54 protein-coding genes and 1 pseudogene (1 of these 55 cut by a window edge) are annotated in these 55,450 nt (G+C 72.9%); 31 read left to right on the forward strand and 24 right to left on the reverse strand.

Annotated elements, in window-relative coordinates; all coding sequences use genetic code 11:
- Nucleotides 1–9 precede the first annotated feature (9 nt).
- Nucleotides 10–219 (reverse strand): hypothetical protein, encoded by a 210-nt coding sequence (locus tag ACZ4FH_RS33945; protein ID WP_467309613.1) that lies wholly within the window; start codon nt 217–219, stop codon nt 10–12.
- 161 nt (nt 220–380) lie between these two features.
- Between ACZ4FH_RS33945 and ACZ4FH_RS33950 the strand changes: the two genes are divergently transcribed.
- A complete protein-coding gene (locus ACZ4FH_RS33950) occupies nt 381–704 on the forward strand; it encodes a hypothetical protein (RefSeq protein ID WP_467309614.1) in 324 nt (107 codons plus the stop codon).
- Nucleotides 701–904 carry a hypothetical protein gene (locus tag ACZ4FH_RS33955; protein ID WP_467309615.1) on the forward strand — a complete coding sequence of 68 codons (204 nt, stop codon included), beginning with the start codon at nt 701–703 and terminating at the stop codon, nt 902–904. The genes ACZ4FH_RS33950 and ACZ4FH_RS33955 overlap by 4 nt, the downstream gene beginning before the upstream one ends.
- Nucleotides 905–985: 81 nt before the next feature.
- On the opposite strand, the gene ACZ4FH_RS33960 is transcribed toward ACZ4FH_RS33955, so the two are convergent.
- Nucleotides 986–1,321, reverse strand: a complete 336-nt coding sequence (locus ACZ4FH_RS33960) for a VOC family protein (protein ID WP_467309616.1) — start codon at nt 1,319–1,321, stop codon at nt 986–988.
- A gap of 157 nt (nt 1,322–1,478) precedes the next feature.
- Between ACZ4FH_RS33960 and ACZ4FH_RS33965 the strand changes: the two genes are divergently transcribed.
- On the forward strand, nt 1,479–1,946 hold the full coding sequence (locus tag ACZ4FH_RS33965) for a peptidase inhibitor family I36 protein (protein ID WP_467309617.1): 468 nt from the start codon (nt 1,479–1,481) through the stop codon (nt 1,944–1,946).
- 72 nt (nt 1,947–2,018) lie between these two features.
- On the opposite strand, the gene ACZ4FH_RS33970 is transcribed toward ACZ4FH_RS33965, so the two are convergent.
- Both ACZ4FH_RS33970 and ACZ4FH_RS33975 read right to left on the reverse strand, forming a co-directional pair.
- Nucleotides 2,019–2,828 carry an SDR family oxidoreductase gene (locus tag ACZ4FH_RS33970; RefSeq protein WP_467309618.1) on the reverse strand — a complete coding sequence of 270 codons (810 nt, stop codon included), beginning with the start codon at nt 2,826–2,828 and terminating at the stop codon, nt 2,019–2,021.
- Nucleotides 2,825–3,142: a hypothetical protein gene (locus ACZ4FH_RS33975; protein WP_467309619.1), complete on the reverse strand. Its 318-nt coding sequence runs from the start codon at nt 3,140–3,142 to the stop codon at nt 2,825–2,827. The genes ACZ4FH_RS33970 and ACZ4FH_RS33975 overlap by 4 nt, the downstream gene beginning before the upstream one ends.
- A 111-nt stretch (nt 3,143–3,253) precedes the next feature.
- Between ACZ4FH_RS33975 and ACZ4FH_RS33980 the strand changes: the two genes are divergently transcribed.
- Nucleotides 3,254–3,841: a TetR/AcrR family transcriptional regulator gene (locus ACZ4FH_RS33980; protein WP_467309620.1), complete on the forward strand. Its 588-nt coding sequence runs from the start codon at nt 3,254–3,256 to the stop codon at nt 3,839–3,841.
- Nucleotides 3,842–3,857: 16 nt separating this feature from the next.
- Here the strand turns inward: ACZ4FH_RS33980 and ACZ4FH_RS33985 are convergent, their stop codons facing one another.
- Together ACZ4FH_RS33985 and ACZ4FH_RS33990 are read right to left on the reverse strand one after the other, a co-directional pair.
- The gene (locus ACZ4FH_RS33985) at nt 3,858–4,499 is read right to left on the reverse strand and encodes a response regulator transcription factor (protein ID WP_467309621.1); all 642 of its coding nucleotides are present in this window, start codon (nt 4,497–4,499) and stop codon (nt 3,858–3,860) included.
- Between the two features lie 2 nt (nt 4,500–4,501).
- Nucleotides 4,502–5,848: a sensor histidine kinase gene (locus ACZ4FH_RS33990; RefSeq protein WP_467309622.1), complete on the reverse strand. Its 1,347-nt coding sequence runs from the start codon at nt 5,846–5,848 to the stop codon at nt 4,502–4,504.
- Between the two features lie 133 nt (nt 5,849–5,981).
- Between ACZ4FH_RS33990 and ACZ4FH_RS33995 the strand changes: the two are divergent.
- Both ACZ4FH_RS33995 and ACZ4FH_RS34000 read left to right on the forward strand, forming a co-directional pair.
- Nucleotides 5,982–6,704, forward strand: a pseudogene (locus ACZ4FH_RS33995) (ABC transporter ATP-binding protein); the annotation flags it as partial.
- A 218-nt stretch (nt 6,705–6,922) separates the two neighbouring features.
- Nucleotides 6,923–9,553: an ABC transporter permease gene (locus ACZ4FH_RS34000; RefSeq protein WP_467309623.1), complete on the forward strand. Its 2,631-nt coding sequence runs from the start codon at nt 6,923–6,925 to the stop codon at nt 9,551–9,553.
- A 53-nt stretch (nt 9,554–9,606) separates the two neighbouring features.
- On the opposite strand, the gene ACZ4FH_RS34005 is transcribed toward ACZ4FH_RS34000, so the two are convergent.
- Nucleotides 9,607–10,290 (reverse strand): phosphotransferase, encoded by a 684-nt coding sequence (locus ACZ4FH_RS34005; protein WP_467309624.1) that lies wholly within the window; start codon nt 10,288–10,290, stop codon nt 9,607–9,609.
- A gap of 175 nt (nt 10,291–10,465) precedes the next feature.
- Between ACZ4FH_RS34005 and ACZ4FH_RS34010 the strand changes: the two genes are divergently transcribed.
- Both ACZ4FH_RS34010 and ACZ4FH_RS34015 read left to right on the forward strand, forming a co-directional pair.
- Nucleotides 10,466–11,827 (forward strand): alpha-lytic protease prodomain-containing protein, encoded by a 1,362-nt coding sequence (locus ACZ4FH_RS34010; RefSeq protein ID WP_467309625.1) that lies wholly within the window; start codon nt 10,466–10,468, stop codon nt 11,825–11,827.
- Between the two features lie 136 nt (nt 11,828–11,963).
- Nucleotides 11,964–12,827, forward strand: a complete 864-nt coding sequence (locus ACZ4FH_RS34015) for a dioxygenase family protein (RefSeq protein WP_467309626.1) — start codon at nt 11,964–11,966, stop codon at nt 12,825–12,827.
- 147 nt (nt 12,828–12,974) lie between these two features.
- On the opposite strand, the gene ACZ4FH_RS34020 is transcribed toward ACZ4FH_RS34015, so the two are convergent.
- A complete protein-coding gene (locus ACZ4FH_RS34020; RefSeq protein ID WP_467309627.1) occupies nt 12,975–14,675 on the reverse strand; it encodes a bifunctional 3'-5' exonuclease/DNA polymerase in 1,701 nt (566 codons plus the stop codon).
- Between the two features lie 136 nt (nt 14,676–14,811).
- Here ACZ4FH_RS34020 and ACZ4FH_RS34025 point away from each other — a divergent pair, with 136 nt between their 5' ends.
- The 3 genes from ACZ4FH_RS34025 to ACZ4FH_RS34035 all read left to right on the forward strand — a co-directional run bounded on the left by ACZ4FH_RS34025 (nt 14,812) and on the right by ACZ4FH_RS34035 (nt 19,191).
- Complete coding sequence (locus ACZ4FH_RS34025; RefSeq protein ID WP_467309628.1) at nt 14,812–15,723, forward strand: NADP-dependent oxidoreductase; 912 nt, start codon at nt 14,812–14,814, stop codon at nt 15,721–15,723.
- A 79-nt stretch (nt 15,724–15,802) separates the two neighbouring features.
- Entirely contained in the window at nt 15,803–16,984 is a 1,182-nt protein-coding gene (locus tag ACZ4FH_RS34030) for a DUF2786 domain-containing protein (protein WP_467309629.1), read from the forward strand.
- An 80-nt stretch (nt 16,985–17,064) separates the two neighbouring features.
- Nucleotides 17,065–19,191 (forward strand): FUSC family protein, encoded by a 2,127-nt coding sequence (locus ACZ4FH_RS34035; protein WP_467309630.1) that lies wholly within the window; start codon nt 17,065–17,067, stop codon nt 19,189–19,191.
- 19 nt (nt 19,192–19,210) lie between these two features.
- Here the strand turns inward: ACZ4FH_RS34035 and ACZ4FH_RS34040 are convergent, their stop codons facing one another.
- Nucleotides 19,211–19,705 carry a hypothetical protein gene (locus ACZ4FH_RS34040; protein WP_467309631.1) on the reverse strand — a complete coding sequence of 165 codons (495 nt, stop codon included), beginning with the start codon at nt 19,703–19,705 and terminating at the stop codon, nt 19,211–19,213.
- 284 nt (nt 19,706–19,989) lie between these two features.
- Between ACZ4FH_RS34040 and ACZ4FH_RS34045 the strand changes: the two genes are divergently transcribed.
- Nucleotides 19,990–20,232, forward strand: coding sequence for a DUF397 domain-containing protein (locus tag ACZ4FH_RS34045; protein ID WP_250969074.1), 243 nt, complete (start codon nt 19,990–19,992; stop codon nt 20,230–20,232).
- Between the two features lie 59 nt (nt 20,233–20,291).
- Here ACZ4FH_RS34045 and ACZ4FH_RS34050 read toward each other — a convergent pair whose 3' ends face one another.
- Nucleotides 20,292–20,792 (reverse strand): ATP-binding protein, encoded by a 501-nt coding sequence (locus ACZ4FH_RS34050; protein WP_467309632.1) that lies wholly within the window; start codon nt 20,790–20,792, stop codon nt 20,292–20,294.
- 334 nt (nt 20,793–21,126) lie between these two features.
- Here ACZ4FH_RS34050 and ACZ4FH_RS34055 point away from each other — a divergent pair, with 334 nt between their 5' ends.
- The 5 genes from ACZ4FH_RS34055 (at nt 21,127) to ACZ4FH_RS34075 (ending at nt 26,048) form a co-directional block, all read left to right on the forward strand.
- Nucleotides 21,127–22,008 carry a helix-turn-helix domain-containing protein gene (locus tag ACZ4FH_RS34055; protein ID WP_467309633.1) on the forward strand — a complete coding sequence of 294 codons (882 nt, stop codon included), beginning with the start codon at nt 21,127–21,129 and terminating at the stop codon, nt 22,006–22,008.
- Between the two features lie 54 nt (nt 22,009–22,062).
- A complete protein-coding gene (locus tag ACZ4FH_RS34060) occupies nt 22,063–23,520 on the forward strand; it encodes an aldehyde dehydrogenase family protein (RefSeq protein ID WP_467309634.1) in 1,458 nt (485 codons plus the stop codon).
- Between the two features lie 77 nt (nt 23,521–23,597).
- A complete protein-coding gene (locus tag ACZ4FH_RS34065) occupies nt 23,598–24,239 on the forward strand; it encodes a PadR family transcriptional regulator (protein WP_467309635.1) in 642 nt (213 codons plus the stop codon).
- Nucleotides 24,240–24,318: 79 nt separating this feature from the next.
- Entirely contained in the window at nt 24,319–25,266 is a 948-nt protein-coding gene (locus ACZ4FH_RS34070; protein WP_467309636.1) for an ATP-binding cassette domain-containing protein, read from the forward strand.
- Nucleotides 25,267–25,301: 35 nt separating this feature from the next.
- Nucleotides 25,302–26,048, forward strand: a complete 747-nt coding sequence (locus tag ACZ4FH_RS34075; RefSeq protein ID WP_467309691.1) for an ABC transporter permease — start codon at nt 25,302–25,304, stop codon at nt 26,046–26,048.
- 3 nt (nt 26,049–26,051) lie between these two features.
- On the opposite strand, the gene ACZ4FH_RS34080 is transcribed toward ACZ4FH_RS34075, so the two are convergent.
- Entirely contained in the window at nt 26,052–27,476 is a 1,425-nt protein-coding gene (locus tag ACZ4FH_RS34080) for a glutamate decarboxylase (RefSeq protein ID WP_467309637.1), read from the reverse strand.
- A 100-nt stretch (nt 27,477–27,576) separates the two neighbouring features.
- A complete protein-coding gene (locus ACZ4FH_RS34085; RefSeq protein WP_467309638.1) occupies nt 27,577–28,851 on the reverse strand; it encodes an ion channel protein in 1,275 nt (424 codons plus the stop codon).
- Between the two features lie 137 nt (nt 28,852–28,988).
- Here ACZ4FH_RS34085 and ACZ4FH_RS34090 point away from each other — a divergent pair, with 137 nt between their 5' ends.
- Nucleotides 28,989–29,747 (forward strand): MerR family transcriptional regulator, encoded by a 759-nt coding sequence (locus tag ACZ4FH_RS34090; protein ID WP_467309639.1) that lies wholly within the window; start codon nt 28,989–28,991, stop codon nt 29,745–29,747.
- A 35-nt stretch (nt 29,748–29,782) separates the two neighbouring features.
- Here the strand turns inward: ACZ4FH_RS34090 and ACZ4FH_RS34095 are convergent, their stop codons facing one another.
- On the reverse strand, nt 29,783–30,148 hold the full coding sequence (locus ACZ4FH_RS34095) for a YbjQ family protein (protein ID WP_467309640.1): 366 nt from the start codon (nt 30,146–30,148) through the stop codon (nt 29,783–29,785).
- A 149-nt stretch (nt 30,149–30,297) separates the two neighbouring features.
- Here ACZ4FH_RS34095 and ACZ4FH_RS34100 point away from each other — a divergent pair, with 149 nt between their 5' ends.
- The gene (locus ACZ4FH_RS34100; RefSeq protein ID WP_467309641.1) at nt 30,298–31,011 is read left to right on the forward strand and encodes a DedA family protein; all 714 of its coding nucleotides are present in this window, start codon (nt 30,298–30,300) and stop codon (nt 31,009–31,011) included.
- A gap of 33 nt (nt 31,012–31,044) precedes the next feature.
- Here ACZ4FH_RS34100 and ACZ4FH_RS34105 read toward each other — a convergent pair whose 3' ends face one another.
- Nucleotides 31,045–32,733, reverse strand: coding sequence for a threonine/serine exporter family protein (locus tag ACZ4FH_RS34105; protein ID WP_467309642.1), 1,689 nt, complete (start codon nt 32,731–32,733; stop codon nt 31,045–31,047).
- A 160-nt stretch (nt 32,734–32,893) separates the two neighbouring features.
- Nucleotides 32,894–33,388, reverse strand: coding sequence for an inorganic diphosphatase (locus ACZ4FH_RS34110; RefSeq protein WP_003968257.1), 495 nt, complete (start codon nt 33,386–33,388; stop codon nt 32,894–32,896).
- A gap of 86 nt (nt 33,389–33,474) precedes the next feature.
- Here ACZ4FH_RS34110 and dacB point away from each other — a divergent pair, with 86 nt between their 5' ends.
- The 7 genes from dacB (at nt 33,475) to ACZ4FH_RS34145 (ending at nt 42,180) form a co-directional block, all read left to right on the forward strand.
- Entirely contained in the window at nt 33,475–34,971 is a 1,497-nt protein-coding gene (dacB, locus tag ACZ4FH_RS34115) for a D-alanyl-D-alanine carboxypeptidase/D-alanyl-D-alanine endopeptidase (protein ID WP_467309643.1), read from the forward strand.
- 70 nt (nt 34,972–35,041) lie between these two features.
- Entirely contained in the window at nt 35,042–36,163 is a 1,122-nt protein-coding gene (locus ACZ4FH_RS34120) for a zinc-dependent metalloprotease (RefSeq protein WP_467309644.1), read from the forward strand.
- 241 nt (nt 36,164–36,404) lie between these two features.
- Complete coding sequence (tilS, locus tag ACZ4FH_RS34125) at nt 36,405–37,514, forward strand: tRNA lysidine(34) synthetase TilS (RefSeq protein WP_467309645.1); 1,110 nt, start codon at nt 36,405–36,407, stop codon at nt 37,512–37,514.
- Between the two features lie 101 nt (nt 37,515–37,615).
- The gene (gene hpt, locus ACZ4FH_RS34130; RefSeq protein WP_383648825.1) at nt 37,616–38,155 is read left to right on the forward strand and encodes a hypoxanthine phosphoribosyltransferase; all 540 of its coding nucleotides are present in this window, start codon (nt 37,616–37,618) and stop codon (nt 38,153–38,155) included.
- 195 nt (nt 38,156–38,350) lie between these two features.
- The gene (ftsH, locus tag ACZ4FH_RS34135) at nt 38,351–40,369 is read left to right on the forward strand and encodes an ATP-dependent zinc metalloprotease FtsH (protein ID WP_467309646.1); all 2,019 of its coding nucleotides are present in this window, start codon (nt 38,351–38,353) and stop codon (nt 40,367–40,369) included.
- 148 nt (nt 40,370–40,517) lie between these two features.
- Nucleotides 40,518–41,123: a GTP cyclohydrolase I FolE gene (folE, locus tag ACZ4FH_RS34140; protein WP_450683670.1), complete on the forward strand. Its 606-nt coding sequence runs from the start codon at nt 40,518–40,520 to the stop codon at nt 41,121–41,123.
- A gap of 43 nt (nt 41,124–41,166) precedes the next feature.
- On the forward strand, nt 41,167–42,180 hold the full coding sequence (locus tag ACZ4FH_RS34145; protein WP_467309647.1) for a hypothetical protein: 1,014 nt from the start codon (nt 41,167–41,169) through the stop codon (nt 42,178–42,180).
- A gap of 19 nt (nt 42,181–42,199) precedes the next feature.
- Here ACZ4FH_RS34145 and ACZ4FH_RS34150 read toward each other — a convergent pair whose 3' ends face one another.
- The 6 genes from ACZ4FH_RS34150 to ACZ4FH_RS34175 form a co-directional block, all read right to left on the reverse strand.
- Nucleotides 42,200–42,694, reverse strand: a complete 495-nt coding sequence (locus ACZ4FH_RS34150; RefSeq protein ID WP_467309648.1) for a DUF3180 domain-containing protein — start codon at nt 42,692–42,694, stop codon at nt 42,200–42,202.
- Nucleotides 42,695–42,752: 58 nt separating this feature from the next.
- Nucleotides 42,753–43,364, reverse strand: coding sequence for a 2-amino-4-hydroxy-6-hydroxymethyldihydropteridine diphosphokinase (gene folK / locus ACZ4FH_RS34155; protein WP_467309649.1), 612 nt, complete (start codon nt 43,362–43,364; stop codon nt 42,753–42,755).
- Entirely contained in the window at nt 43,361–43,720 is a 360-nt protein-coding gene (gene folB / locus ACZ4FH_RS34160; protein WP_467309650.1) for a dihydroneopterin aldolase, read from the reverse strand. Before folB ends, folK begins: the two co-directional genes overlap by 4 nt.
- Nucleotides 43,721–43,939: 219 nt before the next feature.
- Nucleotides 43,940–44,422, reverse strand: a complete 483-nt coding sequence (locus ACZ4FH_RS34165) for a nuclear transport factor 2 family protein (protein ID WP_467309651.1) — start codon at nt 44,420–44,422, stop codon at nt 43,940–43,942.
- Complete coding sequence (gene folP, locus ACZ4FH_RS34170) at nt 44,419–45,279, reverse strand: dihydropteroate synthase (protein ID WP_467309652.1); 861 nt, start codon at nt 45,277–45,279, stop codon at nt 44,419–44,421. The genes ACZ4FH_RS34165 and folP overlap by 4 nt, the downstream gene beginning before the upstream one ends.
- Before the next feature lie 30 nt (nt 45,280–45,309).
- The gene (locus tag ACZ4FH_RS34175; protein WP_467309653.1) at nt 45,310–47,151 is read right to left on the reverse strand and encodes a phosphatidylglycerol lysyltransferase domain-containing protein; all 1,842 of its coding nucleotides are present in this window, start codon (nt 47,149–47,151) and stop codon (nt 45,310–45,312) included.
- Nucleotides 47,152–47,288: 137 nt separating this feature from the next.
- Between ACZ4FH_RS34175 and ACZ4FH_RS34180 the strand changes: the two genes are divergently transcribed.
- The gene (locus ACZ4FH_RS34180; protein ID WP_467309654.1) at nt 47,289–48,410 is read left to right on the forward strand and encodes an alpha/beta hydrolase; all 1,122 of its coding nucleotides are present in this window, start codon (nt 47,289–47,291) and stop codon (nt 48,408–48,410) included.
- 7 nt (nt 48,411–48,417) lie between these two features.
- On the opposite strand, the gene ACZ4FH_RS34185 is transcribed toward ACZ4FH_RS34180, so the two are convergent.
- Nucleotides 48,418–49,605, reverse strand: coding sequence for an ABC transporter ATP-binding protein (locus tag ACZ4FH_RS34185; RefSeq protein ID WP_467309655.1), 1,188 nt, complete (start codon nt 49,603–49,605; stop codon nt 48,418–48,420).
- Between the two features lie 130 nt (nt 49,606–49,735).
- Here ACZ4FH_RS34185 and ACZ4FH_RS34190 point away from each other — a divergent pair, with 130 nt between their 5' ends.
- From ACZ4FH_RS34190 to ACZ4FH_RS34205, 4 genes are all read left to right on the forward strand, one after another.
- The gene (locus tag ACZ4FH_RS34190; RefSeq protein ID WP_467309656.1) at nt 49,736–50,440 is read left to right on the forward strand and encodes an ABC transporter permease; all 705 of its coding nucleotides are present in this window, start codon (nt 49,736–49,738) and stop codon (nt 50,438–50,440) included.
- 2 nt (nt 50,441–50,442) lie between these two features.
- Nucleotides 50,443–51,117: an ABC transporter permease gene (locus tag ACZ4FH_RS34195; RefSeq protein WP_383648689.1), complete on the forward strand. Its 675-nt coding sequence runs from the start codon at nt 50,443–50,445 to the stop codon at nt 51,115–51,117.
- Between the two features lie 70 nt (nt 51,118–51,187).
- A complete protein-coding gene (locus ACZ4FH_RS34200; RefSeq protein WP_467309657.1) occupies nt 51,188–52,162 on the forward strand; it encodes an ABC transporter substrate-binding protein in 975 nt (324 codons plus the stop codon).
- A 101-nt stretch (nt 52,163–52,263) separates the two neighbouring features.
- The gene (locus ACZ4FH_RS34205; RefSeq protein ID WP_467309658.1) at nt 52,264–53,334 is read left to right on the forward strand and encodes a serine/threonine-protein kinase; all 1,071 of its coding nucleotides are present in this window, start codon (nt 52,264–52,266) and stop codon (nt 53,332–53,334) included.
- 72 nt (nt 53,335–53,406) lie between these two features.
- Here ACZ4FH_RS34205 and ACZ4FH_RS34210 read toward each other — a convergent pair whose 3' ends face one another.
- Nucleotides 53,407–54,549 (reverse strand): NADH-quinone oxidoreductase subunit D, encoded by a 1,143-nt coding sequence (locus ACZ4FH_RS34210; RefSeq protein WP_467309659.1) that lies wholly within the window; start codon nt 54,547–54,549, stop codon nt 53,407–53,409.
- 111 nt (nt 54,550–54,660) lie between these two features.
- A protein-coding gene (locus tag ACZ4FH_RS34215; protein ID WP_467309660.1) for an SAM-dependent methyltransferase crosses the window boundary here: on the reverse strand, nt 54,661–55,450 show its 3' portion. Its footprint extends 179 nt past the window's final position; the window shows 790 of its 969 coding nt (coding positions 180–969); the start codon falls outside the window, past its right edge — the gene reads right to left on this strand; it ends in the stop codon at nt 54,661–54,663.

The following is a 55,450-nucleotide window of genomic DNA, read 5'->3' on the forward strand; positions in this document are numbered from 1 at the left end:
ATTGAGACGTCAAACATCTCGATCAACAGCCCGGGGGCCTCGCTCGTTGCGCTTCCGGCCCATCACCCGATCGGTGGCCAACTCGAAGAACCTCAATGACGACTCCGAGGGGATCGGGCGGTCTACGGCGAGCGTGCCCGACTTGATATCCCGGATGATCTCCGCCGCGATCTGCTGATACGGCGGTTTCGGGGCGTCGTAGTCAATGCTCGGGGTCATGGGGGAAGCGTAGACAACCGGACACGCCGAGGGCTGTTTCTATACGTAGGTAGACGAGGGTAGAGGAGTTGCCTTACCGTCGAAAACGAAAGCGCCCCGAGGGACCGATTAGGCCCGGTCCATCGGGGCTCGCCGAAACAGCTTTAGGGAGCTGAAACGACATGCGCGACCCTATCGCCCGTGCCCTGCTGCGGGTGCTGCGGCTGCTGCTGCCTGCCCGAGGAAAGCGCCGAGCCGTCCCCGTCGCCCCGGTGACCGCCCCCGAGTCCCGCCCCGAATCCCGGGCCGCCCGGTCCCGCCCGTGGCAGGGGCCGAGTGCCGAGGACGCCCGCGCCATCTTCCACGCCGAGGAAACCCGCTCGCTCACCCCGGAACAGCGCGAACGGTGGTGGGCCGCCGCGTTCTCGGAAATCGGCGTGGACTACGACTTCCCCACCATCAACATCACACGCGTCCGGAACACGCGTCAGGGGGTGGCAGCGTGACCGCCGACGAACTGTTTCCGGTAGTCCTCACGGGACGCGTGGCGCTCTGCATCGAGTGCAAGACCGTCACACGCGCCCCGGTGCCGGTCCGCTGGATACAGAGCAACAGCGGTCCCGGAACGACCCTCTACGCCTGCCCCGAGCACGCCGTGAAGCTCGGCGCGGACCCGACCCCCGAGGACGAGCTACACACCCCGTAGACGAGCCCACAGACAGCAAAACGCCCCGTTCGGCCAAGTGCCGGGCTGGGCTCTGTCGTTGGGCTTGACCTGCGGGTACTCTTAGAACTGGTAGTTAGATGTGTTGGGGTCGAGGAGGGTCACCCAGCTCTGTCCCTCCTCCGCCGGGTCGGCGCGGCGGGCGCCGAGGGCGATCAGCCGGGCGACCTCGGCCTCGTGGTCGTCGGGGCGGAAGTCGGGGTGGAGGCGGTTCTTCGCCGTCTTGCCCTCGGGGACGGGGACGAAGAGCAGCCCCGGCAGCCGGTCCGGTGCGGGCCGGATCTCCAGGACCTCCTCGGTCTCGTCGACCACGACCCAGCCGAGGGCCTCGACCCACCACCGCCCGAGGGCGATGGGGTCGGAGGAGTCGACGATGATCTGTTCCCATTCGAGTGCCATGCGCGTGAGCATAGACAGCCCGCCGGGCGCGGGGGCGGCGGCTTTCCTCCACGCGTGCGCCGGGGCCTTGCGTTCTGGTGCAAGGGGGACGGGCCGGGGCGCGGGGCTCCTAGTGTTCGGGGTGCTTGAGCAGTTCGTACTACCAGGGGGAAACAACGTGATCAGGAAGAGTCTGCGCCGGATCGGCGCCTTCGGTGTCGCGACGCTGGCCGCGGGGGCGGCCGTCGCCGCGCTGCCCGCGAGCGCGGAGGCGTACGGGAAGACGGTCGACAACTGCCCGGCCGGCAACGTGTGCGTCTACACCAACACCACGCTGAGCGGGAGCCCGTACCGCGAGAGTGCCGGCAACCTCGGTTCGACGGGGTACACGGTCCGCTCCATCTTCAACAACGGGACGCAGCAGAACAACGCGGACCACATCCGGTACCAGGGCGTCGTCAAGTACACCAACGGTTCGTACCGGCTCGTGACGGGCTGTCTGCACTGGAACGAGACCGCCGGTTCGGCGATGTCCGGTTCGGCGACCTCCTTCGACGGACCGACGGCGCTCAGCTGGGCCAAGTGGGGCGCGGAGTGCCGCTCGGACGAACCGGTGCGGAAGTACGGCCAGCGCACCTATCCCTGAGTCCGGGGGTTCGGGGGCTCCGGGGTCCCGGACGGGGGCGGGCGTCGACCGCCCCCGCCCGGGGACGGGGGCCTACGCGGCGCCGCCGTTGCTCTTCAGGAGCTGGCCGTTGATCCACTGGCCCTGCGGCGAGCAGAGGAAGTCCACCAGGTGCGCGGTGTCCTGGGGGGTGCCCAGGCGGCCCAGCGGCGTCTCGCGGGCCAGGAGTCCGGCGAGGTCCTCCGTCATCCAGCCGGTGTCCACGGGGCCGGGGTTGATGACGTTGGACGTGACGCCGAGATGGGCGAACTCGCGGGCGGCGGCCAGGGTGATGCGGTCCAGGGCGCCCTTGCTGGCGCCGTAGGGCAGGTTGCCGACGGTGTGGTCGCTGGTCAGGGCGATGATGCGGCCCGTGCCGGCGGCGGCGCGGAAGCGGAGGCCGTACTCCCGGATCAGCAGCCAGGAGGCGCGGGTGTTCACCGCGAAGTGCCGGTCGAAGCTCTCGACGGAGGTGTCGAGGAGCCCCGAGTCGACGGATTCCGCATGGCTCAGGACCATCGCGGTCACCGGGCCGAGCCGGCGTTCGGCCTCGTCGAAGACGCGGGTCGGGGCGTCGGGGTCGGCCAGGTCCGCCTCGATGGCGGCCGTGCGGGCGCCGCGCTCGGTGAGCGCGGCCTCGATCGCCTCGGTGGCGCCCTGTTCGACGCCCCAGGCCATGCGCTTGTCGTAGGGGGTCCAGTAGGTGAAGGCGATGTCCCAGCCGGAGGCGGCCAGTTGACGGGCGATGCCCGCGCCGATGCCGATGGTGCGACCCACTCCGGTGATCAGCGCGAGGGGGCGGCGGGACGGTCCGGTCTCCGTCGGGGACGCGGACGGGCGGCTGTGCTGTTCAGGTGAGGTCACAGGGCGGGATCCTGCGGCACGGACCGTCGCCGCGGCAAGAACTTTTCCCGCCGCCGGCGCAGGAGCGCCGTACGCGCCCCGAGCAGCGCGGGCACCGCGCCGTACACGACCACCGGGACGACCACCCCGGTGATCACCAGGGTGCGCAGCGCCGTCGGCAGCCCCGTGAGGTACGGACCGAGCGTCTGCTGCACGACGGACAGGGCGGTGAAGACCGCCGCCCAGGTGAGCAGCGCCCGCAGGTGCAACGAGGGCGGTGCGGCGGGCGGGTGCGGTGCGCGGACGGGGGTGGGCGCTGAGGCGGTGGTCGGCATGGTTCCCCTCCTGGGTGGCTGCGGTCGGTGCCCCACTGTTCCAACCAACCGGTTGGATGTCAACCATCCAGTTGGTTGGAAGGTGGGGGCGACTCGTTCTACGCTGGGGCCATGACCTCGGACACGAACCGCACCAAGGACCGGCTGCTCGCCGCCGCCACGGAGGAATTCGCCGCTCACGGCATCGCCGGCGCCCGGGTCGACCGCATCGCGGAACGGGCCGGGGTCAACAAGGAGCGGATCTACGGCTACTTCGGCAACAAGCAGAAGCTCTTCGACGCCGTCGTCGTCGGCGCGCTCGACGAACTGGCCGAGGCCGTGCCCCTCGCTCCGGGCGACGATCCCGCCGAGTACGTGGGGCGGGTCTACGACTTCCACCGCGCCCACCCGGTCCTCGTGCGGCTCTTCCTCTGGGAGGGGCTGCACCACCGGGAGGGCGTGCTCCCCGCCGAGGACCGGCGGCGCGGCCGTTACGAGGAGAAGATCGCCGCTCTCGCCGAGACCTTCGGGAGCGAGGCGTCCCCGCAGGTCGCGGCCTGCCTGATGAGCATGATCGGGCTCGCCGCCTGGCCCAGCGCGGTGCCGCAGCTCGCCCGGCTCATCGTCGGCACCGGCCCCGGTGGCGAGGCGCCCGACCTGCGCGCGCACGTCGTCGCCTTCGCCCGGCAGGCGCTCGCCGAGGGACCGCCGGCCGGCTGAGCCCGGCCGGGCCGGGTCAGCCGCGCAGATACGCCAGGACCGCCAGCACCCTGCGGTTGGTGGCGTCGTCCAGCGACAGGTCGAGCTTGGTGAGGATGCTGCCGAAGTGCTTGCTGACCGTGCCCTCGCTGACCGTCATCGCCGCGGCGATCGAGGCGTTGGACCGGCCCTCCGCCATCAGGGCCAGGACCTCCTGCTCACGGGCGGTCAGCCGGTCCAGCGGATCGCGGCGGCGGCGGATCAGCCGGCGGACGACCTCGGGGTCCACGACCGTGCTGCCGGCCGCGACGCGCCTCAGGGCGTCGACGAACTCCTCGACGTCGCCGACGCGTTCCTTGAGCAGATAGCCGACGCCCGTGCCGTCGGCGGAGTCCAGCAGCTCCTCCGCGTACGCGCGCTGGACGTACTGGCTGAGGACGAGGACCGGCAGCTCCGGCCGGCGGGCGCGCAGGGTGAGCGCCGCGCGCAGGCCCTCGTCGGAGAAGCCGGGGGGCATGCGGACGTCGGTCACGACGATGTCGGGGGAGTGCGCGGCGACGGCGGCGATCAGCTCCTCGGCCGTTCCGACGCCGGCGACGACCTGGTGGCCGAAGCGTTCGAGCAGGCCGATCAGTCCCTCGCGCAGGAGCACGCTGTCCTCGGCCAGTACGATGCGCACGCTCAGATCCTCGTGTCCGCGGGTGACAGGGGGACCTGGAGCCGGAACACCGTGGGCCCGCCGGGGGGACTGGACACTAGCAGGCGGCCGTCCAGCACCGAGAGGCGGTCGGCGACGCCCTGGAGGCCCGTGCCGCCGTCCGCGTCCGCGCCGCCCACACCGTCGTCCGTCACCTCGACCACCAGCCGCCCCCCGGTGATCCCGCCGGTCACCCGCGCCGCGTCCGCCCGGCTGTGCCTGGCCACATTGGCGAGGCCCTCGCACACCGCGAAGTAGACCGCCGTCTCCACGGGTTCGGGGAGCCGGTCCGGCAGATCGAGCGCGACCTCCACCGGGACCGGCGAGCGGTCGGCGGCGTCCTCCACGGCGGCCGGGAGCCCGCGGTCGGTGAGGACCTGGGGATGGATGCCCCGGATCAGCTCCCTGATCTCGACGAGCGCCGCACGGGCCTCCCCGTGCGCCGTGGTGAGCAGCCCGGCCAGCGGCTCGGCCGGGTTCTCCAGCCGGGCCAGGCCGAGCGTCATCGACAGGGCGACCAGCCGCTGCTGGGCGCCGTCGTGCAGATCGCGTTCGATCCGGCGTCGCTCCGCCTCGAAGGCGTCCACCAGACGCATCCGGGACCGGCCCATCTCCCGCAGCCGGGAGTCCGGTCCGCTCTCCGGGGCGGCCAGCAGCCACCGGGTCAGCGCGGCCCTGCCCGCCGCCACCGCCCCCAGCGCGTACGCGCACAGCGGCAGCAGCGCCAGGCCCGCGAGCAGCGCGGCGAAGGCGGGCGGGTAGGAATCGACGAGCCAGATCTTCAGGACGCGGGTCTCCTCACCGCCGTTCACGGCCAGCATCACCGGGGCGGCGAGCAGCCCGGCGCAGACCAGGACCGCGGTCCCGGCGGCCAGTGCGTCCAGCGGCCACAGCACCACCGCGAACAGCGCCGCGTACCCCAGTTCCCGCCAGGTGGCGCGCTCCCGGAGCCGGGTGCGCAGCCAGGACGCCAGACCCGTGCCGTCCGGCTCGCGATGGGCCGGGGCGAGCGGGCGGGGGTCGGCCAGCCGCAGCCTGCGCCGCTCCAGCGCCGCCAGCGGAATGCCCGCGAGCGCCAGGGTGAGGAGCAGCGGGACGCCGATCAGGAGCACGGTGAGCGCGCTGCCCGCGACCGCGAGCAGCAGCAGGACGGCCAGCGCCGCCGGTCCGAGCGGCACACTCGTGAGCAGATAGAGCGCCGCGCGCCACGGCCAGGCGGTGCGCAGATACGTACGCTCCCGCAGCGCCTCCCGCAGGCCGGGGTGCTCCGGCCCCTGTCGGACTCCGGGGAGCCCGGGGGTGGCGGACGGCGGCGCGGTTCGGGGCGGCATGGGGAAACCGTAGGCGGGGCGGCGGAGCGGGAACCACCCCGCAGGAGGGGGCCCCGGGGGTGGAGACAGCTCCACCCCAGGACTCCTCCCGGCTCCGATGTGCCCTGCGGGCGGCGCCGGTTGGGTGGAGACCATGACTCACCCCGCCCTCCGGCTCCGCTCGGTCACCCGCTCCTACGGCACGGGACCCGGTGCGGTCACCGCGCTCGACTCCGTCACCCTGGACATCCCCCGGGGCACCTTCACCGCCGTCATGGGGCCCTCCGGCTCCGGCAAGTCCACCCTGCTCCAGTGCACCGCCGGGCTCGACCGCCCCACCGCCGGCCGGGTCCTCCTCGGGGACACCGAACTGACCGGGCTCTCCGAACGGAAGCTGTCCCGGCTGCGCCGCACCCGGATCGGCTTCGTCTTCCAGGCGTACAACCTGCTGCCCGCGCTCACCGCCGAGCAGAACGTCGCCCTGCCGCTGCGGCTGGCCGGCCGCCGGCCCCGGCGGGCGGAGGTCCTGGACGTACTGGACCGGGTCGGGCTGCGCGACCGCGCCGCTCACCGGCCGGGCGAGCTGTCCGGCGGCCAGCAGCAGCGCGTGGCCCTCGCCCGCGCCCTCGTCACCCGTCCCGAGGTGCTGTTCGGCGACGAGCCGACCGGGGCCCTGGACTCCGCGTCCGGCCGGCAGGTGCTGACCCTGCTGCGGGGCATGGCCGACGAGGGCCAGACCGTGATCATGGTGACCCACGATCCGGTCGCCGCCTCGTGCGGGGACCAGGTGCTGTTCCTCGCCGACGGCCGGATCCGGGACACCCTGACCGGCCCGACCGCCGAGCGGATCACCACCCGCATGACGCGGATGACGGCCGCCTCGGGGCGGGGTGTGTGCGGTGAGGGGGAGGCGGCGGTGCAGCGGGCCGCTGCGCACATGACGGCCGGCTCCGGGCAGGACGCGGCGGTGCGTGCGGGCGCCGAGGCCGTGACGTCCCTGCCGGCCGCTCCCGGGCAGGGCGCGGCGGTGGATCCGGGGGCCACGCACCTGACGCCCGTGCCGGCCGCCCCCGGGCAGGACGCGGCGGTGCTGTCGTGCTGAGCGTTCTGTTCTCCGGGCTCCGGGCCCGCTGGGTCACCCTCGCCGGTTCCTTCCTCGCGCTGGCGCTGGGCGTGGGCACCGTCGCCGCCACCGGGCTGGCGCTCGCCGCCACGTTCGACGCCCCCCACCGCGGGCCGGAACGGTTCGCCGCCGCCCCCGTCGTGGTCCGGGGCGCGGACCGGCTGGAGGTTCCCACCCCGGTCGGCGTCCGGACCCGGAAGCTGACCTCGCCGCGGCCCGTGCCGCCCGCCGTCGTCACCGCCCTCGCGCGGCTCGGCCCCACGGCCGAGGACCGGACCTTCCCCGTCTCGGTCACCGCCGCACGGCCCGCCGCGGACGGCACGGGAGCGGGCGGCCGTCCCGGGCCGGTTCCGGACGGTACGGGACCGCTCGGCCACCCTCGGATGGTTCCGGACGGTACGGGACCGGTCGACCATCCCTGGGCGGTCCCGGACGGCACAGCACCGGTCGGCCACCCCTGGGCGGTCGCCGCCGCCACGCCCTACCGGCTGACCGCGGGCCGCGCCCCGGCCGCGCCCGGCGAGGTCGTCGTCACCGCCGGACCCGGATCCGGTGTCCGCCCCGGGGACCGGATCACCGTCACGACCCCGCGTTCCACCGGCCCCCGGACCGTCGTCGGCACGGTCCGCCCGGCGGGCTTCGAGACCGCCGTGTTCTTCACCGCCGCCGAGGCCGCCCGGATCTCCCCGGCCGTCGACGCCGTCGTCGTCCACGCCCCGGCCGCCGCCGTCCGCACCGCCGTGGCCGCGGCGGACCGGGCGGCGCCGGCCGCCACCGCCCCGCTCGCCGTTCTCACCGGCGACGACCGGCGGCGGGCCGATCCCGATCCGGACCGGGAGGCCGAGGCGCTCGTCTCCGTGAACGCCCTGCTCGGTACGGCCGCCGGGATCACCGCGTTCGTCTCGCTGTTCGTGGTCGCCTCCACGTTCTCGTACGCCGTGGCGCAGCGCCGCCGCGAGATCGGACTGCTGCGCACGGCGGGCGCGACGCCGGGGCAGGTCCGGCGGACGGTGTACGCGGAGGCGCTGCTCGTCGGGGTGCTCGCCTCGGCCGCGGGCGTCGGGCTCGGGGTGTCCGGCGCGCCCCGGCTGGCCGCCCTGATGAGGGACGAGGGCGTCGCGCCCGGCTGGTTCGCGGTCGGCGAGCAGAACTGGCCGCTGCACACCGCCTTCTGGACCGGACTCGCGGTGGCGCTCCTCGGCTCGGTCCTCGCCGCGCGGCGGGCCGGGAAGGTGGCGCCCGTCGAGGCGCTGCGCGAGTCCGACGTCGACAGCGGGACCATGCCGCTGAGCCGGGTGGTGCTGGGCGCGGCCGTGCTGCTCGCCGGGATCGCCCTGCCGCTCCTCGCCCTCGTCCGGGACCCGGCGGACCTGCTCGCGCGCAAGACGTATGTCACCCAGCCGATGGTGCTGATCACCGGGTTCGCGCTGTTCGCCCCCGTGCTGGTCCGGCCCGTCACCCGGCTGCTGCTGTGGCTGCCGGCCCGGATGCCCACCGCCGTACCCCTGCTGACCAGGGAGAACGCCTGTGCCGCGCTGCGCAGGACGGCGGCGGTCGCCGCACCCGTCCTGGTCACCACGGCCATGGCCGCCTCCCTGCTGGGCACCACGGCCACCCTCGCCGGGGCCCGCGCGGCCGAGGCGGACCGGCGGTCGGCCGCGGACTTCGTGGCGGTGGCGGGCGGGGGCGCCGTACCGGCCGAGTTCGTCGACCGGGCGCGGGCGGTCCCCGGCGCGGTCGTCAGCGCCTCGCGGTCCACCTCCCTCAGCGTGCTGGAGGAGGGCACGGCCCTGATCACCTCGGAGGCGCGGGGCGTGGACCCGGCCGACGCGGCGGCGGTCTCCTCGCTGCCCCTGGTGGCCGGGGATCTCGCGGACCTGGACGACGGGTCCGTGATCGTCAACGAGGAGTGGGCGACCCACCGGATCGGCGCGCGTGTCACGGTCTGGCTGGGCGACGGGCGCCGCACCACCCTGCGGATCGCGGGCGTCATGCGGACCGGCACCGGCGGCAACGGGGTGTACGTGACCCCGCGCAACGCCGGAGGCGCCCGGATCGACCGGGTCGAGGTCAAGGTCCGGGCCGGTGCCGACCGTTCGGCCGTCGCCGCGCGGCTGGACGCGGCCGGCGAGGCCACCGGCACCACTGTCACGGCCCGGTCCGCGGCCCTCGCCGGCGAGGGGCGGAGCAGCGGACGGAACACCCGCGTCGGTCTCCTGATGATCCTGCTGATCGCCCTCGTCCACACGGGGATCGCGCTGGCCGCGGTCCAGGTGATGGCCACCGCGGGCCGGGTGCGGGACCTGGCGGTGCTGCGGCTGGCCGGGGCGACCCGGGCCCAGGTGCTGCGGGCCGTCGCGGCGGAGGCCCTGGCCGTGGTGGGCGTCGGTGCCGTGCTCGGCGGGGCGGTGGCCGGGCTGAACCTGCTGGGGGTGCGGGCCGCGCTCGGACGGCTCGGCGCGGACGCGGGGATCGTGGTGCCCTGGGGGACCCTCGGTCTCGTCGTCGCGGTGAACGCGCTGGTTGCCGTGGTGGCCGCGGTGCTCCCCGCCGCCCTCGCCCTGCGCGTCCGGCCGGCGGAACATGTGGGGGCGGGGGCGTAGAACACATGGGGGCGGGGGCGCAGACCGCCCCGTCCCTCCCCGCCGGGCGTCCGTCAGGCCGCCGACAACGCCGTCACCAGCTCCGAACCCTCCCCGATCAGGGCGAGTTCGGCCGGGGACAGCGTCGGGTTGGCGGACCGGCGGCCCGCCGCGTCGGCGAGGGCGCCGTCCGGGATGCCGCCGTTCGCCAGCAGCCGCGGCACCAGGGCGGTGAGCAGCACCCGGACCGCGTCGGCCGCCGGGAAGTCCGGATCGACGGCCAACTGCGCCAGGATCAGGGCGGACATGGCCCGGTCCAGGGCGGGCAGGCCCTCCTCGGTGTTGCTCCAGTCGATGACCACCGGGCCGTCCGCGGTCAGCATCACGTTCTCCGGATGCAGGTCGAGATGGAGGATCCGGTCCTCGGGGTCGAGCGAGAGCCGGGCCGGGACCGTGTGGAGCTCGGCGAGCAGATCCGCCAGCAGATCGGCGGCCTCGTCACCGCCCATGGCACCGCCCAGCAGCGCCTCCGCCAGCGTGGGACCGGTCAGCCGCTGGAGGACCAGATCGCCGGGACCGGCCGACGGGGGCTGTGGGCCGAGCCGGGGGACCGGGTAGCCGGACGCCGAGAGGTAGGACATGACGGGCAGTTCGCGAGAGACGTCCAATCCGTCGCGGTAGCGCCGCAGGACCCACCGCTCGTCCAGTTCGTACACATCGGCGGAGCGTCCGCTGCCCAGCAACCGGCCTATTCGCATGAGAGGAACCTACTCGTGCGGGCCGTGGCGGGGGAGCCCGCGGACCGGAGATCCGGTGCATCGCGGCCGGTCAGAGCAGCCCCATAACGTCGTGCGATGGGGCGGACGGGATCTCCTGGGATGACGTGTACGCGGCTACGTTGTCGGCAATTCCCCCGAAGTCAAGGAGAGTTCCGTGGAGAGATCCATGCTCCGCAGACGCGCCCTGGCCGCGTGTACCGCCACCGTGGCCGTCGGTGCGCTCGCGCTGGCCGGGCTCACCGGCACCGCGTCCGCCGACCCCACCTCCCGCGTCCCCGCCGCGGGTGCGGACCAGGTGTCCCCCGGCCTGCTCAAGGCCATGCAGCGCGACCTCGGACTCACCGCCGACCAGGCGCGCAGCCGGCTCGGCAACGAGTCCCGCGCGGTCGCCGCGGCCTCCGGCCTCATGCGCTCGCTCGGCGCCGGATACGCCGGTGCCCGGATCAGCGGCGGCGATGCCGGTCTGACGGTCGCCACCACCGACGCCTCGGACACCGCCCGGATCACGAAGGCGGGCGCCAAGGCCGTCGTCGTCGACCACAGCCTCGCCGAGCTGAACACCGCCAAGGCCGCCCTCGACCGGGTGGCGCTGCGCACGGCCCCGGCCGATGTGCCCGCCTGGTACGTCGACGTCGCCGCCAACCGTGTCGTGGTCCAGGCCGACGGCGGCGCCGCGGCCGACGCCTTCCTCGCGGCGGCCGGTGTCTCCCGCGCACTCGTGAAGGTCGCCCCGTCCCAGGGCACCCCCCGGACCTTCACGGACCTGCGCGGCGGCGACGCGTACTACATGAACGGCTCCGGACGCTGCTCGATCGGCTTCCCGGTCAAGCGCGGCACCCAGAGCGGCTTCGTCAGCGCCGGGCACTGCGGCACCCCGGGCGTCAGCACCAGCGGCTACAACCAGCAGGCCCAGGGCTCCTTCCAGGGCTCGACCTTCCCCGGCCGCGACTACTCGTGGGTCGCCACCAACACCAACTGGACCCCGCGTCCGCTGGTGAACGGCTACGGCAACCCCGACATCACGGTCACCGGGTCCACCGAGGCGATCGAGGGCCAGTCCGTCTGCCGCTCCGGTTCGACGACCGGCTGGCACTGCGGGACCATCCAGCAGCGCAACAGCAGCGTCACGTACCAGGAGGGCACCGTCTCCGGGGTGACCCGCACCAACGTGTGCGCCGAACCGGGCGACTCCGGAGGCTCGTTCATCTCCGGCAGCCAGGCCCAGGGCGTCACCTCGGGCGGCACCGGGAACTGCTCCCAGGGCGGTACGACGTACTTCCAGCCGATCAACCCGGCCCTCGCGGCCTACGGCGTCACCCTGGTCACCAACGGCAGCACCCCGCCGGACCCGACCGACCCGCCGACCAACCCGGGCGGCACCTGGGCGGCCGGCACCAGCTACAACGCCGGTGACGTCGTGACGTACGGCTCCGCCAGCTACCGCTGCCTCCAGGCGCACCTGGCGCAGCCCGGCTGGACCCCGCCGAACGTGCCCGCGCTCTGGCAGGCCCAGTAGGGCGTGCCCAGGGACCGGTAGTCCGGTCGACACCCTCCGGAGAACGAGGAACGGGGGGCGGAGGTCCGAGCCCCGACCTCGGGCCCCCGCCCCCACCCCCGCACGTGCCCTCCCCCACCACCCCGAGGAATCAGCCATGAGCTCCGACCCGACCTCCGTACCGCTTCCGGACCCGGCCGAGGGAACCCCGGCCGACCGGCGGATCAGCCGCAAGAGCCTGCTCAAGGCGGCCCTGGTCGCCTCCGCCGTCCCGCTGCTGGCCGGCGGCGGTGTCGCCCTCGCCCGGGACAACGCCGCGGCCGGGGCACCGCTCGCCCCGACGCCCGAGTGCGACGACGGCGACGGCCCCACGCACGACCAGATCGAGGGCCCGTACTTCAAGCCCAACTCCCCGCTCCGCACCAGCCTGGTGACGGCCGGCACCCCCGGTGTCCCGCTCACGGTCAGCGGCTATGTCTTCGGCCGGGCCTGCCGGCCGATCTCCGGGGCGCTGCTGGACTTCTGGCAGGCCGACACCAACGGCGCGTACGACATGAGCGGATACGCCTTCCGCGGGCACCAGTTCACCAACGCGCAGGGGGCGTTCTCGCTCACGACGATCGTTCCGGGGCTGTACCCGGGCCGGACCCGGCACATCCACGTGAAGGTCCAGGCGCCCGGCTCCTCGGTCCTCACCACCCAGCTCTACTTCCCGAACGAACCGCGCAACAACACCGACACGATCTACGACCCGGCGCTCCTGATGAACGTCAGGTCCGCGGGCTCCGGGCAGCAGGGGACGTTCGACTTCGTCCTCAACGTCGCCCAGACGCCCACCGATCCGCCGACCGACCCGACGGACCCGCCCACCGAACCGGGCGGCACCTGGAAGGCCGGGACGCTCTACAACGCGGGCGACCGCGTCACGTACGGCGGGGTCACCTACCGCTGTCTGCAGGCTCACACCGCCCTGACCGGCTGGGAGCCGCCGAACGTCCCCGCGTTGTGGGAGCGCGGGTAGACGGGCAGACCGGCGGGGTGAATCCCGCTGCGTGCGTGTGCCCCGGGCTCTCTCCCCGGGGCACACGCCGCGCCCCGGCCCGGACCGGAGGGGGTTTCGGTCGGGCCGGGGTCCTTCCCTCCACCCCGAACAGGGCGGACGGGGACGTCATTTCGCGTCCGCGTACCGCTCGACCACGGCCGTCGTGAACGGGAAGCGCACCGGGGTCTCGCCGAAGGTGGTGCGCCCGGCCAGCGCACCGGCGGCCCCGATCGCCTCCACCACCGCGTCCGCCTCCTCGCGGGGGCAGTGCACGATCACCTCGTCGTGCTGGAAGAAGACCAGCTCGGCGCGGAGACCGGCCGCGGTGAGCGACCGCCGCAGCGCGGCCAGGAGCAGCAGCGCCCAGTCGGCCGCACTGCCCTGCACCACGAAGTTGCGGGTGAACCGGCCGCGCGCCCGCGCGTCCGACGAGGCATACCCCGGAGTCCAGCCGTCCGAGGCCCCCGCGCCGTCCGGAGCGCCGGACTCCTGGGGAAGACCGGCCTCCCCGTCGTCCGCCCCGCCCGCGGCCGGCGGGGAGGTCCTTCCCAGCCAGGTCCGCACGAGCCGGCCCTCCTCGCCGGCCTTCGCGGCCTCGTCCACATAGGCGACCGCACGCGGGAACCGGCGGCGCAGGGCGGCCAGATTCTTCAGCCCGTCCCCCGAGGTCTGCCCGTAGACCGCCCCCAGGAGGGCGAGCTTGGCGTGGTCGCGGTCGCCGTGGAAGGCGCGGTCCGACAGCGCCGTGTACAGATCGCCGTCGTGGCCGGCCACCTCCATGAGACCGGGATCGCGGGAGATCGCGGCCAGCACCCGGGGCTCCATCTGGTCGGCGTCGGCCACCACCAGCACCCAGCCGTCGTCGGCGACGACCGCCCGCCGGATCACCTTGGGGATCTGGAGCGCCCCGCCGCCGTTGGTCGTCCAGCGGCCGCTGACCGAACCGCCCGGCTGGTAGCCGGGGCGGAACCGGCCGTCGCGCACCCAGTCCTGGAGCCAGCCCCAGCCGTGCGCGGTCCAGATCCGGTAGAGCTTCTTGTACGCGATCAGGGGGCGGACCGCCGGATGGTCCAGCTCCTCCAGCTCCCAGCGGCGGGTCGAGCGGACCTTGATGCCGGCCTGTGCGAAGGCCTTCACCACATCGGCGGGCAGATCGGGGCGGACCCTGCGGCCGAACGCGGCGGACACCTCGTCCGCCAGCTCGGCCAGCCTGCGGGGCTCGCCGCCGCCCGCGTACCGCTCGCCCAGCAGCTCGTGCAGCACCTCGCGGTGGACGTCGGCCCGCCAGGGCAGGCCCGCGCGGTCCATCTCGGCGGCGACCAGCATCCCGGCCGATTCGGAGGCCGTCAGCAGCCGCATCCGGTCCGGGCGGTCCGTCGCGTCGTGCCGGGCGAGCTGGGCGGCGTAGACCTGGAGCAGGGCGTCGAGGGGCAGCTCCGTCCCGGACGGGGGGTCGAACAGGGAGGACTGCGCGCCCGGCTCGGCCGAGCGGGGCGGGGGGTCGGGCGGCACCGGGCCGCCGTGCAGCCGGGCATGGGCCGCCGCGGCGGAGCGGGGCTCGCCGTGCCGCCCCTCGTGGCCCAGCAGCAGGGATTCGGCGACCTCGACGTCGTAGCACCGCTCGACCCGGACCCCGGCGGCCAGCAGCCGGGGATAGACCTCCGCCGTCGAACGCCACACCCAGCGGGCCACCGAGGGGCGGGAGCGGACCGCCTCGGCCAGGTCCGGCTCGGCGCGGACCGGGCCGGTGGGCAGGCCGGCGGCGTCCAGCGGCGCGAGGAGCGCACCGCCGCCCTCCGTGGCGGCCAGAGCCCAGCGTTCGGTCATACGGCCGAGTCTGGCACCCGCCACTGACAACGGGACGAAAGGCGCGGGGCGGCCGTCGCTGGGAGGATCGGGTCCGGGCCGCGCGCCGGTCGGCGGCCCGCACCGGCAACCGTGCCAGGAGGAGGCGGACGACACCGTGGAAGCGATCGTTTTCGAGGAGTTCGGCGGACCCGAGGTGCTGCATCCGGCCCGGGTCGAGGACCCCCACCCCGGTCCGGGGCAGGTCCGGCTGCGGATCAGGGCCGCGGCGGTCAACCCGATGGACTACAAGATCCGGCGCGGCTGGATGGAGGACGTGTTCCCCACCTCGCTGCCGGCGATCCCGGGCGTCGAGGGCGCCGGGGTGGTCGACGCGCTCGGCGAGGGCGTCACCGGGTTCGCCGTCGGGGACGAGGTGCTGGGCTGGACCGCCACCGGTTCCTACGCCGAGTACGCCCTGGCCGCCGCCTCCCTGATCGCCCGAAAGCCGCCGGGGCTGGACTGGCAGGACGCCGCCGCCCTGACGATCGCGGCGAGCACCGCCCAGCGCGTCCTGGACGAACTGGCCGTGGCCTCGGGGGAGACGCTGCTGCTCCACGGGGCCGCCGGGGCCGTCGGCACCGCCGCCGTGCAGCTCGCCGTCGCCCGGGGCGCGACCGTGATCGGCACCGCCTCACCGGCCAACCACGACTATCTGCGGGTGCTGGGGGCCACGCCCGTGACGTACGGGGACGGGCTGGTCGAGCGGGTGCGCGAGGCGGCCCCGCAGGGGGTGGACGCGGTCTTCGACGCCTCCGGGCGCGGCGCGCTGCCGGACTCGGTCGAGCTGCGCGGCGGCACCACGGACCGGATCGTCACCATCGCCGACCCGGACGCGGCGAAGTACGGCGTGGCCTTCTCCGGCGGCGGCTCCCGCTCCGGCGAGCAGCTGGCCGAGCACGCCCGGCGCGCGGCGGCCGGGGAGCTGCGGGTGCCCGTCGCCGCCGCGCTGTCCCTGGAGGAGGCCGCCAGGGCGCAGGAGCTGAGCGAGCGGGGGCACGTCCGGGGGAAGCTCGTCCTGCTGCCGTGAGGGGCCGGGGCGGACGCCCGTCCGTTGTCCACAGGGTGTGGACGAAGGGTGTGCGGACCCGCCCGCCTACCCTGGCCCCATGGAATCGGTGATCGACCGGGCGTGCGCGGCGGCCCTGTACGCGGACGGCGACGAGGGGATCGACACCGGCGCCTCGCTCCTGGCCGCCGACCCCTCCTGCGACGCGGAGCTGTTGCGCCGGGGCGAGGAGTTCGTCCGGCGCGCCTGGGACCGGGGCTGGCTGCCCGCCGACGTCGTGCGCCTGGTCCGCCGTGAGCGCGACGCGTACGCGGCGGGCCTGGCCGCCGGGCTGATCGCCGCCGAGACGCGCCGCTATCCGGTGCTGCCGCCGCGCTGGCGGGAGCAGCTGGACGAGCTGCCCGCCCCGCCGCCGGCCTGGCGGCCGGACCGCTTCTCGTACGCCTCCGCGCTCCTCGATCTCTACCGGCTGCTGCTCGGGCTGCCCGCGATCGAGCCGGTGGGGCCGCCGCCCGGTACCGGGGCCGTCGCCGCGCCGCCGTCGCCCGTCCACGACGAGCCCCGGATGCTGACGCGGATCCGGGCGCTGCTGGCCAAGGCCGAGGCGACCGGCTATCCGGAGGAGGCGGAGGCGCTCACGGCCAAGGCCCAGGAGCTGATGGCCCGCCACAGCATCGACGAGGCGCTGCTCGCGGCGCGCGGCCGGGGCTCCGGCGGGCCCGGCGCCCGCCGGATCGGGGTGGACGCGCCGTACGAGACGGCCAAGGCGATCCTGCTGGACGCCGTCGCCTCGGCGAACCGCTGCCGGGCGGTGTGGAACGACGCGTTCGGCTTCACGACCGTGGTCGGCTTCGAGCCGGACCTGGAGGCCGTGGAGCTGCTCCACACCTCCCTGCTGGTGCAGGGCACGGCGGCGATGACCCGGGCCGAGGCGGGCCAGCGGGCCGGAGGACGCAAGCGGACCAAGACCTTCCGGCAGTCCTTCCTGATGGCGTACGCCCAGCGGCTGGGCCGCCGGCTGGCCGACGGCACGGCCCGCGCCACCGCCGAGGCCGACGCGGAGGGCGCCGCCGCCGACGGCCGCGCCCCCGGAGGCGGATCCGGACTGCTGCCCGTGCTGGCGGCCCGGGACGTGGCGGTCACGGACGCGGCGGAGCGGATGTTCCCGAGGACGACGTCCACCCGGGTCCGGGGGGCCAGCGACCTCGACGGCTGGACCCATGGCACCGCCGCGGCCGACCGCGCCCGGATGGGCGGGAGCGCACCGGAGCTGCGGGACTGACGATCTCCCGAGGGGGTCGGCAGGGGACGACCGGCGCACGACAACTCGGGCATATCGGTAATTCCGGTTAGGCTCTGGGCATGAGCTGGCTCCGGGCGCTGAGGGAGACCGCCCGCTCGGGGCTGACGATCGAGAGGGCACGTCTCGAACCGCTGATCGCCGTGCGCGGCGCGGCCGGGCTCGCCCTGGTCATCGGGGTGAGCCTGGCCCTGTTCGGCCCCGTGGTCGCCGCCAGCTCCGCCTTCGGGGCGTTCCAGGCGGCCATCGCGACCTTCCAGCGCAGCTGGCGCCCCCGGCCCGTGCTCGCCCTGGTCTCCGGCTTCAGCCTGGGCCTCTCGACCTTCCTCGGCTATGTCACCGGCCCCCATCTCCTGCTCTTCCTGGTGCTGCTGGTGGTGTGGACCTTCGTGGCCGGGCTGGCCTGGGCGGCCGGGCCGACCGGCGGCATCATCGCCGCGTCCAACGTCGCGATCATGCTCGTGACGATCACGCTGCCCACCTCCGTCGCCGAGGCGGCCCTGCACGCCGTGATGATCACCTTCGGCGGGGTCGTCCAGGCCGCGCTGATCGTGCTGTTCCCGGTGCGCCGGTGGGGCGCCCAGCGCGACGCCCTGGCCGACGCCCTGGCGGCCGAGGCGGACTACGCCCGCCGGCTGCGCCACGACCCGGTCGCCCACTTCGACCCGGAACCGCTGATGCTGGCCCGCGAGGCCGCCGCCGTCACCGCCCGCCAGGCCCGCCGCCGCCCCGCCGAACTGCACGGTTCACGCGGGCTCGCCGAGCGGATCCGCCCGGTGCTCGCCTCGCTGGCCGACCCCGCGATGGGCGTCCCCTCCGAGGGCGCCGAACGCGACCGGGTCCGCGAACTGCTGGCCGCCGCCGGCGCCCTGCTCGACGCCGCCGCCCGCGCCATCCGCCACGGCGACCCCGTACAGCTCCCCGGCCCCGCCGTCGCCGCGCTCAGGACCCCCGACACCGGGGCGCTGCTGGCCGGTCCGCCGCTCCGCGCCGCCGACCGGCTGGCCGCCCTGCTCGCCGACGTCATGGAGGCCGCCGAGGGCGAGGGCACCCGCGAGGAGCGGGCGCGGGCGGAGGAGGCCACCGAGGCCATCGAGGCGGGCCGGGAGGGCCGGCTCCCGGCCGAGCACCAGCGGCGGCCCGGACTGCTGCGGCTCGTCCCGGTCGTGCTGCGGTCCATGCGCCGCGAGCTGCACCACGGCTCCCCGGTCCTCCGGCACGCGATCCGGATCACCGTGGTCGGCGCGGCCGGCTATCTGCTGGGCCGGGGTCTCCCGTTCGGCCACGGCTACTGGGTGCCCATGGCGGCCGTCATGGTGATGCGGCCGGAGTTCTCCAAGACCTACGAACGCTCCGTGGCCCGCTTCGGCGGCACCGTCGTCGGCGTCTTCGTGGCCAGCGTCGTCGTCGAGGCCGCCCATCCGCGCGCCGGCCTCTCCGCCGTGCTCGCCGTCGCCTGCGCCCTGCTGATGTACCTGCTGATGCGCACCGGTTACGCCGTCGGCCAGGCGTGCATCGCCGCGTACGTGGTCTTCCTGCTCGGCATGGCCGGCGAGGACCTCTCCCAGACCATTCTCGAACGGGTTCTGCTCACCCTGCTCGGCGGGCTCCTCGCGATGGTCTCGTACGCCGTCTACCCGGCCTGGGAGACGCCGAGGCTGCGGGGCCGGCTGGGGGACTGGCTCAAGGCGGACGGGCGGTACGCGGCGGCGGTCGTCGACCAGTACGCCGATCCGGACGACCGGGGCCACGACGACGTCCGGCACGCCCTGCTCGCCACCCGCGACGCCCGCGTCGCCTGGCAGGAGGCGGTCTCCACCGCCCAGCACGAACCGGTCCGCCACCGGGGCATGTCCCGCGCGGCGGCCGACGAGACCCAGCACGCCCTGGCCCAGTTCGGCCGGGTCGCGATGCTGATGGAGGCGCATCTGCCGGAGCGCGGCGCCACTCCGGTGCGGGCCGCGGCCCCGCTGGCCGAGGCGCTGCGCCGGGCCACCGAGCGGGGCGCCAAGGCCGTACGGGAGCGGCGGGTGCCGGACTGGTCGCCGGTCCGCGAGGCGCTGGAGCGCTGGGACGAGCCGGGACCCGACGGTCCCGACCCCTTTCTGCGCAACGGGGCGGACCTGCTCCTGCGGGCGCTGGAGGACTTCTCCCGGGGGCTGGACGGCGGCGGGCGCGGCCGGTCCTAGGCCCTGTCGTCACACTGCCCTACGGGGTCGGCAGTCCGGGCAGGTCCGGCAGTCCCTTCAGCGCGTCGGCGTCGGTCTTGGCCAGGGTGTCCTCGGTGCCGGCGTCCCAGGAGACGACGACCTTCTTCCCGTCGTTCGACTCGATCGTGCCCATGGTCCGCGCGGTGTCGCCGTCGGCGCAGTTGAGTTCCAGCATCGGCTTGCCCATGTCCTTGGCGCTGCCCGTGCACACATGGGCGTCGGCCACGACCACGGCCTTCCCGGCGGCGACGGACAGCACCACGGCCTTGCCGTCGGTCTGCCCGGCCCAGGCCCCTTCGAGCGCCTTGAGGTCGCCCGCGGCCGAGGACCCGCCCGAGGCGGAGTCCTCGCTGCCGCCCGGTGCGGGGGCGTCCGTATGGGGCGAGCCCCGGTCCTCGTCGATGTCCGGGCCGTCGCTGCTGCACCCGGTCAGCGCCAGCGCGGCCAGCAGACCGGTGGCGAGGAGAGCGCCGGAACGTGCGATTCGGTACATGCGGAATTCCCCCTGGATGACGAATGGCCGTCCAAGCTACCAGTGGCCCGGCCATCGATCCCTGTGACCAACTCCCGTAATCGGGAGCCGAACCGGCTTCCCGCGCGTCTCAACCACGGGGAACTCCCGCACGTCCTGGGGGATGACGGGACGGAAATGAGTAACCGAGGGAACACCCCCCGTGCACGTGCATCTGCTCATGCATCCGCTCATGCACGGGAATTTGAACACAGCTATGATCCGAGACAGTTGACACTTGCACCTTGCAACTCGGGGAGCTTCCTGTGCACCACGTGTACAACGGCATGGCGGCCACAGAGCTTCGCGGAGTCGTCTGGCAGAAGAGCAGGCACAGCAACTCCCAGGGTTCCTGCGTGGAGTTCGCGAAGCTGCCCGACGGGGACGTGGCGATGCGCAATTCCCGGCACCCGGACGGGCCGGCCCTGGTCTATACGCCCGCGGAGATAGAGGCTCTGCTGCTGGGCGTGAAGGACGGGGAGTTCGACCACCTCATAGCGGAGGCCTGACGGCACCCCGGGGGGTGCGCCGGGCCCCCGCGGGGGTCAGCGTTCCGTTCCGCCGCGCGTCACGCCGGATCGGAGAGCCGGAACAGCGCCCAGACGACCTTCCCGCGCGGGGGACCCCCGGCGGTCGCACTCTCCGTAGTCAATACGGGTGACGGGTGCCAGCCCCAGCCGTCGCTGAAGGACTCCACCAGGAACAGCCCCCGGCCCGACTCCGCGGAGTCCGCGGCCTCGGACGCCACGGGCCCCTCCCGGCTGGGGTCGCGCACCGCGCACACCAGCCGCGAGGTCCAGCGCATCAGGTGCAGCCGCACGGGCGGGTCCTGGCACTCGCGCGCGGCGTCGTCCGGCAGCGCGTGCCGCAGTGCGTTGGTGACGAGTTCGGAGACCACGAGCGCGACATCGTCGAAACGCTCGTGCAGACCCCAGCCGTTGAGCGTCGCCCGGGTGAACTGCCTGGCCCCGCCGACGGCCTCGTAACGGGCCGGCAGGGTGCAGGTGGCCGATCCGGAGACGGCGGAGGGATCGATGGGGGGAAGCCCCTGCCGTAACGGCTCGAGCATCGTCGATCCATTCGTCCCCATGCGAGGCACTCCCGGGAATCGCGGCTGTATCGGGTACTACGGGTACGCGGGGTACAGCGGCACAACACGAACGAGCACGCAGGTGCGCGAGGCCCATGGTTCCGAATGCGCAGGGCAGATGCAAGGGCAGATGCACGTGCACGCGCCGGACCTGTCCGACCCCGTGCCGGTTCTTGGCTATTTCTTCCCTGGGGAGGAATCGAGGGGTTCCGGATCTCTTCTCATTTCCGTAATCGAATGAGTACGGGCTGAAGCGTTTTGATGGCAGAATCCGGCTCTTGGGGTTCGGGGGTGCCCCGATGCCCAGGAAGCGATGGGGAGGGTTGGACCGGTGGCGGCAGGCGAGTCGAGTGGATCCGTGGTGCGGCGCATCCTGCTGGGCTCGCAGCTCAGGCGGCTGCGGGACTCCCGCGGCATCACCCGGGAAGCGGCCGGCTACTCGATCCGGGCTTCCGAATCGAAGATCAGCCGCATGGAGTTGGGACGGGTGAGCTTCAAGGCCAGGGACGTCGAGGACCTGCTCACGCTCTACGGAGTCACGGACGAGGCGGAGCGCGAATCCCTGCTCGGCCTGGCCCGCGAGGCCAACGTGGCGGGCTGGTGGCACAGTTACGGAGACGTCCTGCCCGGCTGGTTCCAGACGTACATCGGCCTGGAGGGCGCCGCCTCGCTCATCCGGATCTACGAAGTCCAGTTCGTGCACGGTCTGTTGCAGACCGAGGACTATGCGCACGCCGTCGTCTCCCGGGGCATGAGGGGCGCCCCCGCGGCCGAGATCGACCGCCGCGTCGCGCTGCGGCTGGAACGCCAGAAGGCCCTCGTCTCCGAACGCGCCCCGAGCTTCCACGCCGTCCTGGACGAGGCCGCGCTGCGCCGTCCGTACGGCGGACGGGAGGTGATGCGGGCGCAATTGCGGCATCTGATCGATATGTCGGAACGGCCCAACATCACGCTCCAGGTGATGCCCTTCAGTTTCGGCGGGCACGCGGGCGAGAGCGGTGCTTTCACGATGCTTCGATTCCCGGAATCCGATCTGTCGGACATTGTCTATTTGGAGCAGCTGACAAGTGCGCTCTATCTGGACAAGGCAGAAGAGGTCGCCCAGTACGAAAAGGCGATGACGCGTCTCCACGAGGAGAGCCCCGGGCCCGAGGAGAGCCGGGATCTCCTGCGAGGACTTCTCCAACTCTCCTGAGATTTCAGTACGATGGCGCGACCGCAGGAGTCTGCACCTGAGTTAAGGGATCGCATGTCCTTCTTCCACGAGCTGGCCGCGCAGTACATCGACGGTGAATGGCGCGCCGGATCGGGTTCGTGGGACATCATCGATTTCAATCCCTACAACGGGGAAAAGCTCGCCGCCATCACCGTCGCCACCGCCGACGAGGTCGACCGGGCCTATCGCGCCGCCGAGCGCGCCCAGTGCGACTGGGCCGCCGCCACCGCGCACGAGCGCCGGGGCGTGCTGGAGCGGGCGGTGCGCGTCACCGAGGAGCTGGCCGACGACATCGTCGAGGCGATCGTCGACGAACTGGGCGGCACCCGCTCCAAGGCGCGGTACGAACTGGCCGCCGCCCAGGACTTCCTGCGCGAGGCCGCCCGTCAGGCCCTGCTCCCCGCCGCCCGGATCCTGCCCTCGCCGGTGGACGGCAAGGAGAACCGCCTCTACCGCGTCCCGGTCGGGGTCATCGGGGTCATCAGCCCCTTCAACTTCCCCTTCCTGGTGACGATGAAGTCCGTCGCGCCGGCCCTGGCCCTCGGCAACGCCGTCGTCCTCAAGCCCAACCAGAACGCCCCGGTGACCGGCGGCGGGCTGGTCGCCCGGATCTTCGAGGAGGCCGGGCTGCCGGCCGGGCTGCTCAACGTCGTCGTCACCGACATAGCGGAGATAGGCGACGCGTTCATCGAGCACCCGGTCCCCAAGGTGATCTCCTTCGCCGGATCGGACCGCACCGGCCGCCATGTCGCCGCGACCGCGGGCGCCCGCTTCAAGCGCGTCATCCTCGAACTCAGCGGCAACAGCGCCCTGGTGGTGCTCGACGACGCGGACCTCGACTACGCGGTCGACGCGGCGGTCTTCAGCCGCTTCGTCTACCAGGGCCAGGTCTGCATGGCGGCCAACCGGATCCTGGTGGACCGGTCCGTCGCCGCCGAGTTCACCGAGAAGTTCACCGCCCGGGTGGCCGCCCTCCGCACCGGCGACCCGCGCGATCCGGAGACCGAGATCGGTCCGGTCATCAACACCTTCCAGGCCGAGGCGCTGACGGCCCTGGTCGACCAGGCCCTCGCCGAGGGCGCCACCGCGCTCGTGCGGGGCCGCACCCGGGGCACGCTGGTCGGGCCGACCGTGCTCACCGGCCTCCCGGCGGACTCCCCGCTGCTCCACCAGGAGATCTTCGGCCCGGTGGCGCTGCTGATCCCCTTCGACGGCGAGGACGAGGCCGTGCGGATCGCGGACGACAGCCCCTACGGACTCAGCGGCGCGGTGCACACCGCCGACCCCGAGCGCGGGGTGCGGTTCGCCCGGCGGATCGACAGCGGGATGTTCCACGTCAACGACGCCACCGTCCAGGACGACCCGCTGGTCGCCTTCGGCGGCGAGAAGGCCTCCGGCAACGGCCGGCTGAACGGCGACGCGACGGTGGAGGCGTTCACCACGCAGAAGTGGATCTCCATCCAGCACGGCCGGAGCCACTTCCCGCTCTGACCCGCCCGGACGGCTCCGCGGGGGCCGGTCCGCCCGCCCGGCTACTCTGGTCAAAGTTGATCAGAGAGGGTGGAGGCATGTCCGCGATCCGGCTGCTGGTCCTCGGCGCCGTCCGCCAGCACGGCCGTGCGCACGGCTACCAGGTGCGCAACGACCTGGAGTACTGGGGCGCGCACGAGTGGTCCAACGCCAAGCCGGGCTCCGTCTACCACGCGCTGAAGCAGCTGGCCAAGCAGGGCATGCTGCTCGCCCACGAGGTGGCGCCGAGCACGGTCGGCGGCCCGCCGCGCACCGAGTACGAGATCACCGCGCGCGGCACCGAGGAGTACCTCTCCCTGCTGCGCGCCGCGCTGACCTCGTACGACCAGAAGATGGACGTGCTCTCCGCGGGCATCGGCTTCATCGTCGACCTGGAGCGCTCCGAGGCGGTCGCCCTGCTGCGGCAGCGGCTGGAGAACCTGGCGGTCTGGCGGGCCGCGGTCACCGAGCACTACATCCCGCAGGACGGGCCCGAGGCGGTCGGCCACATCGGCGAGGTCATGAACCTCTGGGTGCACTCGGCGGACGCGGGCGCGGAGTGGACGCGCGGCCTGATCGACCGGATCGAGGGCGGGGCGTACGTCTTCGCGGGCGAGGGCGAGCCCTTCGTCGGGGTGCTGGCCGAGGGCCAGGAGAACCCGTACGCGACCGGGGTGCCGGATCCCGGGGACGCCCACTAATCAAGTTTGACGAATAGCGCGCGGTCGCCTACCTTTCGTTCCTCGCACTAGTCAAGTTTGACTACGAAGGGGTGAGGCGATGGAGACGGACGCGATCGTCGTCGAGGGAGTGCGCAAACGCTACGGGGCGCGGTACGCCCTGGACGGACTGGACCTGACCGTGCGCCGGTCCACCGTGCACGCGGTCCTGGGGCCCAACGGCGCGGGCAAGACCACCCTGGTCCGCATCCTGTCGACCCTGCTCCGGCCCGACGCCGGCCGGGCCGAGGTGGCGGGCCACGACGTACGGAGCCGGCCGGGCGAGGTCCGCCGCCGGATCGGGCTCCTCGGGCAGCACGCGGCGCTCGACGAGGAGCTGGGCGGCCGGCAGAACCTGGAGATGTTCGGCCGGCTGTACCACCTGGGGGCGCGCCGGGCCGGGGCGCGGGCGGACGAACTGCTGACCCGCTTCGGGCTCGACGGCACCGGCCGCAAGGCGGTCCGCGCCCACAGCGGCGGCATGCGGCGCCGCCTCGATCTGGCCGCCAGCCTGATCACCGATCCGGAGGTGCTGTTCCTGGACGAGCCGACCACCGGGCTCGACCCGCGCGGCCGGGCCGAGGTGTGGGCGGCGGTGCGCTCCCTGGTGGGGGCCGGCACGACGGTCCTGCTGACCACGCAGTACCTGGAGGAGGCCGATCAGCTCGCCGACCGGATCTCCCTGGTGGACGGCGGCCGGGTGGCCGCCGAGGGCACGGCCGACGAGCTGAAGGCGCGGGTCGGCGGCGACCGCGTCGAGGTGGTGGTGCGGGACGCCGCCCAGCTGGAGCGCGCGGCGGCGCTGCTGCCCGGCGGCGCGGTGACCGACCCGGACCGGCGGACGGTCGGGGCCCCGGCCGCCGACCGCATGGCGGCGCTCGCCGGTGCCGTACGGGCGCTGGAGGAGGCGGGCGTCGCGGTGGACGACATCGCCGTGCGCCGACCGACGCTCGACGAGGTCTTCCTCTCCCTGACCGGCCGTGACGAGCGTGTGGAGGTGTCCGCGTGAGCGCGGTGACCTGGGTGGTGGCGGACTCCTGGACGATGACCCGGCGCGAACTCGCGCACTGGGCGCGGCAGCCGGTGCAGGTCGCGGTGGGCCTGGTCTTCCCCGTGATGCTGCTGCTGATGTTCACCTATCTGGTGGGCGGTGGCCGCGGTGTCGAGGGCGACCCGTCCGAGTACCTGGTGCCCGGCATGCTGACGCTGACCATGGCCTTCGGCCTGGAGGGGACGATGCTCGCGGTCACCCGGGACCTCGACAAGGGGGTCGTGGACCGGTTCCGCTCGATGCCGATGGTCTCCGGCACCGTGCTCGTGGGCCGCTCGGTCGCGGACATGCTCCAGTCGGCGGCCGGGCTCCTGGTGATGGGCGCGGTGGGGTACGCCGTGGGCTGGCGCTGGCACGACGGGGCGGCCGCGGCGCTGGGCGCGGTGGGGCTGCTCCTGCTGCTGCGGTTCGCGATGCTGTGGCTCGGCATCCTGCTGGCGCTGGTGGCCGGGCGGCCGGAGCTGGTCCAGACGGTGCAGGTCCTGGTCTGGCCGGTGGGCTTCCTCTCCAATGTGTTCGCCGTCCCGGAGTCGATGCCGGGCTGGCTGGGCGCGGCCGTGGAGTGGAACCCGATGTCGGCGACCGCGACGGCGGTGCGCGGACTGTTCGGGAACCCGGGCGGCGGCGGTGACTCCTGGGCCGCCGGCCACGCCGGACTCCTGGCGGTGCTCTGGCCGTTGGCGATGCTCGCGGTGTTCTTCCCGCCGGCGGTGCGGAGGTTCGCGCGGCTCAGCCGCTGAGCCTCAGTGGTGGAAGGAGGTGGCGGGGGCCCGGTCGCGGCTCAACGGGTGGTCCTGGGCGCGCAGTTCCGGCAGCAGGAGGGTCAGGTCCTCCAGGAGCAGCGCGGCCAGGTCCGAGGAGAAGCCGTTGCGGCAGACGATCCGCAGCACCGAGAGGTCCTCCCGGTTGGCGGGGAAGGTGTACGCGGGCACCAGCCAGCCCCGTTCGCGCAGCCGGCGGGAGACGTCGAAGACGTCGTACGCGGTCACCTCCGGCCTGGTGGTGAGCGCGAAGACGGGCAGCTGGTCGCCCCGGGTCAGCAGCCGGAAGTCGCCCAGCGCCTCGATCTTCTCCGCCAGTCCGGTCGCCACGTCCCGGGACGCCTGCTGCACGGCCCGGTAGCCCTCGCGGCCCAGCCGCAGGAAGGTGTAGTACTGCGCGACCACCTGGGCGCCGGGCCGGGAGAAGTTGAGCGCGAAGGTGGGCATGTCACCGCCCAGGTAGTTGACCCGGAAGACCAGCTCCTCGGGCAGTTCGGCGGGCGAGCGCCACAGCGCCCAGCCGACGCCCGGGTAGACCAGGCCGTACTTGTGCCCCGAGGTGTTGATGGAGGAGACCCGGGGCAGCCGGAAGTCCCAGACCAGGTCCTCGTCGAGGAACGGCGCCACCATCGCCCCGGACGCCCCGTCCACATGGACGGGGATGTCCAGGCCGGTGCGCTCCTGGAGGGCGTCCAGGGCCGCGCACAGCTCGGCGACGGGTTCGTAGCTGCCGTCGAAGGTGGAGCCGAGGATGCCGACGACGCCGATGGTGTTCTCGTCGCAGAGTGCGGCGGCGGCCTCCGGGTCGAGGTGGTAGCGCTCGCCCTCCATGGGGACGAAGCGCGGTTCGACCTCCCAGAAGGTGCAGAACTTCTCCCAGCACACCTGCACGTTGACGCCCATCACCAGATTGGGCCGGGCGGTCGCCGGATAGCGGTCGGCGTTCTTCGCGGCCCAGCGGCGCTTGAGCGCCAGCGCGGCCAGCATGCACGCCTCGCTGGACCCGGTGGTCGAGCAGCCCACGGCCGCCGACGGGTCGGGGGCGTTCCACAGATCGGCGAGCATCGCCACGCAGCGCCGCTCCAGTTCGGCGGTGCGCGGGTACTCGTCCTTGTCGATCATGTTCTTGTCGCGGCACTCGGCCATCAGCACCCCGGCCTGGGGCTCCATCCATGTGGTGACGAAGGTGGCGAGGTTGAGCCGGGAGTTGCCGTCGAGCATCAGCTCGTCGTGGACGAGTCCGTACGCGGTGTGCGGCGGCAGCGGTCCGTCGGGCATCCGGTGGCGCGGCGGCGCCGACTCCATTCCGGCGACCGGGTCGGCCTCGCCGAAGAAGGGGTTGAGCGCGAGCCTGCGGCGTGCGTCGGACGGTTCGGCGCTCTCGGCGGAGCCCTTGTGGAGCGGCATCGCTGACCTGCCCTTCCCGGCTGGCGCCGGCCTGACGGAGGGATTCCGGTGACGGACCGTTCCCGACCATACGGACATCCGGGGCGTACGGCGCGCCGGGCTACCGCATCGGTGTCCCGTCCTCGCGCAGCTGCATCAGCGGCCGTCCGGTCACCAGCAGCCAGCCGGGGAGCGTGGCGACGCAGAGCATCGGGATCAGGTCCATGTCCGAGGCCAGGACCGCGGCGGTGAACAGGCTCATCCAGCCCTGCCGGGTGACGGCGAGCAGCATCCCGAGCACCGCGCAGGTCACCGCCAGCGAGATGGGCACCGCGTCGACCAGGGCGTGGGCGCACAGTCCGAGCGCCACGCCGCAGAAGACCGCCGGGAAGATCCGGCCGCCCCGGAAGCCGCAGGTCGCCGCGATCACCAGGGCCGCGGTCTTCACCACGGCCATGCCCGCGAACTCCCCGGCCGACCAGCCGTCCGGGTCGGCGGCGAGGGTCTTCACCTCGTCGAGCCCCTTGAAGAGGGTGAGGTGGCCGCCGAGCGCCCCCAGCAGTCCGAGGATCAGCCCGCCCGCGGTCATCGCCACGACCGGGTGGCGCAGCGCCCGGAACCCCCGGTGCGCCAGCGGGAACGCGTACACCGCCGCGAGCCCCAGCAGCGCGCCGGCCGAGGTGATCACGACGGCGGAGAGCAGATCGCCCCAGTGCGGTCCGGGGTAGTCGGGCAGCGACAGGTCGAAGCTGGGGTGGGCCGCCAGCGTCATGGTGAGCGAGCCCGCCGCACCGGCCGCGAGCGGCCCGAAGAGCCGGTCCCACAGGGCGCCCGCGCCCGGGGTGGAGGCGAGCGTCTCGGAGAGGATCAGCGCGGCGGCGACCGGGGTGCCGAAGAGCGCCCCGATGGTGCCGGCGGCGGCGAGCCCGAGCCACAGCTCGGCCGGGGCGTCCGGCACGAGGCGGCGGCCCGCCCAGAAGGCCAGCGCGATGTTGGCGGCGGTGATCGGGTTCTCGGGGCCCAGGCTGACCCCGCCGGCCAGCGCCAGCACCGTCACCACCAGCAGTCCCGGCACCACCAGCGGGGGCAGCGGCGGGTCGACCAGGCCCATGGTCGCCGGATCGGGTCCGGCCCGGCCGGGCACCGCCCGTACGGCCAGTCCGGTCACCAGGCCGATCGCGGTGAGCATGACGATCATCCAGAGCGAGGAGTAGCCGCCGATCGACAGCGCGTCCGGCAGCGTCTCCCAGAGCACGTCCTGGAACGACTCGGCGAGCAGGCTCACCCCCAGCAGGATCAGGGCCGACGCCACGCCGACCGCCAGGGCGGGCACGATGAGCAGCAGGAGCCGGCGCGCGGGGGCCGGTGCGGCGGGGGCGGCGGAATCGGTGGCCATGGGGTCACCCTAGCCAGGCAAAAGGCTGATAACCCAGCAAATCGGGCGAACGGTGCGGGATTTCGGGCTTGCACCTCACGTCACGTCAGGACCGAGGCTCGGACATGTACCGACCACAGGGAAGGAGCGGGGGAGCCATGGAGTACTCCGTGGGACAGGTCGCCGGATTCGCCGGGGTCACGGTGCGCACGCTGCACCACTACGACGGCATCGGACTGCTCTCGCCCGGCGGGCGCAGCCACGCGGGCCACCGGCGGTACGACGACGCCGACCTCGACCGGCTCCAGCAGATCCTGTTCTACCGGGAGCTGGGTTTCCCCCTCGACGAGATCGCGGCACTGCTCGACGATCCGGGCGCGGACGCGCGGGAGCACCTGAGCCGCCGCCACGCCCTCCTGGAGCGTCGGATCGCCGAACTGCAACGGATGGCCGATGCGGTGGAGAGAGCCATGGAGGCACGGAAGATGGGTATCGACCTCACGCCCGAGGAACGGTTCGAGGTCTTCGGGGACAAGGACCCGGAGCGGTACGCCGAGGAGGCCGAGCGCCGCTGGGGAGGCACCGAGTCCTACGCGGAGTCGCAGCGCCGGGCCGCCCGCTACACCAAGGAGGACTGGCAGCGCATGCACGCCGAGGTCGCTTCCTGGGGCGAGCGCTACGACGCCCTGATGGCGGACGGCGAGCCCGCCGACGGGGAGCGGGCCATGGACATGGCCGAGGAGCACCGGCTCCACATCACGGGCTGGTTCTACGAGTGCTCCACGGAGATGCACCGGGGGCTCGGGGAGATGTACGTCTCCGATCCGCGGTTCAAGGCGTTCTACGACTCGATGCGGCCGGGCCTGGCCGAGCACCTGAGGGACGCCATCGAGGCCAACGCGCGACGCCGGGGCTGAGCGGTGCGGGGGCGGGCGCCCGCCCCCGCACCCGTTCACTCCTTGCTGATCACGGCGGCGGTCCCGTACGCGCAGACCTCCGTGCCGACGTCGGCCGCCTCCGTCACGTCGAAGCGCATCATCAGCACCGCGTTGGCGCCCCGCGCCCGCGCCTGCTCGACCAGGCGCTCCATGGCCTGGTTGCGGGTCTCGACGAGCGTCTTGGTCAGTCCCTTCAGCTCGCCGCCGATCATGGACTTCAGTCCGGCGCCGATCTGGCTGCCCAGGTGGCGGGAGCGGACCGTCAGACCGAACACCTCCCCGATGACCTGCGTCACCCGGTGTCCGGGTACGTCATTGGTCGTGACGACCAGCACATCGGACTGGGCCGTCTGGCCGCCGCCGTACTCCTCAATGCCCATGGTGTGGCACCTCCTGGAGATGAGTTTTGCCCCGCTTCATCCCCTGTGCATCTCCACGGGGGCCGGTGGAACCCGGAGGCGGTCCGCGGCGTTGATAGCTTTGGGCGGCCACGCAGCCGCCATCGACCCACATCCTGGAGCCCGGACCCTTGAATACGCTTGCGCTCGGACCCAGCTGGCTGGATCCGGACTACCTCATCGGGGAGTTCGGTCTGATCGGTGTGCTGGCCATTGTCTTCGCGGAGTCCGGACTGCTGATCGGGTTCTTCCTGCCCGGCGACTCGCTGCTGTTCACCACGGGTCTGCTGGTGACGACGGACAAGCTCGACACCCCGCTCTGGCTGGTCTGCGTCCTGGTCGCGCTCGCCGCGATCATCGGCGACCAGGTGGGCTACCTCTTCGGCCGCAAGGTCGGCCCCTCGCTCTTCAGCCGCCCGGACTCCCGCCTCTTCAAGCAGGAGAACGTCGAGAAGGCCCACGAGTTCTTCGAGAAGTACGGGCCGAAGTCGCTGGTCCTGGCCCGCTTCGTGCCCATCGTGCGGACGTTCACGCCGATCATCGCGGGCGTCAGCCGGATGAACTACCGCTCCTTCATCACGTTCAACATCATCGGCGGCGTCCTCTGGGGCGTCGGCGTGACGCTGCTGGGCGCCGGGCTGGGCCAGATCGACTTCGTGCACGAGAACATCGAGGCGATGCTCGTCCTCATCGTGCTGATCTCCGTCGTCCCGATCGGCATCGAGTTCCTGCGCGCCCGCTCCAAGTCGAAGAAGGAGGCCGCCGACGGCGGCGCCGACGACCCGGACCACGCCCCCGGCACCACCCCGGCCGCCCGCCGCGGCGGCCGGCACGCCAAGCGCTGAGCCCGCAGCCCGGGGCCCGGGTCCTGTCCGGAGTCAGAAGCCGCGCGTCCGCTTGGCCGCGCGGCGGCTCGACCGGCCGACCACCCCGGGCATGAACATCCGGGAGATCTCGCTCCCGAGATTCACCCCGATCGCGATGGCCAGCGCCGTCGCCACCGCCGTCGACAGCGAGGCCAGGCCCCGGTCCAGCTCGTTCTGCGCCACGCCCAGCAGACCGAAGTACGTCGCGGAACCGGGCAGCAGCGGACCGATCGCCGCCGTGATGAACGGCAGCGAGGACGTCGAGCGGTACCGCGAGAACAGCTGCCCGAAGAGCCCCACCAGACCGGCCGCCGCCGCGGTGGACGCCACCGCCGACAGATGCCCCGTCCGGGCCATCGCCCCGTAGATCACCCAGGCCACGCCCCCGTTCAGGGTCACCACCAGCACCGTGGCCCGCTCCTGCTGGAGCAGGATCGCGAACGCCAGCGTCAGCATCATCGAGGCCAGGATCTGCACCACCGGCCGGTCATGGGTGATGAACCGCGCCTCCGGGTCCAGCTCGGCCCCCAGCTGGAGCCCCCCGTACAGCGCCAGCAGCACCCCGGCGACGATGGCGATGAAGAAGTACATGACCTCCAGCAGCCGCGCCGCCGCGGTGATGTAGTAGCCGGTCAGCCCGTCCTGCACCCCCGCCACCAGGGCCCGCCCCGGCAGCAGCGCGAACAGCCCACCGGTGATCACCGCCGACGGCCGCACGTCCGACCAGTGCGTCAGGGTCAGCGCCACCCCCATCGCGGCCGGCGGCATCGCGGCCACCGCGAACTGGTAGAACTCCGGCAGCCCCCGCCCCGCGCACAGCCAGGCCAGCCGGTCCCCGAGCATCGCGCCCAGCGCGGCCACCAGGAAGACCAGCGGACCACCGCCCACCAGCACCGAGGCCGCCCCCGCCAGCAGCCCCGCGGACAGCGTCAGCACCCAGCCCGGATACGGGTGCCGGTTGCGCCGGATCTCCGCCAGCCGCCGGTAGGCCTCCTCCAGGGAGACCTCCGCCTCCTCGCTGGTGATGTCGTCGATCAGCCGGAAGACCGCGGTCAGCCGGGTGTAGTCGGTGCCCCGGCGGCGCACGGTGCGGCTCGCCGTCACCGGGTCGTCGACCAGCGAGGGCTGGTGCGAGATCGACAGCAGGGTGAACGTCACCGTCGGCTCGCAGCGGTCCAGCCCGTAACTGCGGCTCACCGCGAACATCGCCGCCTCGACGTCCTCGGCCCCCTCGCCCCCGGCCAGCAGCAGCTCGCCGATGCGCAGCGTCAGGTCGAGCACCCGAGGCACGGCGGGCCCCGCGTCGTCGTGCCGCTGCACGGCGTCCGGCGCCGGGCGCTCGGCCACCGGCATCCGCAGCATCGTGCGCATCCGGTCCTGCCAGGGCGCCTCCCGGGTCAGCCGGACCATCGGGATGCCGTGCGCCGGGGTGAAGGCCGGAGGGGAGGTGCGGACGTCGTACGTACTGGGCGGGGCGAAGGCCGAACCGATCGTCTCCGAACCGGAACCGGAACCCGAACCGGAACCCTGGGCCGGGCCCTGCGGCTCGGACGTCAGCCCCTCCGGAAGGGCGAACTCCGACGTCGGATGGTCGTCCTCCACCGGAGTGGACCTCTCCACCCCGGCAGGCTGGGAGAAGGCGCTGCGCGCCTCGTCGGACTGGGGCTTCTCGTCATCGGGACCGCCCGGTTCCGCCACCATTCGACCTCGCTCCTCATCGGCTGCGCGTCCTCGGCCGCGCTCCTGCCCAGTATGGCCACGGCTATGGGCGGACAGCCGAACGGGCGGCACACCCGTGAAGGTGTACCGCCCGCGGAACGCCGTACCGAACCTCAAACGGAACGGTGGGAACGGCCCTGCGTCAGTGAGCGCCGCCCTGCGCCTCCAGGCGCTTGTACGAGGCCTCGATCTCGGCCTCCGCCTCGGCGCGGCCGACCCAGTCGGCGCCCTCGACGGACTTGCCCGGCTCCAGGTCCTTGTAGACCTCGAAGAAGTGCTGGATCTCCAGGCGGTCGAACTCCGACACGTGGTGGATGTCGCGCAGGTGCTCCACCCGGGGGTCGGAGGCCGGCACGCACAGCAGCTTGTCGTCGCCGCCGGCCTCGTCCGTCATCCTGAACATGCCGATCGCGCGGCACTTGATGAGGCAGCCGGGGAAGGTCGGCTCGTCCAGGATGACCAGCGCGTCCAGCGGGTCGCCGTCCTCGCCGAGGGTGTTCTCGACGAAGCCGTAGTCCGCGGGGTAGCTGGTCGAGGTGAAGAGTCGACGGTCCAGGCGGATCCGACCGGTCTCGTGGTCCACCTCGTACTTGTTCCGCGAACCCTTCGGAATCTCGATGGTGACGTCGAACTCCACGGGTGGCTCCTCCATGATCAACACATACGACTGGTGGTTAAGTGTCCCCCACGGAGATGTGTGCTCGCGAAAGGGGCTGGTCAACGGTGGCCGAGCCGGTGAAAAGACCGTCGTTCAACCCGCTCTCCGCGCTGAAGGGGAGGATCCTCACGGACCACCCGTCTCCGCGCAACGGACTGAGCGACCGGCAGTTCACGGCCGTCTCCGCCGTCCTGGGCCTGGCGCTCGCCGCCGGCGCCGTCCTCGCCGCCGGTCCCTGGGACTCGGGTCAGCGTAAGGCCGAGCAGGACTGGGCGGCCGCCCGGACCCGTACAGGTGGCGCACATCACGAGCCGGGCACCCTCGCGGCCCCCGCCCCCGCCCCCAGCGCCCCGGCCGTCCTCGCCCCCCTGGGCGCCGCGTCCGGCGACGCGCCCCGCACGGCCGACGCCCCCGCCACCGCCCCCCTGCGCGCCACCCTGGACCCGCTCCTCAGGAACCCCGCGCTCGGCACCCGGCGCAGCGCCGTCGTCATCGACACGGCCACCGGCGAGCGGCTCTACGGCGTCGCCGCCGACACGCCCATGACCCCCGCCTCCACCATCAAGATCGCCACCACCGTCGCCGCGCTCACCGCGCTCGGCCCGGACGACCGCATCCCCACCACCGTCCGCGCCTCGAAGGACCTGCGCACCGTCACCCTCGTCGGCGGCGGCGACCCCACCCTCGACCGGGCCGCCCTGCGCACCCTGGCCGCCGACACCGCCCGCGCCCTCAAGGACGGCGGCGTCCGCTCCGTACGGCTGCGCTACGACACCTCCGCCTACTCCGGACCGGCGCTCCACCCGATCGGCCCCAACGAGAACATCGCCCCGCTCAGCGCCCTGATGATCGACGAGGGACGGCTCGACAAGAGCTCCAGCGGACCCGCGCCCCGCAGCGAGGACCCGGCCGGCGACGCCGCCGACGCCTTCGGGAAACTCCTCGAACAGGCCGGCGTCGACACCGGCGAGGGCGCCGCCCCCGGCCGCGCCGCCGCCACCTCCGCGCCCGTCGCCCGCCATCTGTCCGCCCCGCTCTCCGCCCTCGTCGAACGGGCCCTCACCAACAGCGACAACGACATCGCCGAGGCCCTCGCCCGCCGGACCGCGCACGCGGCGGGCCGGCCCGCCGACTTCCGGGGCGGCGGACAGGCCGTCACCGCCCAGCTGAAGAAGCTCGGACTGCCCCTCAAGGGCGTCACCGTCGCCGACGGCAGCGGACTGGACCGCGAGGACAAGGTCACCGCCGCCCTCCTCGCGGGACTCCTCGCCCGCGCCGCCGACCCCGGCCACCCCGAACTCCGCCCCGTCCTCACCGGCCTCCCCGTGGCCGGCTTCAGCGGCACGCTCAGCGGCCGCTACACCACCGCGTCCGGCGGCACCGGCCTGATCCGCGCCAAGACCGGCACCCTCACCGGCGTCAACACCCTCTCCGGCACCGTCGTCGCCCCCGGCGGCCGGCTGCTCGCGTTCGCCTTCCTCGCCTCCGGCACCACCGCCCCCGCCGAGGCCCAGTCCGCCCTCGACTCCCTCGCCACCGCCCTGGCGTCCGGCCACCGCTGACCGGCCGGACGCCGCCCTCCGGACCGTCAACACCGCTCCGCATCAAGGGCGCAGCACGTACGGTTGACGCATGACGCGCATCGGTGGTGCCGGGATGGTCGACTGGAATCTCGCGGTCGCGACCGCGACCCGGCTTGTGCGGCCGGGCCCCGAAGTGAGCCGCGAGGAGGCCCGCGAGGTCGTCGCGGAGCTGCGCCGGCACGCCAAGGCGGCCGAGGAGCACGTCCGCGCCTTCACCCGGATGATCCCCGAGGGCACCGAACCGGAGGACACCCCCGTCCTGGTCGTCGACCGGGCGGGCTGGATCCGCGCGAACGTCGCGGGCTTCCGGGAACTGCTGCGCCCCCTCCTGGAGAAGATGGAGGAACGGCGCGGCAACGGCGCGGGCGGCGCCGTCCTCGGCGCGGTCGGCTCCAAGGTGACCGGCGTCGAGGTCGGGATGCTGCTGTCGTTCCTGGCCTCCCGCGTCCTCGGCCAGTACGAGACCTTCGCCCCCGCCACCCGCGACCTGCCCGCCTCCGCCGAGGGCGGCGGCAGGCTCCTGCTGGTCGCCCCGAACATCGTCCACGTCGAACGGGAGCTGGAGGTCGACCCCCACGACTTCCGCCTCTGGGTCGCCCTCCACGAGGAGACCCACCGCACCCAGTTCACCGCCGTGCCCTGGCTCCGCGACCACCTCCAGGGCGAGATCCAGTCATTCCTCGACGAGACCGACGTCGACCCGATGACCGTGCTCGAACGGCTCCGCGAGGCCGCCCAGTCCCTCTCCGGCGGACGCCCCGAGGGCGAGGACGGCGAGGACGGCGGACGCAGCCTCGTCGAGATCGTGCAGACCCCCGCCCAGCGCGAGATCCTCGGCCGCCTCACCGCGGTGATGTCCCTCCTGGAGGGCCACGCCGACTACGTGATGGACGGCGTGGGCCCCGAGGTGGTGTCCTCCGTCGGCGAGATCCGCGAGAAGTTCCAGCAGCGCAGGGCGCGCGGCGCGAGCCGCCTCGACCAGGCCCTGCGCAAGCTCCTCGGCCTCGACGCCAAGCTCCGTCAGTACCGCGACGGTGAACGCTTCGTGCGCGCCGTCGTCGACGAGGTCGGCATGGACGGCTTCAACCGCGTCTGGACCTCGCCCAACACCCTGCCCACCAAGGCGGAGATCGCCGCCCCCGAGGACTGGATCGCCCGGGTGCACCGCTGAGGGACGCGCCGGAGGCTGACCTGCCCGGCGGATCATGGACGAGGGGGGCGCTCGCCGGACACTTCCGCGAGGGCAACGCGCCGGTAATCACCCATCCGAGGGACCGTAGGGGCATGGGAAGGCGTGCAATGCTCGATGAACGGCATTGCTCTGTCACCATCGACGCACTCTGAGTGACGGCACTCCTTCCCGTCCCGGAACTCGGAGGCACCTCTCCAGAACTTCACGAAGGGCACCGGACATGGGTCCCCATCCTGCGGTCGCGGCGATACGCCTGGCGGTCCGCCGCGTACTCCACGACGTACTCAACGAACACGCCGAACGGGCCGAACACGCCGGACGGACCGGCCGCGCCCCGCGCCCCGAGCTCGTCCGGGCCGGCTCCGGCGGGCGCGCCCCCGCCCTCGCCGAACGGCCCGACACCTCCCTGAACCCCCGGGGCCCCCTGGTCCTCGTCGCCTGCTCCGGCGGCGCCGACTCCATGGCCCTCGCCTCCGCACTCGCCTTCGAGGCCCGCAAGCTTCCCGTCCGCGCCGGCGGCATCACCGTCGACCACGGCCTCCAGGACGGCTCCGACCTCCGCGCCGCCGAGGTCGCCGGCCGCCTCACCGCCATGCGCCTCGACCCCGTCGAGGCCGTCGCCGTCCACGTCGGCCAGGACGGCGGACCCGAGGCCGCCGCCCGCGACGCGCGCTACGCCGCCCTCGACGCCGCCGCCGAACGCCACGGCGCCGCCGCCGTCCTGCTCGGCCACACCCGCGACGACCAGGCGGAGACCGTCCTGCTCGGACTCGCCCGCGGCTCCGGCATCCGCTCCCTGTCCGGCATGGCCGCCGCCTCCGGACCCGCCGGCCGCTACCGCCGCCCCTTCCTCCAGCTCGACCGCCAGACCGCCCGCACCGCCTGTCTGGCCCAGTCCCTGCCCGTCTGGGACGACCCGCACAACATCGACCCCGCCTACACCCGCTCCCGGCTGCGCCACGAAGGCCTGCCCGCCCTGGAGAAGGCCCTGGGCAAGGGGGTCGTCGAGGCGCTCGCCCGGACGGCCCAGCTCTCCCGCGACGACGCGGACGCCCTCGACACCTGGGCCGCCGAGGCCGGACGTGACGTGCGCGACGACGCGGGCCGGCTGGAATGCGCCAAACTGCACGCGCTGCCGCCCGCCGTGCGCCGCCGCGTCCTGCGCCGCGCCGCCATAGAAGCCGGTTCCCCGGCCGGTTCGCTGTTCGCCCGGCACATCGAGGAAGTCGACCGTCTCGTCACCGGCTGGCGCGGCCAGCAGGCCATCAACCTCCCCGGCCGCGTCGAAGCCCTGCGTCAGGGTGGCAGACTGGTCATTCGGCAGAGCTGACGCACAAGCGTGCTGACATGCAGGGCGAGCGGCCGTCCGGGCCCGGGACCACGTCCCGGACCCGCCAGGCGGAGAAAGAGACGCGGGTGAACGAGAAGGACATGGGTGCCGACCTCCAGGCGGTGCTCCTCACCAAGGAAGAGATCGACGCGAAGCTCGTCGAGCTGGCCGCGAAGATCGACGCGGAGTACGCCGGCAAGGACCTGCTCCTCGTCGGTGTCCTCAAGGGCGCGGTGATGGTCATGGCGGACCTGGCGCGCGCGCTGTCCACCCCCGTCACCATGGACTGGATGGCCGTCTCCTCGTACGGCGCCGGCACTCAGTCCTCCGGGGTCGTACGGATCCTCAAGGACCTCGACACCGACATCAAGGGCAAGCACGTCCTGATCGTCGAGGACATCATCGACTCGGGTCTGACGCTGTCCTGGCTGATGTCGAACCTGGGCTCGCGCGAGCCCGCCTCGCTGGAGATCTGCACCCTGCTGCGCAAGCCGGACGCGGCGAAGGTCGCGCTCGACTGCAAGTGGGTCGGCTTCGACATTCCCAACGAGTTCGTCGTCGGCTACGGGCTGGACTACGCGGAGAAGTACCGCAACCTCCCGTTCGTCGGCACCCTCGCCCCGCACGTGTACGGCGGCTGACCACGCCGGAACAACCCGCGCCGGGGCCGGGGAACCCTCGCCGGCGGCCCGCCGTTGAGCCTTCGAAGGCGGGTTTCCCGGACGTCCCAGGCGGACGTCGGTGACAATGCCGGTGTACCGTCCGAAGAACAGTCTTTACTCACAGCAGCATTTACCTACGGGCAGGAGGGACGGGGCGGCTTCCGCTCCGTATGGATGGACGTGAAGCGATACTTCCGTGGGCCGGTCATGTGGATCGTGCTGGCCGTCCTCGCCGTGGTCGTGTTGATGAATGTCGTCGGCTCGGGTGGCGGCTACAAGACGGTGGACACCGGCAAGGTGATCCAGGCGATCAATAAGAACCAGGTGGACGAGGCCAAGCTCACCACCGGTGACGATCACATCATCAAGATCGAGCTGAAGGACGGCCAGAAGCTCTCGGGCGAGTCCGGCAGCAAGTTCCAGGCGAGCTACATCGGCGACCAGGGCGTCCAGATCGCCGACGCGCTGCAGAAGAAGTTCGAGAGCGGTGACATCGACAAGGGCTACACCGTCTCGCCGTCGAAGCAGTCCCCGTTCGTCTCGATCCTCTTCACGCTGCTGCCGTTCGTCCTCATCGTGGTCGTCTTCCTGTTCCTGATGAATCAGATGCAGGGCGGCGGCTCCAAGGTCATGCAGTTCGGCAAGTCCAAGGCCAAGCTGATCACCAAGGACACCCCCAAGACGACCTTCGCCGACGTGGCGGGTTCGGACGAGGCGGTCGAGGAGCTCCAGGAGATCAAGGAGTTCCTCCAGGAGCCGGCGAAGTTCCAGGCCGTCGGCGCCAAGATCCCCAAGGGCGTCCTGCTGTACGGGCCTCCCGGTACGGGCAAGACCCTGCTCGCCCGCGCCGTCGCCGGCGAGGCGGGCGTCCCGTTCTACTCGATCTCCGGCTCCGACTTCGTCGAGATGTTCGTCGGTGTCGGTGCCTCCCGGGTGCGCGACCTCTTCGAGCAGGCCAAGGCGAACGCCCCGGCGATCGTCTTCGTCGACGAGATCGACGCCGTCGGCCGCCACCGCGGCGCCGGCATGGGCGGCGGCCACGACGAGCGCGAGCAGACGCTCAACCAGCTCCTCGTGGAGATGGACGGCTTCGACGTGAAGGGCGGCGTCATCCTGATCGCCGCCACCAACCGGCCGGACATCCTCGACCCGGCGCTGCTGCGTCCGGGCCGCTTCGACCGGCAGATCGCGGTCGACCGCCCCGACATGCAGGGCCGTCTGGAGATCCTCAAGGTCCACCAGAAGGGCAAGCCGGTCGCCCCGGACGTCGACCTCGGCGCCGTCGCCCGCCGCACGCCCGGCTTCACCGGTGCCGACCTGTCGAACGTGCTGAACGAAGCGGCGCTCCTCACGGCGCGCAGCAACCAGAAGCTCATCGACAACGCCACGCTCGACGAGGCCATCGACCGCGTCGTGGCGGGTCCGCAGAAGCGGACCCGGATCATGTCCGAGAAGGAGAAGAAGATCACCGCGTACCACGAGGGCGGACACGCCCTGGTCGCGGCGGCCTCCCCCCAGTCGGACCCGGTCCACAAGATCACGATCCTCTCCCGCGGCCGCGCACTCGGTTACACGATGGTGCTCCCGGAGGAGGACAAGTACTCCACGACCCGCAACGAGATGCTCGACCAGCTGGCGTACATGCTGGGCGGGCGCGCGGCCGAGGAGCTGGTCTTCCACGACCCGACCACCGGCGCGGCGAACGACATCGAGAAGGCCACCGCGACGGCCCGCGCGATGGTCACGCAGTACGGCATGACCGAGCGGCTCGGCGCGATCAAGTTCGGCGGCGACAACACCGAACCGTTCGTGGGCCGCGAGATGGGCCACCAGCGCGACTACTCCGAAGAGGTCGCCGCGCTGGTCGACGAAGAGGTCAAGAAGCTCATCGAGACCGCCCACAACGACGCGTGGGAGATCCTCGTCGAGAACCGCGACGTGCTGGACGCCCTGGTCCTCCAGCTCCTGGAGAAGGAGACCCTGGGCAAGGCGGAGATCGCCGAGATCTTCGCCCCGATCGTCAAGCGCCCGGCCCGCCCCGCGTGGACCGGCTCGTCACGGCGCACGCCGTCCACCCGGCCCCCGGTGCTCTCCCCGAAGGAGCTCGCCCTCACCAACGGCGCCACCACGACCAACGGCTCGGTCACGGACACCCCCGCCGAGTCGGTCACGGAGGACCGCCCCGAGAGCTAGACCCGTCCCCGGTGTGGCCCCCGTCACGGGGCCCGCACCGGGCCCGGAATGGATGCCGCGCCCCCCAGGTTTTAGCCTGTGGGGGCGCGGCATTTCCGTACACCTGCGCGGATGGCACCGCGATAAGGCACAGAGGAACGAGGCACAGATGACCGACCCGGTGACGCTGGACGGCCAGGGCTCGATCGGCGAGTTCGACGAGAAGCGGGCCGAGGCGGCCGTACGCGAGCTCCTGATCGCCGTCGGCGAGGACCCGGACCGGGAGGGCCTGCGGGAGACGCCGGCGCGGGTGGCGCGGGCCTACAAGGAGATCCTGGCCGGCCTGCGGCAGGAGCCCGAGGACGTCCTCACGACCACGTTCGACCTCGGCCACGACGAGATGGTGCTGGTCAAGGACATCGAGATCGTCAGCCTCTGCGAGCACCACCTGCTTCCGTTCCACGGGGTCGCCCACATCGGGTACATCCCCGCGGAGAGCGGCAAGATCACGGGGCTGTCCAAGCTCGCGCGCCTGGTCGAGGTGTTCGCCCGCCGACCGCAGGTGCAGGAGCGCCTCACCACGCAGGTGGCCGACTCCCTGATGCGCATCCTGGAAGCACGTGGCGCCATCGTGGTCATCGAGGCCGAGCACATGTGCATGTCGGTCCGGGGCATCCGCAAGCCGGGCGCGAAGACGACGACCTCCGCGGTGCGGGGTCAGCTGCGTGACTCCTCCACCCGAGCCGAGGCGATGAGCCTGATACTGGCGCGCTAGCCGGATTGTCAGAGGCCGGCCCTATTCTCCTGGATCACGACCGATGTCGGATCCGGGGGGAAAGGCCATGGGCTACGGACTGCCGAGCAGGCAGACGGTGAATGCCGTGGGCGGGCGGGAGCGGGCCGCGGGCGTGGCGGTGGGCTTCCGCCTCTGGACACTGGACGGGGACCGAACAGCGCGGACGACGGTCATCGAGGTGACGGCCGCCAAAGCGCGTGAGGCCGTGGACGTGGTGACGAGCCACGCCGTCTTCACGGTCTCGCCCGACCAGTTGCTGGGCACCCCGGACGGCTGGGTTCACGCGAGGGACGCGGCCGGCACCGTGCTCGCCTGGAGCCATCCCAGGAAGCTGTGCCGTCGAAGGCTGGTGATCCGGCCCGGATACGACTTCGGCTATGTCGTCGGGGCGACGTGCGCGGACGGAACCGTCGGGAAGAACTACCTCTCGCTGGTGGTGAACGACGAGTGGTTCGCGGCGAAGTACGCGCGGAGCCTTCTGGCCGCGACGGGGCTCCGTGCCCGGCTGGAAGCGGTGACGCGCCCGTCCGGGTACCTGGGACGGGACGTGCCCGGTTTTCGTGTGCGCGTGGTCTCCTCGTACCTCGCCGATGCGATGCGTCAGTACACCGGCGGCGACGCGCACCACATGCGGCAGGGATTCCCGCGTGTCGTCCTGCGGGACATGACCGTGTTCGAAGGCTTCCTGGACGGGTACGCGGACGGCGACGGCTGCCGGAGCAGAACGTGGGCCGGACGGGTTCTGGTGAGCGCGAACGTCGGATTCCTGACGCAGCTCGCCGAGGTGATCGGTGCGCGGTTCACGCCTCGTCCGAAGGGGACGGCCTCGCATCTGGTGGTGGTCGACGCGTGGGCTTCCCGGGGAACGTTCCGACCCGAACACCATGCGCTGGAGCCGTCGGAGTCGGCATGGGTGGAGGTCAGCGATGTGCGGCTGCGGAAGGCGCCGGGAAAGCCCTTCACCTTCTACGGGTATCGGCTTGCTCCGTACCCGACGTTCCTGGTCAACGGGCATCTGGCCCGCGAGATGTGGTGACCGGTACGGACGGTGCCCGCTACGCCCCCGCCGCGCTCTTGTTGCCGTTGCCGTCGCCGTCCCTGTCGTCCGGGAGCTTGCAGACGTGTTCGAGGAAGAGGGCGGCGGCGACGACCGCGATGCCGGCGAGGACGGCGAAGCCCGCGTAGACGGCCTGGTCGCGGCGGGGCGGGATGTCGAGGGAGCCGAGGAGGAAGATGCCGTCCCCGGCGTAGAGGCCGGCGACCAGGGCGACGACGAGGGCGCTGGCCTGGGCGAAGACGACGGCGCGGGCGGCCATCATCGGCTCGACGCCCTTGGCGCCGGGGCGCCGTTCGCGCTGGGCGCGGAAGCGGGCGCGCAGGGAGAGGGCCGTGGCCAGCAGGACGACGGCGATGACGGCGAGCACGATGGGGGCGGCCAGGGGGACGGCGGGCAGGGTGCCGAAGGCGCTCCAGAGGCGGGCGGCGCCCCAGGAGAGGATCGTGGCGGCGGCGAAGAGGCCCGCCAGTACTCCGAGCCGTAGTTGCTTCACCGGGTGAGCCGCCCTTCGCCGCCTGTTCCTGTCCTGCTGTCTGCGATGAGCCTAACGACTACTCGGGCAGCCGGAGTTCCAGATCGGTCCTGGGGAGAACGCCGCCGCGGCCCACGCCGTCCAGCAGCTCGGCGACCGGTCCGGCGCCGGGGAGCTGGGCCTCGGGGTCCACGTCGTGCCACGGGGCGAGGACGAAGGCGCGCTCACGGGCCCGGGGGTGGGGGAGGGTGAGGACGGGGTCGTCGGAGACCACGTCCGCGTAGGCGACGATGTCGACGTCGATGGTGCGCGGGCCCCAGCGCTCGTCGCGGACGCGGTCGAAGGCCTCCTCGATGGCCTGGCCGCGCTCCAGCAGGGAGGACGGGGGCAGCGTCGTCTTCACGACGATCACCGCGTTGAAGTACGAGGGCTGGGAGCCCGGCTCGACGCCCCAGGGCTCCGTCTCGTACACCGGGGAGACCGCCTTGACCCGGAGGCCGGGGGTGTCCTCCAGGGCGTCGATGGCCCCCTGGAGGGTCTCCAGGCGGTTGCCCAGGTTGGAGCCGAGCGAGAGCACGGCCCGTTTGGGGTTGGAGAGGGTGATGTCCGCGGCGTCCACCTGCTCGACGACGGCGGCGGGCACCGGCTGTACGGTCGGGTCGCTCTGCCCCTCGGTGGAAAATGCGCTCATGCTCGGCTCCGGGTGATGGTGACGGTGACGTCGTCGAAGGGGACGGTGATGGGTGCGTCCGGCTTGTGCACCACGACCTCCACCTCCTGGACGCCTTCGTGCGCGAGGCACTGCTGGGCGATGCGCTCCGCGAGGGTCTCGATCAGATCGACCGGCTCGCCCCGGACCACGTCGACGACCTCCTCGGCGACCACGCCGTAGTGCACGGTCTTCGTGAGGTCGTCGGCGGCTGCCGCGGGGCGGGTGTCGAGGCCGAGCACCAGGTCCACGATGAACGTCTGCCCCTCTTCCCGTTCCTTGGGGAAGACGCCATGGTGCCCACGGGCCTTGAGGCCGCGCAGCGCGACACGATCCACGCGAATCACTCCTGCTGTTGTTGTCGAAGGGGTGCAGGGCCGCGTGCGGGCGGCGGTGTACCCGGATCCGAATCTACCCGCGCGCACGGACACCCCTCCCCCATGGGGGCTATGGACAGGGCGTCACGGGACTGGTAGCCGACTGGCCCTCGTACCCCGATGTGCCCGGTTCCAACCCCCTCGCGTCGTCTTTGGGCCCGAGGGTGTGGGGGAACCCACTCAGGAGGGGGACTCTTCGTCCGTTTCCTCGCCGGTTTCGGCCAGTACGGGTGATCCGTGGTGCGACCAGAGTCTCCAGCCGTCCGGAGTGCGGCGGAACACATTGGTCGCGACGACCAGTTGGCCGACGAGCGGGCCGAGCGAGCCGCCCTCCTCGGCGGGGCCGCCGCTGAGGATGTTCTCGGTGCAGGTCACCAGCGCGGTGTCCCCGGTCATGGAGACCACGACGTCGGTGAGGAAGAACTGGATGTACTCGGTGCTCGCCATGATCAGCGCATAGCTGCGCAGGACCTCGCGGCGTCCGGTGAGCACCGGCCAGCCGGGGTGGACGCAGGAGACCGTGAGGTCCTCGCCGGGCAGGAAGAGCGAGGTGAGCGCGTCCAGGTCGCCCTCCTCCACGGCCGTGTAGAACGCGGTGTTGGCCCGTTCGACCGCCTCGATGTCGGCGGCGGCGGAGGCGGGGTCGTCCCGGGGGTCGTTCACGCGGCTCCCTCGACCGCGCGGGCGACCCGGACGGCGTCGGCGGTGGCGCGCACCTCGTGGACCCGGACGGCCCAGGCCCCGGCGGCGGCGGAGAGGGCGGAGACGGCGGCGGTGGCGGCGTCGCGTTCCCGGGCGGGCGGCGGGGCGGCGCCCTCGCGGGCCAGGACCCGGCCGAGGAACCGCTTGCGGGAGGCGGCGACCAGCAGGGGCCGGCCGAGGCCGTGGAGGGCGTCGAGTCCGGCGATGAGGGACAGGTCGTGACCGGCCTCCTTGGCGAAGCCGAGGCCGGGGTCGATCACGATCCGTTCGGGGGCGACGCCGCCCGTGACCACGGCGTCCATCCGGGCGCGGAGCTCGTCGACGACCTCGGTGACGACGTCCTCGTACACCGCGCGGCTGTTCATCGACTCGCTGAAGCCGCGCCAGTGCATGACGACGAAGGGCACCGAGGCGGCGGCGACGACGGGGACCATGTCGGGGTCGGCGAGGCCGCCGCTGACGTCGTTGACCAGGACCGCGCCGGCGGCGACGGCCTGCTCGGCGACGCGGGCCCGCATGGTGTCGACGGAGACCGTGACGCCTTCGGAGGCCAGCCCGCGCACGACCGGTACGACGCGTCGCAGTTCCTCGGCCTCGTCCACCCGGGTGGCGCCGGGGCGGGTCGACTCGCCGCCGACGTCGACCAGGTCGGCGCCCTCCGCGACCAGGTCGAGGCCGTGCTTGACGGCCGTCGTGGTGTCGAACCAGCGGCCCCCGTCGGAGAAGGAGTCGGGGGTCACGTTGACGACGCCCATGACCGCGCAGCGGTCCCACTCCGGCAGGCCCTGGACCGTGCCTCGTCCTTGCAACGTACTCATACGACCAGCGTAGGGCCTGAGGGGGCGCGGTCAGGCGGCGTGGATGCCGTGCTCCCCGGAGGAGGCTCGGGTGTGGGGGCAGGGGCGGCGGCCGCCGGGGGAGAGCCGGCGGGCCAGGGGGCGGGGGAGTGCGAGGGTGACGAAGCCCTCGGCCTGCATGGCGGCGAAGGAGATCCGGGGGAGGTCGCGGGCGGTGCGGTAGACGACGAAGCGGGGCTCCCAGCGGGGCCGGAACTTGGCGTTGAACTTGTACAGCGATTCGATCTGGAACCAGCGGGAGAGGAAGACCAGCAGCCCGCGCCAGACGCGCAGCACCGGGCCCGCGCCCAGTTTCTCGCCCCGGGCCAGGGCGGAGCGGAACATCGCGAAGTTGAGCGAGACGCGGCTGATCCCGAGCCGGGGCGCGGCCTGGAGGGAGGCGACGATCAGCAGCTCGTTCATCCCCGGGTCGGCGGAGCGGTCGCGGCGCATGAGGTCGAGGGACATGCCGTCGGTGCCCCAGGGGACGAAGTGGAGGACGGCCTTGAGATCGCCGTACGGGGAGTCGGCGGCGTCCTCGTCGGGCTTGTGGGCGGTGGCGACGAAGCAGTCCCGGTCGGCCTCGTCGCCGATCCGGCCGAGTGCCATGGAGAAGCCGCGTTCGGTGTCGGTGCCGCGCCAGTCGGCGGCGGCGCGGCGGATGCGGGCCAGTTCGGCCTCGCCGATGTCGGCGACGCGCCGGACCCGGGTGACGTAGCCGCCGCGCTCAATGCGTTTCACCATCTGACGGACGTTGCGCATGGCCCGTCCGGCCAGGGAGAAATCCGCGACGTCCACCACCGCCTCGTCGCCGAGCTCCAGGGCGTCCAGTCCGGTCTCGCGGGTCCAGACCTCGCCGCCGGTCTCGCTGCACCCCATGACGGCGGGGGTCCAGGAGTGGGCGCGGGCCTCGTCCATGAAGCGTTCGATGGCGCCGGGCCAGGCCTCCACGTCGCCGATGGGGTCGCCGCTGGCCAGCATCACGCCGGAGACGACGCGGTAGCAGACGGCGGCCTTGCCGCTGGGTGAGAAGACGACGCCCTTGTCGCGGCGGAGCGCGAAGTGGCCGAGGGAGTCGCGGCCGCCGTGGCGTTCCAGAAGGGCGCGCAGCCGGGTCTCGTCGTCCTCGGTGAGCCGGGCGGCGGGGTGCTCGGGGCGGAAGGCCAGATAGATGGTGGTGACGGCGGTGAGCAGGCCGAGCGCGCCCAGGGAGTAGGCGACGGTCCAGGAGGTGTCGCCCGCGTACTCGACCGGTCCCTCGAAGCCGAACAGGCCGTACAGCACGTGCTGGAGGCGGTCGGCGATGCTCGGGCTGCCGACCAGCCGGCCCGGGTGGACGCTGACGACGACCAGTCCGAGCCCCAGCGAACCGGCACCGAGCAGCACGAAGTTGGCCAGGGCGCGCCAGCGGCTGCGCGGGTCGGGGAGGGCGGCGAACTCGCTCCGGTGGCGCAGCAGCAGCCAGCACAGGGCCAGGGAGACGAGGACGCCGATGACCGAATGGCGGTAGGTGAACTGGGCGACGGCACCGGCCGGCAGGAGGACCACGGCGGCCCGCCAGGCGCGCCGCTTGCGCCGTTTCAGGCCGTGGGCCAGGAGCAGCAGCAGGACGCCCGCGCTGAGGGCGAGGGCGGCGGCGAAGGGGCCGAGGGCGCCGGGCAGCACCTCGGCGAGGGTGTGCATCCGGCTGTGCCGGAAGCGCGGGAAGACGCCCGCGGCGATGTCGATCAGGCCGACGGCGGTGCAGGCGGTGCCGACGAGTCCCGGCACGGCTTCGGCCCGTGGTGCGTGGACGAACCTGCGTACGCCCATCGGAACCGTTCCTGATTTATCCCCATCTAGCGTGACAGACATGCTTCCGTAGCTCCGCGCGAGAGTGTGGAGTCCGTCGGCCGAGGCCCTCCGGACGAGGTGCGCCCTCTAGGACGAGGCTTCCGGGGGACCGGTTCATCCGGCACCCGGAAATTTCCTGACAAGAAAGTTCAACCGCCATGGGCCTTACCGGTCACGCAGTGCTGATCCTGGCGATCACGAGTGCCGTCGTGCTGTTCGCCGCCACCATCTGGCTCTGGCCCCGGCTGGCCCGGCGGAGCGCCGCCGCGGTGTGCGGCCGGGTGGGGCTGATGCTGGGCACCCAGCTCGCGGTCTTCGTCTCGGTGGCGCTGCTGGCCAACAACTCCTTCCTGTTCTACGGCTCCTGGGCGGATCTGTTCGGGCGTACGCAGGAGCTGGGCGTGGTCACCGACCAGGCGCGGGGGACGCTGGCGGCGAAGAACATCGTCCGGGTGGGGACGCAGCGGCCGGAGGGTCCGGGCGGTTCGCGTCCGGCGGCGGTCGGCCGGATCGACAAGGTGGTGATCGCGGGGCGGCACTCGGGGATCGAGACCTCGGCGTACGTGTATCTGCCGCCGGAGTACTTCCAGCCGGCGTTCGCCCGGCGGAGGTTCCCCGCCGTGGTGGTGCTGACCGGTTATCCGGGGACCGCGGAGAACCTGATCAAGGGGCTGGCCTACCCCCGGACGGCTCTGGAGCGGGTGCGGGCCGGGCGGGCCCAGCCGATGGTCCTGGTGATGCTGCGGCCGACGGTGGCGCCGCCGCGCGACACCGAGTGCGTGGACATAAAGGGAGGTCCGAAGACGGAGACCTTCTTCGCGAAGGATCTGCCGCCGGCGGTGTCGGCGGGCTACCGGGTGGGCCGGCACGCCCGCAACTGGGGCATCATCGGCAACTCGACCGGCGGGTACTGCGCCCTGAAGATCGGTCTGCACCATCCGGACCGCTACACCGCGAGCGCGGGTCTCTCGGCGTACTACAAGGCGGCCGAGGACCCGACGACCGGTGACCTGTTCCACGGCAGCCGGGCCGCGCGCGAGCGTGCCGATCTGCTGTGGACCCTGGAGAACCGGCCGCAGCCCGACTCCTCCTTCCTGGTGACGACGTCGCGCCACGGGGAGTCGAACTACGCCGACACGCGCCGGTTCGTGGCGAAGGTGAAGCGGCCGGCCCAGGTCTCGTCGATCGTGCTGGACAGCGGCGGGCACAACTTCAACACCTGGCGCCGGGAGATCCCGGCGGCGCTGGAGTGGCTGAGCAGCCGGCTCAGCGAGAACTGAGCGGCGGTCAGGAGGCCTCCCGCCCGGCGATGCCCGCGACGCTCTCCACGTCGACCTCGGCCCGGGAGACGTCCCGGCCGTCCGCGCCGACCGAGCGGCGCAGCGCCTCGTGGAGCCGGGCCGGGGTGAGGACGCCGAGGAAGCGGCCGGTCTCCTCCTCGTCGATGACGGCGATCCAGCCGGCGTCGTGCTGGAGCATCGTGGCGAACGCCTGTTTGAGCGAGGCGCCGACGGGGAGCCAGGCCTCCATCCGGCGGGCGTGCTCGCGGACCGTGCCCCCGGTCCCGGACTCCGTCCCCCCGGCGGGGATCCAGCCGTGCAGCCGATCCTCGCCGTCCAGGACGACCGCCCAGCGCGCCCCTTCCGCGCGCAGCCGCGCGGTGGCGGTGTCCAGCGGGTCGTCGAGGTGGACGACCGGGGGGCGGTCGAGGTCGCCCTCCTCGACGGGGGTGACCGAGAGGCGCTTGAGCCCCCGGTCGGCGCCGACGAAGTCCGCGACGTACGGAGTGGCCGGGGCGCCGAGCACCGTGGCCGGCGGGTCGAACTGCTCGATCGAGCCCTGGCCGTAGACGGCGATCCGGTCGCCGAGGCGGACGGCCTCCTCGATGTCGTGCGTGACGAGGAGGACGGTTTTGCGGACCTGGGCCTGAAGGCGCAGGAATTCGTTCTGGAGCCGTTCCCTGACCACCGGGTCGACGGCCCCGAAAGGCTCGTCCATCAGCAGGACGGGCGGGTCGGCGGCCAATGCGCGGGCGACGCCGACGCGTTGGCGCTGGCCGCCGGAGAGCTGTTCGGGATAGCGGTCGCCATAAACGGAAGGATCGAGTCCGACGAGGTCGAGGAGTTCCGCCGCGCGCGCCCTTCCCTTTCCGCGTTTCCAGCCGAGCAGATGCGGCACGGTCGCGGTGTTCTCCAGGACCGTGCGGTGCGGGAAGAGGCCGACCTGCTGGATCACATAGCCGATGCGGCGGCGGAGCCGGACGGGGTCGATGGCGGATATGTCGTCCCCGTCGAGGAATATCCGCCCCTCGGTCGGTTCGATGAGCCGGTTCACCATCTTCATGGTGGTCGTCTTGCCGCAGCCCGACGGGCCGACGAGCGTGACCAGTTCGCCCTCGGCGACCTCGAAGGAAAGGTCGTCGACCGCCGTGGTGCCGTCCTCATAGCGCTTGGTGACGTGCTCGAAACGGATCATGGGTCCCCATTGTGGCGCGAGTTCTGTGAAGGACGTGTTGCCGGAATACCACGGCCTCGGTGATTGTCAGTGGTCGAGGATAGGCTCGCCGGACATCAGTACGAGAGCGCATCCGGGAGGTGGGGACGGGATGGCCGGACAGAACTGCCTGGTGACGAACGACTGGATCTGCGGGGAGTATCTCCGTTCCCGCAGCCAGGAGTTGACCGACGCCACGGTCCAGCACATCTGGATCACCGCGGTCTCGGTCGCGATCGGTGTGGCCGTGGCGTTTCCGCTGGCGCTGCTCGCCCGGCGCGGACGGCGGTTCGCCGGACCGGTGCTCGGGCTGACGACGGTGCTCTACACCGTTCCCTCGCTCGCCATGTTCTCGCTGCTGCTGCCGCTGTTCGGCCTCTCCGCCGCGCTGGTCGTCACCGGGCTGGTGCTGTATTCGCTGACCGTCCTGGTCCGCAACACGCTGGCGGGACTCGAAGCCGTCCCCCAGGAGGCGAAGGACGCCGCCCGGGGGATGGGGTACGGGCCGGTTCGGCTGCTGTGGGAGGTGGAACTGCCGCTGGCGCTCCCCGCGCTGATCGCCGGGGTCCGCATCGCCACGGTCTCCACGATCGCGCTGACCACCGTCGGCTCGATCGTCGGCCGCGGCGGGCTGGGCAATCTCATCAGCGAGGCCCTGCCGAGCTTCTTCAAGGCCCAGGTGCTGGCCGCCTCCGTGCTCTGCGTGCTGCTCGCGGTCGTCGCCGACCTGCTGCTGCTCGGCGTGCAGCGGCTGCTCACCCCCTGGACCCGGATATCCGCCGCCCCTCGCGGCCGGCGCACGGCGGAGGCGGTCTGACCATGGGAGTGCTCGCGGACGCCTGGACCTGGCTCACCACCGGGGACCACTGGACGGGGGAGAGCGGGGTGGCCCACCGGCTCGGGGAGCATCTGTACGTCAGCGGGGTGGCGCTCGTCCTGTCGTGCGCGCTCGCGCTGCCCGTCGCGTTCCTCCTGGGGCATCTGGGGAAGGGCGGCGCGCTCGCCGTCAACCTCTCCAACATCGGACGGGCGATCCCCGTCTTCGCGGTGCTCGCCCTCTTCATGGTCTCGCCCCTGCGCAACGCCGGATACGTGCCGACGGTGATCGCCCTGGTGCTGTTCGCCGTGCCCCCGCTGCTGACCAACGCCTACGTCGGCATGACGGAGGTGGACCGCTCGGTGACGGAGGCCGCGCGCGGCATGGGCATGTCCGGCGGACAGCTCTTCCTCCGCGTCGAACTCCCCCTGGCGTACCCGATGGTGATGACCGGGCTGCGCTCCGCCGCCGTCCAGGTCGTCGCCACGGCGACCATCGCCGCGATGGCCGGCCAGGGCGGCCTCGGCCGGATCATCACCGCCGGCTTCAACACGTACAACACCCCGCAGGTGGTCGCGGGCGCCCTGCTCGTCGCCGTGCTGGCCCTGCTGGTGGAGGCGGTGCTGCTCGCCGCCGACCGGCTGCTGTCACCGATGCGCCGCCGCCGGACGGCATGAGCCCCGGCCCGCCCGCCCCACCGTTTCCGCATGTCATCTACGGCCCCCACGGCCCCGGACGGAGAACACCATGAGCAGGATCTCGCGCACCGCAGGCGCGGTCATCGGCATCATCGCCCTCGCGGGCTCGCTCGCCGCCTGCGGTGGTGACAGCCTGGAGAAGGACAAGGGCGGTTCCCCGGACAAGGGGTCGCAGAAGAAGGGCTCGCTCGTCGTGGGCGCCGCCGCCTTCACCGAATCCAAGGTCCTGGCCGAGCTGTACGCGGGCGTCCTCGCCGACGCCGGATACAGCACCTCGGTCACCACGGTGGAGAACCGCGAACTGTACGAACCCTCCCTGGAGAAGGGCGAGATCGACGTCGTTCCCGAATACGCGGCGACGATCGCGGAATTCCTCAACGCGAAGGTGAACGGGGCGAAGGCCGCCGAGGCGAAGCCCGTCGCCTCGGGCGACACCGCCGCCACGGTCGCCGCGCTGGAGAAGCTCGCCGCCCCGCGCGGACTGAAGGTCCTTCCGGCCGGGAAGGCCGTCGACCAGAACGCCTTCGCGGTCACCAGGGAATTCGCCGAGAAGAACAAGCTGACCACCCTTTCCGATCTCGGCGCCGCCAAGATCAAGGTGCGCATCGCCGCGGGCGACGAGTGCGAGGTCCGGCCCTTCTGCGCCCCCGGACTGAAGAAGACCTACGGCATCGACGTCGCCGGCATCGACCCCAAGGGCGTCGGCACCCCGCAGTCCAAGCAGGCGGTCAAGGACGGCAAGGACCAGCTGGTCCTCACCACCACCACCGATGCCGTCCTGGACAGCTTCGGCCTGGTCTTCCTGGAGGACGACAAGAAGCTCCAGAACGCGGACAACGTGCTGCCGGTGGTCAATGCCGAGGACGCCGGTGCCCAGGACATCGCCGACGCCCTGGGCCGGCTCACCGAGGTGCTCACCACCGAGGATCTGGCCGGGCTGAACCGCAAGGTGGACGCCGAGCGCGCCAAGCCCGCGGACGTGGCAGCGGAATACCTGCGTTCCAAGAGCCTGATCAAGAAGTAGCGCGGCCGGAATCGGGGATTCAGGGGCCGTCAGGTAACTGCCGGGGAACAGATTGCCTGGCGGCGCCCCAATCCGCTCGGACGCACGGTAAATTTCACGCCATGCCACGTGGACGCCACCGCCATTCACCCCCACTGCACAGAATCCTTCCGCCTTCGGCCGTCGCCGGAGTCGCGGTGCTCTGTGCCGCGGGAGCCTGGCTGCTCGCCGAGCCGCTGGTCCTGCGGGGACTGGTCGCCGCCGCCGCGGCCGCCGCCGTCACCGGCGCGTATCTGATGCGCAGCTGGGACCAGGAGGCAGGCCGTCGCGTCGCGGAGCTGACGCGTGCCCGCGCGAGCGACGAATGGCGTGCCGAGGAGCGCGCGGCCGAGCTGGAGGCCGATCTGGAGGAGTCCCGCGAGCTGCGCGCCCGGCTGGAGGCGAAGCTGCGCCGCAAGCGCGTGGAGCTCGCCGGTCTGCGGGGCGAGCACGCCGCGCTGCTGCGCCGGTACGCCACCGCGGAGACCGAGCGCGCCAGCGTGCTGGAGAGCCGCCGCCGGCTCGCGCTGGAGGCCGCCACGGCCCCCCGCGAGCTGCCCGCCGCCCGCTCCACCCCCACGCCCGGCGCCTATCTGCGCGCCGCCCAGGCGCTGGAGGACCTGAGCCGCAACCGGGCGCTCCAGGAGGCCCGCCGCGCCGCCGAGCAGGCCCGCCGCAGCGTCCTCGACACCCGCGCCCCGGAGCCCGCCGCACCCGCGGTCCGGCAGCAGGCGTCCGCACCGCTGCCCGCCGAGCGCCGGCCCGCCGGGCCGCAGCCGGCCCTGCTGCCGACCCGGCCCTCCCAGGCCCTGCCCCCGGCCCGGGACGCCGCCGCGCTGCCGCCCGCCCGGCCCTCGCAGGCGCTGCACGCGCCGCGCCCGGTGCCGGCCGCCAGCGCGGTCGTCCCGCCGTCGGCCGCCCGGCGCCAGCCGGTGCCGCAGGGCGGCTTCGACTTCTTCGGTACGCAGAAGGCGCGCGCCGCCATCGAGTCCGTGCAGAACGAGGACCTGGCCGACGTGGTGGGCGAGGAGGCGCTCGCCGCGCACCGCACCGGCACGCCGGAGAACCGGGCCGTCGGCAAGGTGATCGACCTGACCGCGCACGACGAGACCGAGCAGCTGGACGTCGCGGAGCTGCGCAGCGCCATCTCGTAACGGCGTCACCCCGCACGGCAGGACGGCCGCCGCCCGGACCCGGGCGGCGGCCGTCGTCCGTTGCGGGGCCGGTTACTTGTCGATGTCGCCGACGACGAAGAACAGCGAGCCGAGGATCGCCACCATGTCGGCGACGAGCGTCCCCGGCAGCAGTTCGGTGAGCGCCTGGATGTTGTTGAACGAGGCGGAGCGCAGCTTCAGCCGGTACGGGGTCTTCTCGCCCTTGGAGACCAGGTAGTAGCCGTTGACGCCGAGCGGGTTCTCCGTCCAGGCGTAGGTGTGGCCCTCCGGGGCCTTGAGGACCTTGGGCAGCCGCTGGTTGACCGGTCCCGGGGCCAGCTCCGCCATCCGGTCCAGACAGGCGTCGGCCAGGTCCAGGGCGTTGTGCGTCTGCTCCAGCAGGCATTCGAACCGGGCCAGGCAGTCGCCCTCGGTCCGGGTGACGACCTTCAGGGTGTCCCGGAGCTCCCCGTACGCGAGGTACGGCTCGTCGCGCCGCAGATCGAAGTCGACCCCGGAGGCGCGGGCGATCGGCCCGGACACCCCGTACGCGTGCACCGCCCCGGCGGACAGCACGCCCACCCCGCGGGTGCGCCCGCGGAAGATCTCGTTGCCGAGCACCAGCCCGTCGTAGACGTCCATCCGGGAGCGGACCGAGGCGACGGCGTCGCGGACCCGGCCGGTCCAGCCCGCCGGAAGGTCCTCCTTGAGACCGCCGACCCGGTTGAACATGTAGTGCATCCGGCCGCCGGAGATCTCCTCCATCACGGCCTGGAGCTCCTCGCGCTCCCGGAAGGCGTGGAACACCGGGGTGATCCCGCCCAGTTCCAGCGGGTACGAACCGAGGAACATCAGATGGTTGAGGACCCGGTTCAGCTCGGCGAGCAGGGTGCGGGTCCACACCGCGCGCTCGGGGACCTCCATGCCGAGCATCCGCTCGACCGCCATCACGACGCCCAGCTCGTTGGAGAACGCCGACAGCCAGTCGTGGCGGTTGGCGAGCATGATGATCTGCCGGTAGTCGCGGGCCTCGAAGAGCTTCTCCGCGCCCCGGTGCATATATCCCACGACCGGTTCGGCCTGCTGGACGCGCTCGCCGTCCAGCACGATACGCAGCCGGAGCACGCCGTGCGTGGAGGGGTGCTGGGGGCCGATGTTGAGCACCATGTCGGTGCTCTCGGCCGCACCGCCGATGCCGATCGTCGTCTCCGTCATGGGGCCAGTATCGCGTGCGGGGGCGTGTCCCCGGGGCCCGCACCCCAATCCCGGGAAGCCCCTACTTCCGCGGTCCCGGGGAGCCACTGCACCCGCCATCCCGGGAAGCTCCTACTTCCGCTGGGACAGCCAGCCGAAATCGCCCAGCCCGCCCCGGGCCGTCAGCTCCGCCGCCTCACCGGCCGCGGCCAGCGCGCGGACGTAGCCGGCGGGGTCGGTGGAGGCCAGGGACAGCGGCGGGCGCCGCCCGTCGACGCCGAGGGCGGCCAGGGCCTCGCGCTGGGTGCGCAGCTCCGCGCCGTCCCCGCCCGCCGCCGCGCAAGCGTCCAGCGCCACATGGGAGGTCAGATCGCAGCCGCCGTCCGGCACCGGCCGCACCTCCCGCCCCTCCCGGAAGCCGGTCAGCGTGCCGAACACCGGCCGCTCCTCGCGCCGGTGCGCGTAGTCCACGGCCACCGCGAGCCCGGCGGAGAGCGTGTCCACGGCCGCCGCCCACGCGGTGTCGCGCGGCCGGCCGATCTCCGCCCGGCAGCCCGGCCCGGCCGGCGGCCACCAGCGCTCCAGCCAGGCCGCGTCCGCCCCGGTCACCGGTGCGCCCAGCCGCTCCGCGCCGTCGGCCGTCCGCACCTCCACGTACCGCACGACACCGTCCGGGTCCGTCTCGGCGACCGGCACCGGCACGTTGTCCAGCCACTCGTTGGCGAACAGCAGTCCGCGCGTTCCCCGGGGCGGCTCGGCGCACCACCGGACCCGGGGGTCCAGGCCCGGCGGGCGGCCGGCGCGCTCCACGGCGTACGCCCGTACCGTCAGCTCCCCGCCGCCCTCGGCCGGCAGGGCCGCGAGGACCCCGGTGAGCAACTCGCCCCGGCCCGCGCCCACATCCACCAGATCCACCTCGCGG

Source organism: Streptomyces sp. NPDC024555 (assembly GCF_055559335.1).

Coding starts and splice junctions, on each gene's coding strand:
- ACZ4FH_RS33945 (WP_467309613.1), bottom strand. CDS start 219: ATGACCCCGAGCATTGACTACGACGCCCCGAAACCGCCGTATCAGCAG.
- ACZ4FH_RS33950 (WP_467309614.1), top strand. CDS start 381: ATGCGCGACCCTATCGCCCGTGCCCTGCTGCGGGTGCTGCGGCTGCTG.
- ACZ4FH_RS33960 (WP_467309616.1), bottom strand. CDS start 1,321: ATGGCACTCGAATGGGAACAGATCATCGTCGACTCCTCCGACCCCATC.
- ACZ4FH_RS33975 (WP_467309619.1), bottom strand. CDS start 3,142: ATGCCGACCACCGCCTCAGCGCCCACCCCCGTCCGCGCACCGCACCCG.
- ACZ4FH_RS33980 (WP_467309620.1), top strand. CDS start 3,254: ATGACCTCGGACACGAACCGCACCAAGGACCGGCTGCTCGCCGCCGCC.
- ACZ4FH_RS33990 (WP_467309622.1), bottom strand. CDS start 5,848: ATGCCGCCCCGAACCGCGCCGCCGTCCGCCACCCCCGGGCTCCCCGGA.
- ACZ4FH_RS34005 (WP_467309624.1), bottom strand. CDS start 10,290: ATGCGAATAGGCCGGTTGCTGGGCAGCGGACGCTCCGCCGATGTGTAC.
- ACZ4FH_RS34015 (WP_467309626.1), top strand. CDS start 11,964: ATGAGCTCCGACCCGACCTCCGTACCGCTTCCGGACCCGGCCGAGGGA.
- ACZ4FH_RS34020 (WP_467309627.1), bottom strand. CDS start 14,675: ATGACCGAACGCTGGGCTCTGGCCGCCACGGAGGGCGGCGGTGCGCTC.
- ACZ4FH_RS34030 (WP_467309629.1), top strand. CDS start 15,803: ATGGAATCGGTGATCGACCGGGCGTGCGCGGCGGCCCTGTACGCGGAC.
- ACZ4FH_RS34035 (WP_467309630.1), top strand. CDS start 17,065: ATGAGCTGGCTCCGGGCGCTGAGGGAGACCGCCCGCTCGGGGCTGACG.
- ACZ4FH_RS34040 (WP_467309631.1), bottom strand. CDS start 19,705: ATGTACCGAATCGCACGTTCCGGCGCTCTCCTCGCCACCGGTCTGCTG.
- ACZ4FH_RS34050 (WP_467309632.1), bottom strand. CDS start 20,792: ATGCTCGAGCCGTTACGGCAGGGGCTTCCCCCCATCGATCCCTCCGCC.
- ACZ4FH_RS34055 (WP_467309633.1), top strand. CDS start 21,127: ATGGGGAGGGTTGGACCGGTGGCGGCAGGCGAGTCGAGTGGATCCGTG.
- ACZ4FH_RS34060 (WP_467309634.1), top strand. CDS start 22,063: ATGTCCTTCTTCCACGAGCTGGCCGCGCAGTACATCGACGGTGAATGG.
- ACZ4FH_RS34065 (WP_467309635.1), top strand. CDS start 23,598: ATGTCCGCGATCCGGCTGCTGGTCCTCGGCGCCGTCCGCCAGCACGGC.
- ACZ4FH_RS34070 (WP_467309636.1), top strand. CDS start 24,319: ATGGAGACGGACGCGATCGTCGTCGAGGGAGTGCGCAAACGCTACGGG.
- ACZ4FH_RS34075 (WP_467309691.1), top strand. CDS start 25,302: ATGACCCGGCGCGAACTCGCGCACTGGGCGCGGCAGCCGGTGCAGGTC.
- ACZ4FH_RS34080 (WP_467309637.1), bottom strand. CDS start 27,476: ATGCCGCTCCACAAGGGCTCCGCCGAGAGCGCCGAACCGTCCGACGCA.
- ACZ4FH_RS34085 (WP_467309638.1), bottom strand. CDS start 28,851: ATGGCCACCGATTCCGCCGCCCCCGCCGCACCGGCCCCCGCGCGCCGG.
- ACZ4FH_RS34090 (WP_467309639.1), top strand. CDS start 28,989: ATGGAGTACTCCGTGGGACAGGTCGCCGGATTCGCCGGGGTCACGGTG.
- ACZ4FH_RS34095 (WP_467309640.1), bottom strand. CDS start 30,148: ATGGGCATTGAGGAGTACGGCGGCGGCCAGACGGCCCAGTCCGATGTG.
- ACZ4FH_RS34105 (WP_467309642.1), bottom strand. CDS start 32,733: ATGGTGGCGGAACCGGGCGGTCCCGATGACGAGAAGCCCCAGTCCGAC.
- ACZ4FH_RS34120 (WP_467309644.1), top strand. CDS start 35,042: ATGACGCGCATCGGTGGTGCCGGGATGGTCGACTGGAATCTCGCGGTC.
- tilS (WP_467309645.1), top strand. CDS start 36,405: ATGGGTCCCCATCCTGCGGTCGCGGCGATACGCCTGGCGGTCCGCCGC.
- hpt (WP_383648825.1), top strand. CDS start 37,616: ATGGGTGCCGACCTCCAGGCGGTGCTCCTCACCAAGGAAGAGATCGAC.
- ftsH (WP_467309646.1), top strand. CDS start 38,351: ATGGACGTGAAGCGATACTTCCGTGGGCCGGTCATGTGGATCGTGCTG.
- folE (WP_450683670.1), top strand. CDS start 40,518: ATGACCGACCCGGTGACGCTGGACGGCCAGGGCTCGATCGGCGAGTTC.
- ACZ4FH_RS34145 (WP_467309647.1), top strand. CDS start 41,167: ATGTCGGATCCGGGGGGAAAGGCCATGGGCTACGGACTGCCGAGCAGG.
- folK (WP_467309649.1), bottom strand. CDS start 43,364: ATGAGCGCATTTTCCACCGAGGGGCAGAGCGACCCGACCGTACAGCCG.
- folP (WP_467309652.1), bottom strand. CDS start 45,279: ATGAGTACGTTGCAAGGACGAGGCACGGTCCAGGGCCTGCCGGAGTGG.
- ACZ4FH_RS34175 (WP_467309653.1), bottom strand. CDS start 47,151: ATGTCTGTCACGCTAGATGGGGATAAATCAGGAACGGTTCCGATGGGC.
- ACZ4FH_RS34180 (WP_467309654.1), top strand. CDS start 47,289: ATGGGCCTTACCGGTCACGCAGTGCTGATCCTGGCGATCACGAGTGCC.
- ACZ4FH_RS34185 (WP_467309655.1), bottom strand. CDS start 49,605: ATGATCCGTTTCGAGCACGTCACCAAGCGCTATGAGGACGGCACCACG.
- ACZ4FH_RS34190 (WP_467309656.1), top strand. CDS start 49,736: ATGGCCGGACAGAACTGCCTGGTGACGAACGACTGGATCTGCGGGGAG.
- ACZ4FH_RS34195 (WP_383648689.1), top strand. CDS start 50,443: ATGGGAGTGCTCGCGGACGCCTGGACCTGGCTCACCACCGGGGACCAC.
- ACZ4FH_RS34200 (WP_467309657.1), top strand. CDS start 51,188: ATGAGCAGGATCTCGCGCACCGCAGGCGCGGTCATCGGCATCATCGCC.
- ACZ4FH_RS34205 (WP_467309658.1), top strand. CDS start 52,264: ATGCCACGTGGACGCCACCGCCATTCACCCCCACTGCACAGAATCCTT.
- ACZ4FH_RS34210 (WP_467309659.1), bottom strand. CDS start 54,549: ATGACGGAGACGACGATCGGCATCGGCGGTGCGGCCGAGAGCACCGAC.